The following is a 57671-nucleotide window of genomic DNA, read 5'->3' as shown; positions in this document are numbered from 1 at the left end:
GTGTTCTACGAAGCGCGCGGCCAGGCGTGGGCCCTGTCCCATCTGTTGCGTGCTATCGAAGTCGACTTTGCCGACGTACTGGCCAAGAAAAACGCCACCGTCAGCGTGCGCCAGATCATTCGTGAGCTGGAGGCCTCGCAGGAACCGGTATGGAGTCCTATGATTCTTAACGGCAGTGGCTTCGGTGTACTGGCGAACCATTCGCTGGTGATGGCCAACTACATTTCCCGGGCAAACGCTGCAGTGATCGACTTGCGTCAGCTCCTCAACCAGGGTTGATGATGGACGCTACTCAAAAGGAGGCCGCACACCGAGCGGCTTCCGATGCTGAACTTATCTGCTGGGTCGACGAGCAGGACCACCTGCTCGGCCACCTGGTCAGGTCCGACCTGCGCCAGCGCGGCTTGATTGGCCGTTGCACCTTTATCTTTCTGTTCAATTCCAAAGGCGAGCTGTGTGTGCACCGGCGCACGCTGAGTAAGGCGTTGTATCCAGGATATTGGGATACGGCGGCGGGCGGGATGGTGGCGGCGGGCGAGTCCTATGCGTTATCGGCAGCACGAGAGCTGGAAGAAGAATTGGGGGTTGCGGGCGTGGAATTGGTCGAACATGACCATTTCTACTTTGAGGATGGCGGCAGCCGACTCTGGTGCAAGTCCTACTCGGCGGTCTGGGACGGGCCCCTGCGGTTACAGCCTGAAGAGGTCATGGAAGCACGCTTTTTACCCGTCAAAAACGTACTGCGCGAGGCCCGACGAAAGCCCTACTGCCCGGACGCCCAAGAGGGCTTGCGGCGCTATCTGGCCTCGCGTCGCTAAAGTTGTATAAATTGGCGCCATTTGGCTCTTAGCAACTTTGCTTTTTGCCGTTACACTGCGCGCCTTTTCACCCGAACCGCTATTGTTTCACCCTGTAGGAGCGAGCTTGCTCGCGAAAAACGCCAAGACACTGCGTGCTGCCTGAATGGCCGCGTTATCGTTGACGATTTTCGCGAGCAAGCTCGCTCCTACAGTGGATGTTACCTTGACGGTTCGGTAGCGCTGCCCCTGCCTGAGTGGGGCTTCGCGGTCGGTCACTGCCTTGTGCGGCGCCGATCAGTCTTCATCCTCCCAAGAGGATTGCCGGTGGCCAAAAAAGCCGCATCCTTCGCCGCCCTTGGTGGCCTGGTATTTTCCACCGACGCAGGTCGACACTGCCCGGACTGTCGTCAGCCCGTGGATTCGTGCACCTGCAAACAGACCCTGATCCCCGAAGGCGACGGTATTGCCCGCGTGCGTCGCGAGAGCAAAGGCCGTGGCGGCAAGACGGTGACTACCATCACCGGCGTGCCCCTGGCTGAAGACGCCCTGAAGGAATTGGCCACCTCGCTGAAAAAGCGCTGTGGCACCGGTGGCGCGTTGAAAGACGGTGTCATCGAGATCCAGGGCGATCACGTCGAGTTGCTGTTGGCCGAGCTGATCAAGCTCGGGTACAAGGCCAAGAAGTCCGGCGGCTGAAAGCCTCTTCCAAACCTGTGGCTAAACTCTGTCCTGCCAATGGGGTCTACTTCCCTTGCAGGCAAATCGTCATTTTCATTCTTTAGACTGCGCCAGCCTCGAACGAGAGGTGGCGCCTTCGCCTTCATTTATAGGGGACTTCGATGTCCGTACGACGCACACGCAAAGACGATGGCAGCCAATGGACAGTTGCGGACAGCCGCAGTGTTTACGGGATTCGCCATTGGGGGGCCGGGTATTTCGCGATCAATGAAGCCGGTCGCGTAGAAGTTCGTCCGAACGGCCCGAACAGCACGCCCGTCGACCTGTACGAGCAAGTCGATGAGCTGCGCAAAAGCGGCCTGTCGTTGCCGCTGCTGGTGCGCTTCCCCGATATCCTGCAAGACCGCGTGCGCCAATTGACCGGTGCCTTCGATGCCAACATCGAGCGCCTGGAATACCAGAGCAAGTACACCGCGCTGTACCCGATCAAGGTGAACCAGCAGGAAGCGGTGATCGAGAACATCATTGCTACCCAGAACGTCTCCATCGGCCTGGAAGCCGGCTCCAAGCCTGAGCTGCTGGCCGTGCTGGCCCTGGCGCCGAAGGGCGGCACCATCGTCTGCAACGGTTACAAAGACCGTGAGTTCATCCGCCTGGCGCTGATGGGCCAGAAGCTCGGCCACAACGTGTTCATCGTGATCGAGAAAGAGTCCGAGGTAGGGCTGGTGATCGAAGAGGCGGCGAGCCTCAAGGTCAAGCCACAGGTGGGCCTGCGTGTGCGCCTGTCGTCCCTGGCATCGAGCAAGTGGGCCGACACCGGTGGCGAGAAATCCAAATTCGGTCTGTCGGCGGCGCAGCTGCTGTCGGTGGTCGAGCGCTTCCGCGCGGCCGGCCTGGACCAGGGCATTCGCCTGCTGCACTTTCACATGGGCTCGCAGATCGCCAACCTGGCCGACTACCAGCACGGGTTCAAGGAAGCCATTCGTTACTACGGCGAACTGCGCAACCTCGGCCTGCCGGTGGACCACATCGACGTCGGCGGTGGCCTGGGCGTGGACTACGACGGTACCCACTCGCGCAACGCCAGTTCGATCAACTACGACATGGACGACTATGCCGGCGTGGTGGTGGGTATGCTCAAGGAATTCTGCGACGCGCAGAGCCTGCCGCACCCGAACATCTTCTCCGAAAGCGGCCGTTCCCTGACCGCTCACCACGCCATGCTGGTGGTGCAGGTGACGGACGTCGAGAAGCACAACGACGAAATCCCGACCATCGAAAACAAGGAAAGCCTGCCCGAAACCGTGCAATGGCTGGTGGACCTGCTGGGCCCGACCGACATCGAGATGGTCACCGAAACCTACTGGCGCGCCACCCACTACATGAGCGACGTAGCGGCCCAGTACGCCGATGGCAAGCTGACCCTGGCGGAAAAAGCCCTGGCCGAACAGTGCTACTTCGCGGTGTGCCGTCGCCTGCACAACTCGTTGAAAGCCCGCCAGCGCTCGCACCGCCAGGTGCTGGACGAACTCAACGACAAGCTGGCCGACAAGTACATCTGCAACTTCTCGGTATTCCAGAGCTTGCCGGACACCTGGGCCATCGGCCAGGTCCTGCCTATTCTGCCGCTGCACCGCCTCGACGAAGAGCCGCTGCGCCGCGCCGTGCTGCAAGACCTGACCTGCGACTCCGACGGCAAGATCAAGCAGTACGTCGACGAGCAGAGCATCGAGACCAGCCTCCCGGTTCACGGCTTGAACGAAGGCGAGGACTACCTGCTGGGGATCTTCCTGGTCGGCGCGTACCAGGAAATCCTGGGCGACATGCACAACCTGTTCGGCGACACCGACTCGGTGAACATCTACCAGCGTGAAGACGGCTCGGTGTACAGCGCCGGGATCGAGACCCACGACACCATCGAAGACATGCTGCGCTACGTGCACTTGTCGCCGGAGGAGTTGATGACGCATTACCGTGACAAGTGTGCCAGTGCGAAGATCTCGGCCTCGGAGCGCACCCAGTTCCTGGATGCGTTGCGCCTGGGCCTGACCCGTTCTTCGTACCTGTCCTCGTAATAAAAATGTGGGAGCGGGCTTGCCCGCGATGGCGGAGTGTCAGGCAACAGTTAAGGGGCTGACACACCGCCATCGCAGGCAAGCCAGCTCCCACATTGGGTTTGTATTCCTTCAGGCTGTTCCCAGCCACAGTCCTTGCCGATTCAGGCGCCAGGCTATCGCCCACAGCGTCAGGCTGCGCACCGCCATGAACAGCAGGAAGGTGATCCACAACCCGTGGTTGCCCAGCCCCTGCAAGGCCCAGGCAACCGGCAGTACCAGCAGCACCGTCAGCAACATCCCATTGCGCATCTCCCGCGCGCGCGTTGCGCCGATAAACAAGCCATCAAGTAGATAACTCCACACTGCAATCAACGGCAATACCGCGAGGTAAGGCAGGTAGATGTCGGCGGTTTCGCGCACGCTGGGAATATCGGTTTGCATGGCGATAAACAGATGGCCGCCGAAGGTGAACAGCAGGGCGAAGCCGACGCTGGCGATCAGTGACCAACCGCAGGCCACCACCAATGACCGCCGTAACGCTTGCCGGTCACGGGCGCCGATGGCGTGGCCGCAGAGGGCTTCGACCGCGTGGGCCAAGCCATCCAATGCGTGAGCCGTCAGTAACAGGCCGTTAAGCAGCAGCGCATTGGCTGCCACGGTGGCATCGCCCAACCGTGCGCCTTGCACCGTGATCATGAAGAACACCGACTGCAGTGCCAGGCTGCGGATGAAGATGTCGCGGTTGACCGCCAGCAATGGGCGCCAGCTTTGCCACAGTTTCAAGGCGGCCCAAGCGATATGCCCGGGGTAGGCACGCAGGGCTTTTTGCGTGAGCGCCAGGCCGAGCAGGGCGCCGGTCCACTCGGCGATTACCGAGGCGCGGGCGGAGCCGACCACGCCCCAGTCCAGGCCGAGGACGAACCATAGGTTGAGCGCGATGTTGACCAGGTTGGTGGTCAGCAAAATCGCCAATGGCGCTCGGGCGTTCTGGGTGCCGAGGAACCAGCCGACCAGTGCATAGCTGGCGAGGGCGGCGGGCAGGCCGAACAGGCGGGTGTGGAAAAACTCGCGGGTCAGTTGGTTCAGTTCGGGCGAGGGCTGCATCCATTCCAAGGCCAGGTGGCTCAGGGGAATACCCACGGTACCCAGTAACATCGACAGGCCCAGCGCGAGCAACAAGCCTTGCAACAGGATCTGCCGCAACGCCGCCCCATCGTTGCGCCCGGCGGCTTGGGCGGCGAACCCGGTGGAGCCCATGCGCAGGAAGCCCATGGCCCAGGCGAGGAAGGTATACAGGCTGGCGCCGACAGCCACGGCGCCCAGTTGGTGGGCGTGGGGCAGGTGGCCGATGACCATGCTGTCCACCAGGGCCACCAACGGCACCGAGATATTCGACAGGATCATCGGCGCGGCCAGGGCCCAGACGCGGCGGTGGGTAGGGCGGTGGCGCCAGTCGGTCAATAAGGTGGGCATGCAGTCTCCTTCGGGGGAGCGGCATTGTAACCGGCCAATGTGGGAGCTGGCTTGCCTGCGATGGCGGCCTCTCAGCCGGCGCCTATCTACCTGACGCGCCGCGATCCAAATGTGGGAGCGGGCTTGCTCGCGAAGGCGGCCTGGCAGGCGACACAGTTGGATTGGGTATATATCCATTGCTGCGGTAACGGCTACTTAGGGTTCCGCCTGACGGCGGGTCACTTTGGAAAAGAGCCCCAAAGTAACCAAAGGGCTCTTGCCCCACCACTCGGCACCTCGCTTAGGCTCGGTGTGCCCGTAATCCGCCAGTGATTTGGGGGGCCGCCGTCACGCGCCATCCATGGCGCGGGGCGGCTAAACCGGCATCCCTGCCGGTTTACCCCCCAAATCCCTGTCGAATTCCGGCCAGCGTGGTTTGACGGGGCGCTTAAGATCAAGATCAAGAGCAGATCAAGAGCGGCTCGCTTCGCATCGTGGTTACCGTCGGGTGCTACAGGCTGCAAAGTTGTGTGGATAGACAAGCCAGTTGCTCCCACATGTTGATCTTGATCGCCAATGGTTGTGGGATTTGGCTCGGCTTCATGCCTACCTAGAACCAACCGCCCCTCCGTCGGTCAATGTGACCGGCACCGCAGCGGCTTGGTCGGCGCTGATATATAGTTCACCCCTCGGTTCCCTCTGACTATGAGTGCCCCATGCTTAACAAAGGACTGTTCCTGGCCTGCGCGCTGGCCCTGCTGAGCGCTTGCGATTCTTCCGATAAACCCGCCGCACCGCCTGCGCCCACCGTGGCGGCAGCGCCGAAGCCGGTGAAAGCCGCGGTAGATGTGGCAGCGCTCAAGCAGCGTTATGCCGGGCGTGAGCTGAGCGTGGTGGACGTGTCCGAGGTGCAGTTGGACGGGGCCAGCACCTTGTCGGTGAGTTTTTCCATCCCCTTGGACCCCGATCAGAAATTCGCCGACAAGCTGCACTTGGTAGACAGCACGTCCGGTAAGGTCGATGGCGCCTGGGAACTGTCCGATAACCTCATGGAATTGCGCCTGCGCCACCTTGAGCCGCAGCGCAAGCTGGTGCTGACCGTGGACGCCGGGGTGAAGGCGGTCAACGGCAACAGCCTCGCCGCCGAATACAGCGCCCGCTTGGAAACCCGCGACCTGCAAGCCACCGTTGGCTTCGCCAGCCGTGGCACGTTGTTGCCGACGCGCCTGGCCGAGGGCCTGCCGGTGATCGCGTTGAATGTCGACAAGATCGACGTGGAATTCTTCCGGATCAAACCCGAATCCCTGCCGTCGTTCCTGGCGCAGTGGGGGCGCAATACCAGCCTGCAAAGCTATGAGTCCCGTGAACTGCTGCCGATGGCCGAGCTGGTCTACGGCGGGCGTTTCGACCTGAACCCGGCGCGCAACACCCGCGAAACCCTGCTGCTGCCGATTGCCGGCCTCAAACAACTGCAACAACCCGGCGTGTACCTGGCGGTGATGCGCGCTTCAGGCACCTACAACTATTCGCAACCGGCAACCCTGTTCACCTTGAGCGATATCGGCCTGTCGGTGCACCGCTATGCCAATCGCCTGGATGTGTTTACCCAGGCGCTGGAAGGCGGCAAGGCACTCAACGGCGTCGAACTGGAAATCCTCGATGCCGAAGGCCGCGTGCTCGGCCAGGGCAAGACCGAAGACGGCGGCCACGCCGAGTTGCCGCTGCCGAAAAAAGCCCAGGTGTTGCTGGCCAAGCAGGGCGAGCAAACCAGCCTGCTGCGCCTGGACAGCGCCGCGCTGGACCTGGCCGAGTTCGATATCGGCGGGCAACCGTCCCACCCGTTGCAGTTCTTTGTGTTCGGCCCGCGTGACCTGTATCGCCCTGGCGAAACCGTGTTGCTCAACGCGCTGTTGCGTGACAAGGATGGCAAGGCGGTGAAGCCGCAACCGGTCAGCGTCGAAGTGCGGCGCCCGGATGAACAGGTGAGCCGCAAGTTCGTGTGGGAGGCCGACGCGTCCGGCCTGTATCAATACCCGTTGCAACTGGCTGGCGAAGCGCCGACCGGGCGTTGGCAGTTGGTGTTCGATCTCGGCGACGGCAAGCCGCAACTCTATGAATTCCTCGTCGAAGACTTCCTGCCCGAGCGCCTGGCGCTGGAACTCAAGGGCAGTGACACGGCGCTGAGCCCGGCGGAAAACCCGGTCATCCAGGTCAACGGTCGCTACCTCTACGGCGCGCCCGCATCCGGTAACCGCGTCAGTGGCCAAGTGTATGTGCGCCCGCTGCGTGAGGCGGTCAAATCCCTGCCGGGCTACCAGTTCGGTTCTGTCACTGAAGAAGAGCTGAGCCAGGATTTCGAACTGGACGAAAGTGTACTCGACGCTAACGGCGAGCAAGCGCTGACCCTGGAAAGCAAGTGGGCCGAGGCCAAATCGCCGCTGCAACTGATCGTGCAAGCCAGCCTGCAAGAGTCCGGGGGGCGGCCGATCACCCGGCGCCTGGTGCAGCCGATCTGGCCGGCCGAGCAATTGCCGGGCCTGCGTGGGCTGTTTGACGGCAAGGAAACCAACGGCGATGGCCCCGTGGAGTTCGAAGTGCTGGTGGCCAACCAGGACGGTCAGAAGCTGGCCGCGCAAGACCTCAAGGTGCGCCTGGTGCGTGAGCGCCGCGACTACTACTGGAACTACTCGGAGAATGACGGTTGGAGCTACCACTTCAACGAGAAATTCCTCAACCTCGATGAGCAGAGCCTGAACATCAAGGCGGGCGACACCGCCAAGGTCAGCTTCCAGGTGGAGTGGGGCCCTTACCGTGTGGAGGTTGAAGACCCGCAGACCGGGCTGGTCAGCAGCCTGCGCTTCTGGGCCGGCTACCAGGCCCAGGACAACACCGAAGGCGGCGCCGTGCGCCCCGACCAAGTCAAGCTGGCGTTGGACAAACCCGCCTATGGCGATGGCGACACCGCCAACGTCACCGTCACGCCCCCGGCGGCCGGTAAAGGCTACCTGTTGGTGGAATCTGCCGAAGGGCCGCTGTGGTGGCAGGAAATCGACGTGCCGGCCGAAGGCAAAAGCTTTGCGGTGAAGCTCGACCCGAAATGGTCGCGCCACGATCTGTATGTGAGCGCCCTGGTCATTCGCCCCGGCGAGCGCAAAGCCAATATCACCCCTAAACGCGCCGTGGGCTTGCTGCACCTGCCGCTGGATCGCACCCAGCGCAAACTCGGCCTGACCCTCACCGCGCCAGAAAAAATGCGCCCCAAACAACCGCTGACGGTGAAGATCGCCGCCAAGAACGCCGATGGCAGCGTGCCCCAACAGGTGCACGTACTGCTGGCGGCGGTGGACGTGGGCATCCTCAATATCACCGAATACCCAACGCCCGATCCGTACGCCAGCCTGTTTGGCCGCAAAGCCTATGGGGTCGACCAGTTCGACATCTATGGGCAACTGATCGAAGCCGGCCAGGGCCGTTTGGCCAGCCTGGCATTTGGTGGCGACGCGGCGTTGGCCAAAGGCGGCAAGCGCCCGGACACCAGCGTGACCATCGTCGCCCTGCAAAGCGCCCCGGTGACTCTGAACGAGAAAGGCGAGGGCGAAGTCAGCGTCAATATCCCCGACTTCAACGGCGAACTGCGCCTGATGGCCCAAGCCTGGAGCGAGGATCGCTATGGCATGGCCGAAGGCAAGACCGTGATCGCCGCCCCGCTGATCGCCGAATTGTCGGCACCGCGCTTCCTGGCAGGAGGCGACCAGACCACCTTGGCCCTGGACCTCTCCAACCTGTCGGGCAAGGCCCAGAAGCTCGATGTGCAGTTGACCGCGCAAGGTCAGTTGCAGTTGGTCAACAGCGGCGCGCAGTCGGTTGAGCTCAAGCAAGGCCAGCGCACCACCTTGCGTATTCCGGTACAAGCCTGGGGCGGGCTCGGCAAGGGCAAGGTCACGGTCACCGTCAACGGCCTGGACCTGCCGGGTGAAAACCTGCCGCCGTTCAGCCGCGAATGGACCCTGGGCGTACGCCCGGCGTACCCGGCCTTGCTCAAGCATTACCGCGCAGTGCTCAAGGACCAGCCGTGGAGCTTGCCGTCGGGCGCACTGGACCAATTCGATGCATCTGGGCGCGAGGCGCTGTTGAGCCTGTCGAGCCGGCCGCCGTTGAACCTTGGCGCGCAGATCAGTGCACTCAAGGCTTACCCCTACGGTTGCCTGGAGCAAACCGCCAGTGGCTTGTACCCCTCGCTGTACGCCGACGACGCGCTGCTCAAGCGCCTGAGCATCAAGGGCGAGCCGGATGCCGAGCGTAAGCGCAAGATCGAATTGGGCATCGAGCGCCTGCTGGGCATGCAGCGCTACAACGGCAGCTTCGGTTTGTGGGGCGCCGATGGCGAGGAAGAATATTGGCTGACCGCCTATGTCACTGACTTCTTGCTGCGCGCTCGCGACCAGGGTTTTGCCGTACCGCCTGAAGCCTTGAAGAAGGCCAGCGAGCGCCTGTTGCGGTATGTGCAGGAACGCAACCTGATCGAGGTGGGTTACAGCGACAACGCCGAACACACCCGGTTTGCCGTGCAGGCCTATGCCGGCATGGTGTTGGCGCGCAGTCAGCAGGCGCCGTTGGGTGCGTTGCGCAGCCTGTTCGAACGGCGCAGCGACGCACGCTCCGGCTTGCCGCTGGTGCAGTTGGCCATTGCGCTGCAGAAAATGGGTGACCAGCCGCGTGCGGATCAGGCGTTGTTGGCCGGCTTGGCGGCGCAGCGCAATGCCAACGAGTGGCTGGCCGACTACGGCAGCCCACTGCGCGACCAGGCGATGATCCTGGCGTTGCTGGAGGAGAACGACTTGGCCAAGGGTCAGCGCGAGGAGCGGTTGTTCACCCTGTCGGATCAGTTGGCGGCCAGCCCGTACCTGTCGACCCAGGAGCGTAATTCGCTGTTCCTGGCCGGGCGCCTCGGGTTCGCCAAGCCGGAAACGAACTGGCAAGTGTCGCTCACCGGCAGCGGCGGTGTGCGTGAGTTGAACAACCAGCAATCGACGTTGCAATTGGACGGCGCACTGCTCTCCAGCGACCTGGCCTTGAGCAATCAGGGTGAAGCGCCGGTGTACCAACAATTGACGGTTTCGGGTTATCCACAGGTGCCGCCAGCGGCCGGTGGCAACAACCTGAGTATCCGCCGCGAATACCTGGGCATGAACGGCCAGCCGTTGAACCTGCGTAACCTCAACAGCGGTGATCTGGTGCTGGTGCACTTGGCGGTCAGCGCCAAGCAACGCGTACCGGATGCTCTGGTGGTCGACCTGTTGCCTGCCGGCCTGGAGCTGGAAAACCAGAACCTGGCCCAAAGCGCGGCGAGCCTTGAGAACGCCAGCAGCCAAGTGAAGGAATGGCGTGAGTCGATGCAGAATGCCTCGCTCAAGCATCAGGAATTCAGGGACGACCGCTATGTGGCGGCGATGAATCTGGATGGCTATGGCACCACGCACTTGCTGTACCTGGCGCGCGCGGTGACCCCGGGAACCTACCGCGTGCCGCCGCCGCAGGTGGAGTCGATGTATCGGCCGAACTGGCAGGCAGTGGGTGAGACGCCAGTGGATATGGTGATCAAGGGCCGCTGAAAGCCACTGTAGGAGCGAGCTTGCTCGCGAAAAACGTCAACGATAACGCGTGCTTCCTGAATCAACGCGGCGCCGGTGAGTTTTTCGCGAGCAAGCTCGCTCCTACAGGAGGGGGGCGAGTGGTTGTAATGTCAGTGCACGACCCAACTCAACAGCCACAGCCCCAGCATCAGCCAGATGATCCCGACGATAATCGAGGCCCGCATAAAGGCGCGTACCGCCGAGTAGAGGAACAACAGGCCGACGATCAGGGTGATGATGCTGATGATCGAGGTGTCCATGCCCAAGGTGCGTGACAGGCCATCGATAAAGTTGCCGCCGGCGTGGGTCAGGGCCCCGAACAAACCGCTGAGCCCGTCGACGATAAAACGGATGACGGAACCGAGCGCCTGGCCCAACCATTCGAAAAAGCTTTCTACCTGCATGTGCGTGTCCTGATAAGAAGGTGGGCGTAACTGTGCCTTTGGTTGTCGATAACGCAGGCGAGTTCCCTGCAAGCATAGAGGTTTGCCCGTTTGAGTTTTAGTTTAATCACCTGCGGATGTACTCAGTTCAATGTGGGAGCTGGCTTGCCTGCGATAGCGGTGGGGCAGTTGTGGATAAGGTGACTGATCCTGCGCTATCGCAGGCAAGCCAGCTCCCACAGTTATTGCGCTGGGCTTTGGGTGGTGTGGTGTTGGTGGTTGCCCTGCTATGGCTGGCCGATCGCATCTGGCCCTTACCTCTGCCCCAGGACGATCTGGCCCGAGTAGTGCTGGCAGAAGATGGCACACCTCTGTGGCGATTTGCCGATGCCAATGGCGTATGGCGCTATCCGGTACACACCCGCGAAGTCTCGCCTTATTACCTCGACGCGCTGCTCACCTATGAAGACCGTTGGTTCTACCAGCACCCCGGCGTAAACCCGTTGGCGCTGGTGCGGGCGACCTGGCAAAACCTGAGCGGTGCGCGGGTGGTCTCCGGCGGCAGCACCTTGTCGATGCAAGTGGCGCGCCTGCTCGACCCGCACTCACGCACCCTGCACGGCAAGTTGCGCCAACTGTGGCGTACCGCGCAGTTGGAGTGGCACCTGTCCAAGGACGAAATCCTCAACCTGTACCTGAACCGCGCGCCTTTCGGCGGCACGCTGCAGGGCGTGGCGGCGGCGAGTTGGGCCTACCTGGGCAAGTCACCGTCACAGCTGACCCACGCCGAAGCCGCGTTGCTCGCGGTGTTGCCCCAGGCGCCGAGCCGTTTGCGCCCGGACCGTCATCCGCAGCGCGCCCAAGAGGCCCGCGACAAAGTGCTGCGCCGCCTGGCCGAGTTTAAGGTGTGGCCACAATCGGCGGTTGATGAAGCCCTGGAGGAACCCCTGTTGCTCGCCCCACGCCTGGAACCGAGCCTGGCGCCCTTGCTGGCGCGCCGCCTGAACCGCCCCGACAGCCCGCCACTGATTCGCACTACCCTGGATGCCACCCTGCAACGCCGTCTCGAAGACCTGCTGTTGGGCTGGCGCGCACGCCTGCCGGAACACACGTCGGCGGCCATTCTGGTGGTGGAAGAAGAAAGCATGGCGGTACGCGCCTACCTGGGGTCGGTGGATATCAACGACACCAAGCGCTTTGGCCATGTGGACATGATCAGCGCGCTGCGTTCGCCCGGTTCCACCTTGAAGCCCTTCCTCTACGGCATGGCGTTGGATGACGGCCTGATTCACTCCGAATCGCTGTTGCAGGACGTGCCTCGACGTTATGGTGATTACCGGCCAGGCAACTTTTCCATGGGCTTTACCGGGGCGGTGCCGGCGAGCACGGCGTTGTCCAGCTCGTTGAATCTGCCGGCGGTGCAACTGCTGGAAGCCTACGGGCCCAAGCGCTTTGCCGCACAGATGCGCATCGGTGGCATGCCGTTGGCGTTGCCGGCGTTGGCCGAGCCGAACCTGGCGCTGATCCTCGGCGGCGCGGGCAGTCGCCTGGAAGATCTGGTGAGCGGCTACGGCGCCCTGGCCCGCGATGGCAAGAGCGCCACCCTGCGGTTACAGCCGGACGATACGCTCAGGGAGCGGCCGTTGCTGTCGCCCGGCGCCGCATGGATTGTGCGGCGCATCCTCAGCGGCCAGGCGCGCCCCGATCGCGACCCGCGCGCCGAGTTGGTCCAACGCCCGGTGCTGGCGTGGAAAACCGGTACCAGCTATGGCTTTCGTGATGCCTGGGCGATTGGCGTGGGCCCGCGTTATCTGATCGGCGTATGGATCGGCCGGCCCGATGGCACGCCGGTACCGGGGCAATTCGGCCTGGCGTCGGCAGCGCCGCTGATGTTGCAGGTGCATGACGTACTGACCAACCGCGACAGCCAGCGCGGCATCAGTGCGCCGGTCAAACCGGTGCCGGCCAATATCGGCGTGGCGGCGATCTGTTGGCCGCTGGGCCAGCCCATGAGCCGCAGCGATCCCAATTGCCGCCGCCAGCGTTTTGCCTGGACTCTGGATAACACCACGCCGCCGACCTTGCAGGCATTGGATCAACCTTTGAGCGTGGGCTTGATGGAAAGCATCTGGGTTAACGCCAAAGGCTTGCGGGTCGATGCCCATTGCCCTGGGGCAACCCCCCAAAATATTGCCCTGTGGCCGGCGCCGCTGGAGCCCTGGTTGCCAAGGATTGAACGCCGTGAAGCACGCATCCCGGCGGCTGACCCGGATTGCCCACCACCGGCGTTGGCTGCGGCGTCGCCCTTGTCCATTGTGGGGGTACGTGAAGGTGACCAACTGCGCCTGCCCGCTGCCAGTCAGCAAGCCTTGCGCCTGAAGATCTCGGCGTTGGGCGGCAGTGGCCGGCGTTGGTGGTTTCTTAATGGCGCGCCGTTGGGGGACAGTGCCAATCAGGACAGCATCAACGCCAGTTTTGAACGGCTGGGCCGCTATCAGCTCAGCGTATTGGATGAAGCCGGTCAAACCGCCAGGCTCGAATTCAGCGTCGTCGACTGATCGTTGCTGATCGTTCCCACGCTCTGCTGATTGTTCCCACGCTCTGCGTGGGAACGCCGCCTGGGACGCTCCGCGTCCCGTCATGGGGTAAGCTATACCCATTCAGGAGCCCCCGCATGAACCTCGAACACCTCACCGAACGCCTGCACCGCATCCGCGATACCAACGACTGGAAGCAGTTCCACAGCCCGAAAAACCTGGCCATGGCCGCCAGCGTGGAAATGGCCGAGCTGGTGGAGATCTTCCAATGGCTCACCGAAGACCAATCCCGCCAACTGCCCGCCGATAAACTCGCGCATGCGGGCCAGGAGGTTGGCGATATCGTCTTGTATCTGTTGCTGCTGTGCAGTGAACTGGGCCTGGATATGAACGAAGTGGTGCGCGCCAAGCTGGCCGACAGCGAACGGCGGTTTGCCCATGAGTGATCGTCATTTCGACCAGTTGGCCACGCGCTTTGCCGAAAAGATCTACGGCGGTGCCAAGGGCGCGATTCGCCTGGCGGTGCTCCAGGCCGATCTGGTGGAAGCCTTGCCGCAGCGGCCTCTGCGCGTGCTGGATATCGGTGCGGGCCTGGGGCATATGTCGTTGTGGCTGGCGGAGCAGGGCCATGAGGTGACATTGGCCGAACCCGCCGCGCCGATGCTTGAAGGTGCGCGCCAGCGCTTCGCGGACGCGGGCCAAAGCGCGACCTTTATTCATGCACCATGGCAGGACTTGCTCGGCCAGCTCACCGAGCCTTACGATCTGGTGCTGTGCCATGCCGTGCTGGAGTGGTTGGCCGAGCCCCACGCCATCCTGCCGGTGCTGCACCAACTGACGCTGCCGGGTGGCTGGTTGTCCCTGGCGTTCTACAACCGTGATGCGTTGATCTACCGCAACCTGCTCAAAGGCCACTTCCGCAAAATGCGCAAGAACGACATGGCCGGCGAAAAGCAGAGCCTGACGCCGCAACAACCCCTGGACCCACGGGAGTTGGCGGCGCAACTCGAAGGGTTGTGGCAGGTCGAAAGCCAAAGTGGCGTACGGGTGTTCCACGACTATATGCCGGTGGAATTCCAGGCTCGCGCCAACCTGCAGGACTTGTTGGAGATGGAGCTCGCTCACCGTCGTCACCCAAGCTTTGCCGGGCTTGGGCGATATTTGCACTGGATCTGCCGCCCGGTTTAAGCGGCCCAGCGTGGGAGGTCGACATGCGTCGTCTCGGTTTAATCCTGTTGTCTTTAGCGCTTGGGGCGTGCTCGAGCCCCAATCCTTACGTGGCCAGTTCGGCACCGATGCCGCCGGCGCCCGCCCAGGCGGCCACTACCTTTGATGCCAGCGCCTACCCCGCGCCGGTGCGCGACTATGGCGCCTACCGCAGCTGGGGCTGGCTCAACGGCCAGTTGCCGGCGGGCACGGCCTGGGCCGATTCGGCGCAGATTGCCGAGGCGGTCAGCGGCGCTCTCGACCAGCGTGGCTTGCGCCCCTTGCATGACAAGCGTGCGCCTGACCTGCTGGTGAGCGCCGATGTACGCCTGGAAAAACGCCTGCGCCAGGTCCAGGACGATTATGGTTACGGTTACGGCGGCTATAACCGCTATGGCAACGGTTACGGCATGTACAACAGCGTGCCGGTGGTGCGCACCTATGAGGTGACCGTGGCCGTGGCGCGTATCAGCCTGTTCGATGCGCGCACCCGCCAGCCGGTGTGGAGCACCAGCGCCGAAACCACCAGCCAGGGCAGCCTGAGCGAGCGCGCCGATAGTTTGCGCAAGGCGATGCAAAAGGCAATGGCTGCCTATCCGCCCAGTTAGCAGCTATTCTCATTACAGGCCCACGTTGTTTTTGGAGAACACCATGCTTCGTCGCATCGCTGCACTTGCTGTTGTCATGTTGCTGGGCGGTTGCCAGAGCAACCAGGTCAACCACGATTTCGACGCCAGCCGAGACTTCGGCGCCTACCGCAATTGGGCCTGGAAAGACCCGGCGTTGCAGTATCGCCCCGATGACCCGCGAATCAAGAGCGACCTCACCGAGCAACGCATCCGCCAGGCCGTGGGCGAACAGCTGGATCAGCGCGGTTTGCGTCCTGCGGCGGCGGGCACCAAGGCTGACCTGAATGTACAGGCCTACCTGATCGTCGAAGACCGCCAGCAGCAAGTCACCACCAACTATGGCGGTGCCTGGGGCGGCCCGTGGAATGGGTACTGGGGCGCGCCGATGTACAACGAAACGCGCAACATCACCTACAAAGTGGCGACCCTCCAGATCGACCTGCTCGACGGCAAGGACGGCAAGCTGGTGTGGCGCGGCAGCGACGAGCAAATGATGGCCAGCACGCCGAACCCCGAGGACCGCAACAAGGCCATCCGCAGCACCGTGACCAAGATCCTCTCCAACTACCCGCCGCGCTGATCTCTCCCTGTAGGAGCGAGCTTGCTCGCGAAAAACGTCAACGATAACGCGTACTTCCTGAATCAACGCGGCGCCTGTGAGTTTTTCGCGAGCAAGCTCGCTCCTACAGTATCAGGGCGTATCAGGGCATCTCCGCCAGTCGCCAATGTGGCGAGTTGCCAGCAACCTGTCGAAGCCTTGTCTACACTCCAGTGCAACGGAGAGTTAGCGCAGGAGTGCTTCGATGTCTCCCCGATTCGGTTCCAGGCAGCGTGGTGCAATTGGCTTGATGGCGGCAGGCACCTTGGCCTTGGCCCTGGTGTTTACGTTGCTGGCGGTCGATAGCGGGCGCTTGTATTTGGAAAAGCGCAAGTTGCAGTCCGTCGCCGACACCTCGGCGTTGGAGGCGGCAGGTCTGGGTGGCCAGTGCGGTACCAACACCACCGCCAACGCCTATGCCACGCAAAATGCCGCGCGCAACGGTTTTGTGGTCGGTAATGGCAGCACCCTGGCGGTGACGTGCGGCACCCTGGCGACCAATGCCCTCAACACCCGCGTATTTAGTGCCGATGCCACCAAGAGCGACGCGATCCGCGTGGTGGCCTCGCGCACCGTCCTGACCAGCATTGCCAATGGCCTGTGGAACCTGTTCAGCGGCGCGCCGATCACCCCGCAAATCAACTTGAGCGCCACCGCTGTCGCCGCGACACCGCCGCCCGTGGCGCAGTTGTCGATTCGCAGCAGCTTGGCCAGCGTCGATTCAGGCAAATCCCCGCTGCTTAACCTGGTGATCGGCAACCTGCTCGGCGGTAACCTGTCGCTCACGGCAGCCGGTTGGAACGGCTTGCTGCAGACCAACGTCAACCTGCTCAGTTACCTGGACCAACTGGCGATCAACCTGAACGTGAAGGCCGGTGACTATGACGCCTTGCTCAGTACCGCGGTCTCGGCTACTCAGTTGATCGACGCTGCGGTGAAGGTCTTGCAGAAAAACGGTGCGGCGGCCACGGCGGTCATCAATGACGTGATATCGATTCAAGCGATTGCGCCGAACAGCAAGCTGTTGACGGTGGGAGACCTGGTCGACATCGCCACCGGCACGCCGACGGCGGCGCTGAACAGTAACGTGCAGTTGTTTCAACTGCTGGAAGCGGTGGCGCAGTTGTCCAGTAGCAAGAATGCGGTGAGTGCGGCGGCGCAACTGAACATTCCGTTGGTAGGTAACGTTTCGATTCAGACCAAAGTGATTGAGCCGCCGCAGTTGTCGGCGATTGGCAATCCGTTGCTGGCCAAGGAAGGTTTGAAAAAAAGCCCGCCGACCGATCAGATTTTTGTACGTACTGCGCAAGTGCGGACTTTGGTGTCTGTTCAACTGCCCGTGCTGAACAGTATTAATGGATTGACGTCTGCGGTCTCCGCCATAACGACGCCGGTGACAGGTGTCGTGAATAACTTGCTGCATTTGAACTTGGTAAGCCTGCTGGATCCACTTTTGTGCCTGATTGTGAAGCCTTGTGATCACACAGACGTTCAGTTGTTGAGCGGCCTTGATATCTATATCGAGGTGGCTAGCGCGAGAAGCTATGTCAAAGATTTTAATTGTGCGAGTAGTGCGGCGAAGTCATTGACTGTCCGGGTTGAGACAGCGGTCGCGGATGTTTCGGTGGGAAAAGTGGACCCGGCAAAGGCTTTTTCCTCAGCCACGATAGTTGATGTAGAACCAGTAGCACTTATTGATATCGGTGTGCAGACATGCAAAGGAATATTCGGCTGTGGGCCACGTAAAGCCGGAGTGGGTGGGAGCTTATTGTTAACGGTCGGTCACGCAGAGCTCGGCGGGGGGGGGCAAGACTTGTTGATTTCTCCTGTCAACGACATGAATTTGGTCCCCACCTATAAGCCTGTTCCTCCCACCACAGAGGTGGTCAAAGGTCTAGTCAACACATTGGGTGCGGTCCAGGTGAGTTACGCTCCCCCACCTGGTAGTACCCCGAACGGAATATTGCCGGCAGTCTCGGGGTTACTCACCACTATTACCAACACGTTGGTAGCGGCGATCAAGAACGTATTGTCGCCGGTACTCGACCCCATCGTGGATACTCTGTTGAGCGCCTTGGGCATCAACCTGGGCAATGCCGAAGTCGGTGCCAACCTTACCTGCCATATGGGCCGGGCTTATCTGGTGATTTAGCTGACCCCCCGAGTTCCAACTGTGGGAGCTGGCTTGCCTGCGATAGCGGGCTGCCAGTCGACACAGTTATACCGAGTACATATCCATTGCTGCGGTAACGGCCACTTAGGGTTCCGCCCTGACGGCGGCTCACTTTTGAAAAGCGCAAAAGTAAGCAAAACGCTCTTGCCCCACCACTCGGCACCTCGCTTGGGCTCGGTGTGCCCGTAATCCGCCAGTGATTTGGGGGGCCGCCGCCACGCGCCATCCATGGCGCGGGGCGGCTAAACCGGCATCCCTGCCGGTTTACCCCCCAAATCCCTGTCGAATTCCGGCCAGCGTGGTTTAACGGGGCGCTTGAGATCAAGATCAAGAGCAGATCAAGAGCGGCTCGCTTCGCATCGTGGTTAGCGTTGATTTAGGTTTGTGCAATGGGCAACTCGACGCAGAATTTCGCGCCGGCCTCGCCGTTGGTAACGCTCAGGCGTCCGCCCATGTTTTCCACAATCCCATAGCTCACCGAGAGCCCTAGTCCGGTACCCACGCCTATCGGTTTGGTGGTAAAGAACGGCTCGAAAATCCTCTCCAGCAGGCGCGGGTCTATCCCGCCGGCGTTGTCTTCGACCCAGATGCGTACATGGCGGCTGTCGTGCTCGCTGTGCAAGGCAATCCAGGGGCGCAGGGCAGGGTCTTTTTCTCGCTGGCTGAGCAAGGCGTCGCGGGCGTTGACCATCAGGTTGATCAGTACTTGTTCCAGTTGGTCGACATAGCCTTTGACCTGTACCGAGAAGTCGGTAGGGCTGATGCGCACGTCTACACCTTTGCCGCGCAGGCCTTCGCTGAGCAGGGAGAGGGTGCCCTCCAGTGCCTGCGCCGGGTCGAAGGGTTGCTGTTCGATTTCCGAGCGGCGGCCGAACACGCGCATGTGGTCGACCACTCGTGCGGCGCGTTGTACCTGGGCGTCGATGCGTTGCAGTTTTTCCGTGAGGTAGTCGATCTGCGCGTCACCATTGCCCAGGCGCTTGAGCACATTGGCGATGGCCATGCGCATCACGTTCAGCGGCTGGTTGATCTCATGGGCCAGGCCGGTGGCCATTTCGCCGAGGGTGGCCATTTTTGCGCTTTGGGTCAGTTGTTGCTGGGAGCGGCGCACCTCGGTGTTGTCGCGGCCCACGGCTTGCACTTCGATCAGGGCGCCTTGTTCATCGAAGACGCCGCGGTCCGACCACACCCACCAGGCATGTTCGCGCCCGGGCAGTTGCAGGCTGAGTTCCGCGGTGCTCACCGGGAATTCAGGGGTCAGTTGTTGGATGCGCTGTACAAAGGCGGTGCGCTGTTCATCCGACAGCCACTGGCCCAGGTCGATGCCTGGCAGGTGCTCGGGCCGGCATTCCAGGTAATTGGCCAGCGGCGTGTTGCCGAAGGTGAGGGTCAGGTCGGGGCGGTAGCGGCAGATCATCGCGGGCGAGTCTTCCACCAGGATGCGGTAGCGTTCTTCACTTTGGCGCACCTGCTCGGCGGCCAGGGTCGCTTCGGTCACGTCCAGCCACAGGCCCACGGCTTCCACCGGCAGGCCGAGGTCGTCGCGCAACAGCTTGGCTTCGTCGAGCAGCCAGTGGTAGTGGCCCTGTTTGTCGCGCAGGCGGTAGCGGCTGCGCACGTTGCCTTCGCGCAGCAGTTGGCGGGTGCGTTCGAAGTAGCACTCACGGTCGTCGGGGTGGATCAGCGCTGCCAGGGTGTCGTGGTTGCAATCGGCCAAGGTCCAGCCCAGCAACGGCAACAGGCTGGCGCTGAAGAACGCCGGGTGCAGCGCGCCGTTGACGTAGCGCTGCACGTAGATAACGGCCGGTGAGCTGGCGATCAGGTTGTCCAGGCGCGCATGGGCGGCGGCGGCTTGCAGTTGCTGGTTCTGGATGTCGCTGATGTCGAGCATGAAGCCGATCCAGCGCCGTTCATTGCCGGCGCCCAGTACTTGGCCTTGTATGCGGTACCACAGGGGCGACTGTTCAGCGTCGGTGCGTTGCAAGCGCACGCTGGTCAGCAACGGCTTGCCCAGGGCTTGCAGGTCTTGCAGGCGGCTGTTGAGGGCCTGGCGGTCGGCGGGGTGGATGAGTTCGAGCCAGGTGCCGAGGGGTTGGCGGGTGGGGCCGTCGTCCAGGCTCAGGTTGCGCAGCAGTTGTGGCGCCAGTTGGATTTCCTGGGTGACGGGCAACAGTTCCCACCAGCCCGTGCCGAGCAGGCCTTGCAGGGCTTCCACGCGTTCCAGTTGCTGGTGGTGACGCTGTTCGCGCAGGCGGCCCAGCAGCGGCGCGGCGAGTGCTGCGCACAGGTTCAGCCAGTCACGCTCGCCGGTGTGGTGTGCCTGGTCGTTATAGAAACCACACAGCAGCCACGCGGCGGCGCCATGGCTGTCGCGGTACGGCACCAGGAAGCCGTCGGCATTGCCAAACACGCTGTGCAGGCGCGGGTTGTCGCTGCGGCCCTGGGCAATGTCCAGGCTCAATGGCGTGTTGCCGTTGATGCTGTCCAGGCTGGTGCCCAGATGCTGCCCGGTTTGCCACAAGGCTGGGGCGTCGTGGGCGGCGTATTGGCTGTAGATGCGCCAGCCCTGGTCATCCTCATCGAGCAGTGCCATGGCGACGCAGGGGATGCTCCAGCGCTGGGCCACGCTGCGCAGGTGTTCGCTGAACACGTGATGCAGGCGGCTGAAACTGCACACGCGCAGCTGTTCGCTCATCAGGGCGGCGAGTTGGTGGTTCTGTTCGCGTTGCTGCACCCGTGCCCGGTCGGCAAGCAGGTCAGTGATGTTCAGCAGGTGCAGGGCCCAGCCCTCGCCCTCCGGCTCGATCCAGCCACGGGTATGCAGGACCTGGCCGGCGGCGCCCTGGAAGTCCAGATCCAGGCCGTGTCGTTGCCACTCCTGCGGCGTGCCCTCCACACTCAGCGCGCTGTCGGCACACAGCAAGGTCTGCAAGGGTGGGTTGGGCACGTTGGCAAGATGCTGGGCAAGCAAAGGCCTCAAGGCGCCCGTGATGCTCAGCACCCGGCCCAGGTTGTCCAGTTGCACTTGCAGGCCCGGCGCGGGCGTCGTTGGCGCGTCCAGAGCCAGGGCGCTGGTAAGCCCGCGCAGGCGTGCGAACAATTTATCCCCTGTCGTCAAAACTGAAGGCTCGAGGTGGCGGTGAGGTTGGTGGGCAGGTTGGGTACGGTACCTACCCCAGGCAACACCAGGGCCGGCAAGACCGCTTTGATATTGGCCGAGGGGTAGGTGATCTTCACCGTCAGCAAATTATTGGTGTAGGTGGCGGTGATATAGCCGGGCAAGAACTTCAAGGAGCCGGGGATCCAGTTCAACTGGGCCTGGGCTGCATCCTTGGCGCGTTGCACAACCAGGGCCGAATAGCCGGCGGTGCTGGGGTCCAGGGAGACACTGCGGCGTACCCCTTCGGCCGCGGCTTGATGAAATGACTGCATCAACAGCAGCGGCAAGCTGTAGCTGAGCATGCCGTAGAACACCGCAAAGAAAATCACGAAGACCAAGGCAAACTCGATCGCCGCAGCACCTTTTTGCTTTCTCGGGAGGCTCGATTTCATGACTGCGTCTACCCTGAGGCGAGTACTTGATATCAGCATAGAATCATTCAGCCAAAAGGGATGTTTTTTACGTGATCCAGACGCTAGTGATTGTGCTGTGGTTGGGCGTATGTGCCGTGCAGGATATTCGCCAGCGCCAGATTGCCAATACGTTGACCCTGGGCGTCGGGCTGCTGGCGTTGATTTACCTGCTGTGGGCGGGGTCGACGTGGCTGGGCGCGCCCCGTAGCGAGGGCGGCCTGGCTCTGGCTTTGGCGCTGGTGCTGACCTTGCCGGGCTATACGTTGGGCCGCTTTGGCGCAGGGGATGTGAAGTTGCTCGCCGCCCTGGGCCTGGCCTCCAATATCGAGTACCTGCTGGGGTCGCTGATCGGTGCGGGCATCGCCATGGTGGCCTGGACACTTATGCATCAAGGGTTTAGCTCAAACCGCGTTGAACGGGCAGGGCCAGCGTCAACAAAACAGCCTTTTGCACCCTTCGTTTTGACAGGTTTTGCCGGCAGCTGGTTTTGGATCCATCAGTCGCACGAGTTGATTAATGCTATGTACATAGTCGGAAAGTACGTCTACGTTTAATGAGTAGTTGTGTAGGACTTTTCGTCAGAAAGGATAGGTCATCATTTGGCTTGCCAGGCATGGAGTAGCGCGTGAACAAGCTTACGTCTGCAGTAAAAGTGCTCGTTGTCGACGATCAACCCTTAATCGTGGAGGAGCTCTGTGAATTTCTTGAAAGCAGCGGGTACCGTTGTGTCCCGTGCGAGTCCAGTGAGCAAGCTGTCCAGCGTTTCAAGGAAGACCTTCAGATCGGTTTAGTGCTGTGTGACCTGCATATGCCGGACATGGACGGTATCGAGCTGGTGCAGGCGCTGCAACGCATCGCCGGTAAACATCGTGCGTTCGAAGCGATCATGCTCACCGGTCGCGCCGACAAGCAGGATGTGATCAAGGCCCTGCGTGCAGGTATCGCCGATTACTACCAGAAGCCGATCAACCTCGATGAATTGCTCGAAGGCCTCAAGCGCCAGGAAGCGGCCTTGGAGGAACGACAAAAAGACCTGCAACTGGGCACGCTCAACCAGAAGTTGCAGTACCTGTCCGAATCGATCAACGACTTGTATATGGACTTGGACAAGGTGCGCCGCAACCCGACGCCCCAGGACCATGACGGGGACTCATCGGCCGATGACGCCGGGCCGGTGGAGATCCCGGCGATCTTCAATCAACTGTCACCGCGCCAGTTGGACGTGGCACGCCTGGTGGGCAAGGGCCAGACCAACTACCAGATTGCCTGTGAGCTGGGGATTACCGAGAACACGGTCAAGCTGTACGTGTCCCAAGTGCTGCGCTTGACCCATATGCATAACCGCACGCAGTTGGCGCTGGCGTTGTCACCGAGCAACTCGGCGATGCGCCAGCGGGTAACGGCGCACTAGCACCGCCCCACTGTAGGAGCGAGCTTGCTCGCGAAGAACGTCAACGATAACGCGTGCATCCTGGGTAACCGCGTTGTCTTGGCGTTTTTCGCGAGCAAGCTCGCTCCTACAGGATGGGTTGAGTTTTATTTGCTGCCCTGCGCAGTGCCGCCTGCTTTCTGATCAAAAAACTCCGGGATCGGGTGCTTGTTGCTGTCCAGCCAGCGCTTGAGCGCCTGCTCGCGTTCTGCCGGTGTGGTTTTTTGCGGGTTGGCCGAGGCTGCGCGACCGCTCAGTTGCAGCGCCATCCAGTTTTCCGTTTCTGCCTGCCGGGGTGAAGACGGCCCCGCTTCGATGGCCGAAGCAAGGAGCGGCAGGGCCAGGCAGGCAAGGCCGGCGAGGTAATGGAATTTCATCATCGACTCCCTATTTCACAGAGGCTGGCAGCGGCTCGCTGACCGCCGCTACCTGATCTTTGACTGGACGCTGCGGTGCCGTGCCAGCCTCCTTGAGGTGTTGCGCCCGCGCCTGGGCCCGGGTCACCTGCTCGGGGCTCAAGCCGAGTTGGCCGACCACTTTCGCAGCTTGCTCCCAGTTGTCCTGGTAGATCAGCAAGGTCACCAGGTTGACCGCCGCCAGTTGATCGCTCTGCTTGAGCTCGATGGCGGTCATGAATTCAAAGCGTGCGTCTTCCAGGCGCCGTTGGTCGAGGTACACCACGCCCAGGTCATTGCGGATTTTTTCGTCGGTGGGCGCCAGCCGTGCCGCACGTTGCAGGTGGGCCATGGCCTGGCCGTTGTCGCCCTTGGCCGACGCCAGTTGCCCCAGGCCGTGCTCACCGTCGGCGGCCAGGCAAGTGCCCAGCAGGCTGTGGTACAACGGCTCGGCGTCAGGGCGGCCCAGCAAGCGATAGGCACGGGCCTGGCGTTGACGAACCTGGGGCAGGGTGCTGGGCAGGTTTTGCAGGTTGGCGAGGCTGGCGTGCAGCTTGCCTTCGTTGGCCATGTCATCGGCCAGGTTCAGCGACAGCTCCTGGTCGGCGCTGGGCTTGGGGCAACTGCCCGGCGCCAGCAACCCGGCCCACGGAACCTGGCCATTACTGGCACAGCCGCCCAGCATCAGCAGGCTCAAGGCGACGATCAGTGGTTTCATGGCAGGCTCCTCAAAAGTTATTCAAGGCTCGGGAAATGGCGATCATCGCCGGCCCCCCGAGCACGATCAGCAAGGCGGGAAACAGAAACACCATCATCACCACGGACATCTTCGCGGACATCTTCGAGATGTATTCCTGCAGGCGGGTCAGGCGGCGGTCGTCGAGCAACTGCTTGAGGGCCAGCAAGGATTTCATCGCGCCGCCGCCTTGGTGGATCAGTTGCTGAAGAATGATGCAGGTGTCGGTGAACTCATCCACGGCCAGCAGGCGCGCGGTTTTGCCCAACTCTTCGGACAGCTCCAGGCCCGAGTCGACCCTTACCAGGATCAGGCGCAGTTCATGGGTCAGGTCCGGCAGCAAGCGCTGGGCTTCGGTGCTCAACACCCGCAGCGATTGCTCAACCGCCATGCCGGATTCGAACAGGATGCGCAGCAGCGGAATGAAGGTGGAAATTTCCCGCGCGATGCGCTCCTGACGGTATTTCGCGCTGAGGGCCAGAATGCGCTTGGGCAGCAAGTAACCGATGCCCAGGGCAATCGCCGGGGCAATCCAGGGTGAGCCGGCGTGAGGAAACAGCAGTTGCTGGCCGAGCAGGGTCAAGCCCAGCAGCACGATGGGCACGCCGATCTGGAAGGCGGCAAACATGGAACGCTGGTTGGCTTTGCGCCAGCCGACGCGGTTGAGCAGGGTCTGGGTTTCGTTGTCCAGGCTGACCGAGCGCTGGGCCACGGCGCTGGCGCCCAATTGGCGCATCAGGCTGCCGAGTTTGTCCTCGCGGGTCAGTTGGCCTTGCAGGCGTTGGCTGACCAGGCGTTGACGGCGCCGTTGCTCCAGCAGGTTGCCGACGATCAAGGCGACGGCGGCGAGCGACAACAGGATGCAGATCAGGATGGCCATCTCAGATACTCCGCAACATGCGCCACATGACGAAGGTGCCCGTGATGTCGAGCGCCGCCGCGGCCAGCAGCAGGTAGCGCCCGGTTCCGTCGTTCCACATGCTCATCAGGTAGCCCGGGTTGACCATCAAAAAGTAGCCGACCATGGCGATGGGCAAGCCTGCCAATACGTAGGCGGTCATGCGCGTTTCGCCGGTCATGGCCTTGAGTTGGCGCGCACCCTGTTCGCGCTCGCGGATCATCTTGATCAGGTTTTCCAGCAGCTCGCTGGCGTTGCCGCCGTAGCGGTGGTTGACCTTCAGGCCCAGGGCAAACAGGCGGAACTCATCGCGTTCGTAAAACTCGGCAAAGTCGCTGACCGACTCCGGCAGGCTCACGCCCATTTGCACGTTACGCTGGATGCGGCTCATCGCCTGTTTGAGCGGCGCTTCGGTGCTGTCGATTGCGCCCAGAACGGCGTCTGCCAGGGTGCGCCCAGACTTGAGGCTGCGCACGCTGTGGTCCAGCAGCTGCGGTAATTGTTCGACCATGCGCTGCACTCGCCGTTGGTAGCGCCAGGCGATATACACCCGCAACAGCAGCGGCGGCAGGATCAGCATGGTCAACAGGCCTAGCCCGCCGGCCAGCAGATAGCCCAGCAACATGCCCGCGGTCCAGCCACTCAGCCACAACCCCAGGCGGTCGGTGGGCTTGCCCAGGCCGGCGCGCTGGAACATGCGCTCCAGCGCAACCCAGCTGCCGTTCGGCTCCTGGGGCACCGGCTGGCCATCGCTGAGCCGCTCCAGCACCCGGTCGGTGCCGGCCTGGCGCAGCCCGCGCTGGAACAGCCAGACGGACAGGCTGATCAGCAGGACGCAAATGAGCAGCAAGACAAGTCCGGTCATGAGCCCTCTCTACAACGGCAATGCCGATTCGCGCCGCAGCTTGTCGCCGGCCGGGTTGAGCGCTTCGCGCAGGAAGCCGAAACCGGTACGGCGGTCGAGGCGGAACAGGGTGTTGGTGACATACACGTCGTCGCGCACGCCCACCACTTCCACCACCTCGCTGACGCAACGGCGCCCATCGGGCAGGCGCGTCAGTTGAATCACCACATCCAGTGCGGCGCAGATCATCTGCCGCAGGGTTTTCTCCGCCACCACACGGCCGGTCAGGCCCACCAGGGTTTCCAGGCGCAACAGCGCGTCCTGGGCGTTGTTGGCGTGCACGGTGCTCATGGAACCGTCGTGGCCGGTGTTCATGGCGGTCATCACGTCGAGTACTTCGACGCCACGGATCTCGCCAAGGATGATGCGGTCCGGGCGCATCCGCAGGGCGTTGCGGATCAGGTCGCTGGCCTTGACCTCGCCATGCCCTTCGGCATTGGGCGGGCGGGTTTCCAGGCGCACTACGTGGGGGTGGCCCAGTTGCAGCTCGGCCACGTCTTCGATGGTGACCAGGCGTTCGTGGGGGTTGATCAATTGGCTGAGGATATTGAGCAACGTGGTCTTGCCGGTGCCGGTGCCGCCACTGATGAGGATATTGCAGCGCTTGCCCACCGCCTCCTGGAAGAACTCGAAGATGTTGTGGTCGATGGTTTGCATCGCCACCAGGTCGCTGCTCTTGAGCATGTCCTTGCGAAATTTACGGATCGACAAGCACGGGCCATCCAGGGCTATCGGCGGGATGATCGCATTGACCCGGCTGCCATCGGGCAAGCGCGCATCGACCATCGGCGACGACTCATCCAGGCGCCTTCCGAGGGGCGCGAGAATGCGCTGCATCACGCGTTCTACATGGTGCGCATCGATAAAACGCAGGTCGCTCTGGTGAAGCACCCCGTCACGCTCGATAAACACCCGGTGCGGGCCATTGACCAAAATTTCGGTAACCGACACATCGCGCAGCAGCACTTCCAGCGGGCCGAAGCCGGTCAGCTCATCGACGATTTCCTCGGCCAGGCGCTCCATCTCATAGCGCGAGATCGCCAGGTGCATGCGTGTGATGTACTCGGCCACTTTGTCGATGACAAATTGCGCCAGGGATTGGCGCGAGCCTTCCAGCAGGTTCTGGCCCGACTCTTCGATGGCATCGATGATGTAGCGATGCAGCACCAGTTTCAGGCCATCGTGGTCGTTGTGCGCGGCTGCCCCACGGGCCGGGGCACCGAAGAGTTTTTCGCTGTTCATCGACTCGTCCCCAGCAGGCGTTCGAACCAGCGTGTCGAAGGTTTATCCAAGCCTTCGGTGCGTTTGGCCAGGCGCTCGCCCAGGTGGCGCAGGGCTTGGGTCAAGGCTTCGCGCGGGGCCAGGGTGAACAGGCTTTGCCCCTGGTTCTTGGCGTTCAGGCGCACCTCTGGGCTCAGGGGCAGCACAGCGATGCACTCCAGGCCGAAGCTTTTTTCCAGGGCTTCAGTGTCGGGGGCGCAGCCTTTGATGTAGCGATCGACGAGCAGCTTGGCATGGTCGAGCTTCATGCCTTTTTCGCGCCACAGGTTCAGCACCGCCAGGTTGCGCCGACAGTCGAGCACGCCCTGGTCGGTGCACCACAGCAACTTGTCGCAGTGGCTGACAAAGGTGCGCAGGGCTTCGCTGTCGGCTTGCCCGGTGAGGTTGACCACGATGTGCTGGAAGTGCTGGCGCAAGGCGCTGAGCAACATGTACAGCTCGGCGGCGCTGGTCATTTCCAGGGGCTCATCGCTGGCGGCGTAGGCGAGGATGCGCAGGCCGTCGTCGGTGCTGGTGAACGCGCTGTTGATCAGGGTGGCGTCCAGGCGGCGCAGGTGGCGCAAGGCGTCGCCGAAATTGAAGGTGCTGTCCAGGCCCAGCAGCGCCAGGCTGTCGCCCCTGGGCAGGCCGAGGTCGAGCATCAGCGTCTGCTGGCCACTCTTTTGCACCACCATTGCCAGGTGGCTCGCCAGCAGGGCGCCATCGGTATTGCCCTGGGCGCCGTAGAGCACGGTGAGGCCGCCGAGATGGGCGTTCGGCGCCGTGGGCGGCAAGCGCTTGCTCAAGCGCCGCACCAGCCCGGCCACTTCGCTGGAGCGCGAGCCATAGGCGACAAAATCCCGGGCGCCGGCACGCATGGCGTTGAGTACCAACTGGTTGTCCATGCCGTCGCCCAAGGCCACCACCGCCAGCATCGGCTTGGCTTCCAGAGCGCCTTCGATCAAGGCGCTCTGGGCCACCAGGTGTTCACGGTCCAGGCCCACGAACACCAGGTTGGCAAAGGTCACGTCCACCAGTGCCAGCAATTCATCGAGGCTGCCGCCGCCCACGCTGATCACTTGGCCAAGGGGCGCCAGCGCGCCCTGGAGCCATTCCAGGTCGGTGCTGTTGCGGGTGATTGCCAGGAAGGTCTGGCTCAGGCTATCGCTCATTGGGAGAGTCCACTGCGACGGTCGAAGTTGCCGTTTTCCAGGAAGAACAGGCGGAACCAATTCGGGTCGTAGGTGCGCAGTTTCTCGCCGGGCAGCGACGGCAACTGCGCATTGGCGGCCAGTGGCTGCACCAGATGCGGCGTGACAATCATCAACAGCTCTTTCTCCTCGCTGTTGATATTAGAGTCGCGGAAGAAGGCGCCAATGATCGGGATGTCGCCCAGGCCCGGCAGCTTGGCGATGGTGGAGCGGTTGGTGCTGCTGATCAGGCCGCTGATCACGAAGCTTTCACCGTCGGCTAGCGACACGCTGGTGTCGGTGCGCCGGACGGTGAGTGCGGGTACCTGGATGCCCTGGATCCGGATCGCGTTGTTGTAATCCAGCTCGCTGACTTCCGGGGCGACTTTCAAGGCGATGCGGTTGTGGTCGATGACCGTGGGCGTCAGCGTCAGGCGAATGCCGAACTCCTTGTACTCGATGGTGATGGTATCGCTGCCGGCACTGGGCACCGGAATCGGCACTTCGCCGCCGGCCAGGAAGGTCGCGCTCTGGCCGCTCATGGCCACCAGGCTCGGGCGTGCCAGGGTGTAGGCGAAGCCACTGCTTTCCAGGGCGTTGATCAGTGCCTTGACCCGCCCACCGCCAAACCCGATGTTGAAGTTGTCGGCGCTCACCGGCAATTTGAAGATGCCCTCTGAAGGGGACAGCAAGCTCGGGCTGCCGAGGAAGAAATTGTTGCCCATGCCGAGGATCTTGGTGCTGGCCTCCTTGAGCTTGGTGCGGCTGACTTCGACGAAGCGGATATCGGTCTGCACCTGGCTGGGCAGCGTCGGGTCTTCCGAGGGCGACAGCGATTGGCTGGTCAGCGCCGAGGTGGCTTTGCCCTTGACGAACACCATGCTCTGGCGCGGCGTGGTCGAGCAACCGGTCCACACCATCAGGCTGGTGGCACCGCTGCCGACGCCGGTGAGCAGGAAATGGCGGTCGCCGTTGACCCGCACGTCGGCGATTTTCGGGTCGCCGATGGCCAGGCGCGTAATCGCTACCGGCGATTGCAGCTCGGTCTGCAAACCTTCGCCCACCTCGATCACAGCGGGCAATTGGCCCAAGGCGTTGCAGTTGCCCGATGCGCCCATCGCCATGCCCAGGGGCAGGCACGGCAGCATCAAGGCCAAGGCCAATTGAGCGTAGCGTTGGCTCATTCAAGGCATCCTTGTTCAATCAGGGGGTAGGTTGTGCCGCCGCTGCGCCGCGAATCACTTCAACGCCCCGACGTTGGCCGGTGTCGGCCACCGCGGGGGTGATTTTTTTCGGCGGGCCGCTGAGGGCCAATTGGGTGAACTGGTAGAGGTCGCGGTTGGCGCTTTGCACCTTGTCTGGCGTGTCGCTTTCGCCGGCCCAGTAGCGGCTGAGCAATTGTTCGTCGGCACTGCGCACGGCCAAGCGCAGCGTACCGGCTTGGGAGGCGAGCATCAGCCGGCTCAGCAAGGGTTCGGGCACCGCCAGCACCACACTGCGCGCGGCGGTGCGGCGTTGCGCCGCCTGAGCGCGTTCTTCGGCGGTGGCGGGTGGCGGCACGGCCGGGGTGCCGTCGTTGGCCAAGCCCAGTTGGTCGCCGACGCTGAGCAGGCGAATCGCCGGGATGACCACCTGCGCCGACTGCTCGGCATTGGCATTGTCCTGGCGCAAGAACAGCAAGACGTCCACGTAATCGCCTGGGCTCAACTGGCCACCGGCACCGATGACCTCATCGACGGCGACGGCCAGCGCCCGTTCGTTTGTACGAATCATGCGGGCCAGCGGGCCGCCGGCGGTGAAGCTTTCATCATTAAGCCAGGTGCCGGCACCCAGGGCCCGCAAGGGCGTGCGGCCGATGGCCTGGTCGATGCTGGTCAAGCTGCCGGCTGGCACGGTGCGCAGTGTTTCCACGGCGACATCGGCAGCAGTGAGGGGCACAAAAGGCGCAACCGCATGCACCAGCACCACGACCGGCTGGCGGGTCTGGTCTTCTACAACCGCAACGGTTTTTTCAACGGAAATGACAGGTGCTGGCGAGGGTGCTACGGCGGGTGCCGGCGGACGGCTCAGCACCAGGCCCCAATACCCTGCAACCAGGGCTCCGATAAGCAGCAAGCCAGCCAGGACCATGCTGATACGACTGTTCATGACGGCGCTCCCTATCCTGTTGCACTGCTTTTATTCCCGTTTATCCAAACGAGTTAAATTCGCAACTGGGCTGTGATGAACAACTAACGATTTGGCTATTTGAAGGTAGCCCAGCTAGGACAAATTGCCATTACTGAATGAAAAATTTATCTGCGCGGTTAAAGCGGGGGCTGTAAATAACGGATTTGTGGGGCTGGCGGGGTGACTAATACTTTGTGATTAATTCGTTCTTACAGTTGTGAGTGTTAAATTTGTTGACAATGCTCTAGTGGCACACGGCAATCATTGTGCGGGCCAGCTGTATCGGCGCTTTGTGGCGCATGAAGGAGATCTCCTATGATCCTTGACCTGTTCTTGAAATTTTACATTCACGCTCAGTTATTCCTGCGCCGTAGAGACGGGGCGTCGGCCATTGAATATGTGATTATTGTGGCGATAGTTGCATTAGGTATCATCAGCTTTGGCGGTGGGCTTGGCGATAAAATAAAAGCCATTTTTCAGCAAGTGTCTGATGCGCTGCCAGCCGCGTAATAGTCTTTGCTACAGGTTATTGTTCCGGTAATTATTTTATCAGGTACCGCCCATGACCCACCCTTCGTCATCCCGCCAAAAAATCCTATTGGTGGATGACGAGGAGGATGCGCTGGTCGAGTTAGCCGAATCCCTCGAAAACGAGGGGTTCGTCTGTTTCACCGCGAACTCCGTCACCTTCGCCTTGCAAGAATTGACACTTCACCCTGATATCGCCCTGGTCATCACCGATCTGCGCATGCCCGAGGAAAGCGGTATCTCCTTGATCAAACGCCTGCGCGAACACACCTCACGCTCGCAGTTGCCTGTGATCGTGATGTCGGGTCATGCAGAAATGGATGACGTCAGCGATATGCTGCGCTTGCAGGTGCTGGATCTGTTTCGCAAACCTATCTACCTGGTGCGCTTGCTCGATACTCTCAACAACCTGTTTCCCCTCTCTACACTTGGTCGGTAACGGACCGGCACCGCTTATTAAATGTGGGAGCTGGCTTGCCTGCGATAGCGGTGGTTCAGTTAAAGATTCATTGACTGACACACCGCCTTCGCGAGCAAGCCCGCTCCCACATTTGGCTCGTGGGGTGCCAGGCACTTAGTCGTCGACTGTCCGGCCGTCATCGCAGGCAAGCCAGCTCCCACAGTTTGATTGCGGGGGCTCAGGTAGAAAGGTTTCGGCTGTCAGGCCGCAGGGGTCTGTGTCGGGCACTGATTCTGTGAGCAACACAGACCCTTGTGGGAGCTGGCTTGCCTGCGATAGCGGTGGTTCAGTTAAAGACTCATCACAGCTGATAACTGAAACTCAGCGTATACCGCGGCCTGCGGTTAAAGCTGTCCAGGGCGATATCCGACATTGGCTTGGCCGCCTCCAGCGCGATGTTGTAGTACTTCTTGTCGCCAAAGCGCAGACCCACCGCCGCCGAGGACATGTCGTTGGCCTTGACCGGCAGGTCGTTGAACCAGGATTTGGCGCGGTCTACCACCACATAGGGTTGCAGGATCTTCACCCAGTTGCCGGTGCGGTTGAAGCTGTAGTTGACCTCGTACGCCACCCCCCAGCCCTTGTCGCCCGAGCCTTGGTCGTCCGGGTAGCCACGGCCGAAATTCTGCCCGCCGAAGGTCACGCGTTCGCTGTCGGGCAGGGTGTTGTCGCTCCAGTACAGCGCACCGGACAGTACGCCTTGCCAGTTGTCGAAGAACTTGTCGCTTTGCACGCCGGAAAGGCGCAGGCGGAAGAAGTCGAGGTCGGGTTTGGCCACGCCCAGGTCACTGCGGGCCTTGGCGCCCAAGCCGTCTATGCCCTGGTACAGGCCACCACTGATGATGCGCAGGCGTTGCGCGTCGGCCTTGCGCCAGTCACCTTCGAAGGCCAGGGCACGCAGGTTGGATTCGATGTCGAAACTCAGCGGGAAACCCACCAGTTTGTAGCGTGTGGTCTGGTCGACCGCGTACAGGCGCGTGCCCAGGGTGAGTGACTCGGTGGGGGAGGCAATGAACGGGTGGCTCAGGCCAATGGAGTAGCGGTCGATGGACTGGTGCGGCTTGAGTTCGAAACCGCCGTCCAGTTGCACGCTGCTGTTGGGGTCGGCGCGATAGCGTTCGGCGGCGAGCGCCAGTTGGGTGCCCTCGGCGTTGATGAACTGGTTGTAGTCCACGCGGTAGTAATGCTCTTTGTCCTCGCCGGGCGGGAACAGGCCGCTGACGCTGAGTTGTTCACCCATGGACGTCTGGGAATTGCTGGTAGCGCTCAGCAACGCTTGCGTGCCGCCACGGCTTTTTTGCACCAGGCTCATGCTGGTGGTGAAAGGTTTGCGGCTGGCCTGGATCTGCATGTGCGTGGCGCCATCGGTGGTGCCCGGTGGCGGCACTTGCGCCTGTACGCTGAGGCCAGGGATGCGGCTCATCAGCGTGGTGTAGCGCTCGAAGGTCTTGCGGGTCAGTGGGCGCTCAGCCAGGAGCTTCTGCGCGAGCTTATCGACATAGGCCGACACCGAACCGATGTCGCCGGTTTGTTGATAGTCCTTGATATAGCCCTCCACCAGTACCACGCGAACCAGGCCGTTTTCGAAGTTCTGTTGCGGCAGGAACGCGTAGGACAGCAGGTAGCCATCCTCCTGATAACGGCGGGTGATGCCACGGGTCGCTTCGATCAGCTGCGCAAGGTTGGTTTCCCGTCCAATCAACGGCGCATATACCTGTGCCGTCTCGGCGAGCGGGTAGACCGTTCCGCCTTCGATCTGCAACTTTCGAATAGTGACCTTGGTGTCCATCAACAGGGGTTGGCCGGCAGTCGGCGGCGCCTCGGGTACCTGGGTTTTCGACGTGGGTGGTCGATAGGCGTCGGCGGGCAGGTTGGGCACCGGTAGGGTGCGGACAGTGTCGTTGCTGTTAAGAAAGCTGGGAAGGGTCTCGGCCTGGGCGTAGGCACTGAGGGTGAGCAATAACAACGGCGTCAACACGCGCATAGGACACTCCATGGTCAACTGCAGCAGCGCTTCGGGCCCGCCGGGTTCTGGGACTCGGTTCGGGAGGGTGGCGATTGATAAAGCGTGTCGCCGCCCATAAAAAAGACGAGAGACTTATTAAAGGTCTCTCGTCTCAACCAAGCGTAGGCGCTGTAGGGGAGGCCGTCTAATCGGCCAGGTGCATTTCTATTTGCCGGTCAGGCCGTTCAACAAACCGCCCAGACCGCCTGTTGCGGTAGTGCCGCCTGTGGTTGTGGCAGTGCCGGTTGCTGTGGTGGTGGTGCCGATGTTCAAGCCACCGAGCAAACCACCGCTGGTGCCGCCAGTGGTGCCGCCGGTTACCAGGCCTCCCACCGAGGCGACGGTGCCGCCGACTGCTGTGACGGTGGTGCCTACGGCATTGGTGATCGGGTTGGCATTGGCTGCTGTCAGGTTGGTGCCCACGCTGCTGACTGCGCCGCCGACTTGAGTCACCAGGCCATTCACCGGGGCACCCACACCGGTAGTCGTGCCGATGGTTTGCGTCAGGTTGGTGACGCCGCTGGTCACAGGGTTGAGCGCTGCGCCGACATTGGCGGCCACGGTGGCGACCGGTGCGGTAGCTGCGGTGTTTGCTACACCTGTGCCACCTAGCACAGTGCCCAGCGAGGCAACGGTGCCGCCGACTGCACCACCGGTCACACCCGCTGCACTGACGGTGCCGTTGGTGTTGCCCACGTTCAGGCCGGTGCCTACGTTAGCGACCAGGCCACCTACCTGCTCTAGAATGCCGGGAGCCGAGGTGCCACCGGTTGGGGCCACATAACCACCCGATTTATCCAGTGTGCCACCGACGCCAGTGAGCACGGTGCCGACAACGCTGGTGACCGGGTTGCCCGTGCCGCCCGTGCTGGCGACTTGAGTACCCAGGCCAGTGACAGCCGAACCGACTTTATCCAGTACGCCATTGAGGGGAGCGCCCAGGCCGGTTGCGTTGCCCAGGTTGCCGGTGGTGTTTTCCACCAGCGACACCACAGGCACCACGACTTTGCTGCCCAAGGTGTTGGTCAACGAACCCAGCGGGCCGGTGGTGCTGGCCGTGCTCAGGGTATCGCCGAGCATCGTAACGGTGGTGCCGACTTTATCCACGACGCCACCTACCGCTGTGCCCACGCCGCCTGTCACGCCGCCGACCACAGGTATGCCGCCCAGAGTGGTTGACAGTGATTGGCCTGTGGTCGAGAGGCCGCCGCCCAGGTCCGCCACGCCATTACCTACGCCTGCCACTGTCGTGCCCAGGGAGTTGCTGTTGGTGCCCAGTGAGCCCAAGCCGGTGGTCACACCAGTGCCTATGCTGTTAACAGCGGTGCCTGCCGAGGAGACCAGGCCGCCTGCGGTTGCGCCGACGATAGGTACGCCGTTCAACGTCGAACCCAGGTTACCGACAGCGGTACCGACATTGCCCACAGTGGTGCCAAGGGTGCCGGCGATCTGGCCGGTGACCAGTGGGGTGGTTGTTGAACCAGTGCCGCCACCAGTGCCACCACCGGTGCCGCCGCCGGTGCCGCCACCAGTGCCGCCGCCAGTGCCACCGCCAGTGCCGCCGCCAGTGCCACCGCCAGTGCCGCCACCAGTGCCACCACCGGTGCCGCCGCCAGTGCCGCCACCAGTGCCGCCGCCAGTGCCGCCGCCAGTGCCACCGCCAGTGCCACCGCCAGTGCCACCGCCAGTGCCGCCGTCACCGCCGCCCGTGCCGCCACCGGTACCGCCACCGGTGCCGCCGTCACCGCCGCCCGTGCCGCCGCCGGTACCGCCACCAGTGCCGCCACCAGTGCCGCCGTCACCGCCGCCCGTGCCACCACCGGTACCACCGCCCGTGCCACCGTCACCACCGCCCGTGCCACCACCGGTACCACCGCCAGTGCCGCCGTCACCGCCACCAGTACCGCCACCAGCACCTGCACCCGCATCCGGCGAGGACGCCGCCACGCTGGATTTATGCCCGCCACCACCGCTGCTGCAGCCGCCCAGGCTCATTGCCAGAACGAGGGCCAGCGCGGTACTTGCTTTCCAAAACACTACTTGAGTTTTCATGATTGAGTTCCTTGCACCTGGTACAACCTTGGTTGTTTCAAACCCTCGTTATTTCTTTGGATAACGATAGGTTTGTCCGTGTGGCTATCTCAGGCCAGGGCACTCTTTCACGCAATGCTCAACTTGGTATTAACGATTTATATACATCCGGCCATCGTCGGCTTAATGACTAATACCAAAGGTGTAATGGAGGGATGTTTCAGGATGTTTATATTAGCAAAATCAAAGCGTTGTAAATAAAGGCGGACCTCGTAAGGTCCGCTATAACTTAGGGTGTATATATACAATTAATCAGGGGTTTTCAGGCAATCGGCTGCCACTTCCCCCGCATATGTTGAATATCCCCAGCGCCTTTGAGTTGCAACGCCCCGCTGGAACCGGCCGCGCTGCTCATCAATATCACTTCGCTGGGCAGGCGCACCGGCTTCATGAACTCGACGTCGATTTCAATATTGGCGGCCGGCAAGTGTTCTGCCAGCGCCGCGAGGGTGCGTGCCTTGTTCCACAACCCGTGGGCGATGGCCTGGGGAAAACCGAACAGCTTGGCGGTAGGCGCACTGAGGTGGATGGGGTTGTAGTCGCCGGACACGCGGGCGTAGCGGCGGCCTATGTCAGTGGGCGCTTTCCAGTGCGTCAGTTCGGTGAGCGTCTCCGGGGACTGCAATCCGCTGTCCGCAGCTTCGCCTTCAAGCTTCACGCCCCGACATAACATTTGGCTTTCGGCTTCCCACAAGAGCCCGAGGGCATCCTCCACGACCGTCACGATGTCAAAGGTGGCCCCCTTGGGATGGGGGCTGAGATTGCGTGCGTAAACGCCGACACTCACGTCACCCACTGCGCCCAACGGCCGATGAATACGGATGCGATTGCGCAGGTGGATCAACCCCAGCAGCGGAAACGGAAACGTCTTGTCCGTCAGCAATTGCAGTTGCAGGCCGAACGCGAGGATATGCGGATAAGTCGCCGGCAGCATCGGGCTGTCAGCAAAACCGCACACCTTGCGGTACGCCGCAACGGCGCTGGGATTGATACTCATCCGGCAGCGCAACCCGCGTTCTGGCAATGTGCTGCCGGTGATCTTGCGCTTGAGCGCCGCACGCCAGTACAGCGGCAGTAGAGACGGGGTGCTGTCCAACGTTTGCCATTGCATGCTCACGCTCCCAGCAGGCTTTGCCCACACACCCGCAGCGCCTGGCCGCTGACCGCACCGGAACCCGGCTGGCTCAGCCAGGCGACGGCTTCGGCCACATCCTGGGGCAAGCCACCTTGGCCCAGGGAGCTCATGCGGCGCCCGGCCTCGCGCAGGGCGAAGGGAATATGCGCGGTCATCTGGGTTTCGATAAACCCGGGCGCGACGGCGTTGATGCTGATCCCACGCTCCTTCAACAGCGGCGCCCAGGCTTGAGCCAGGCCGATCAATCCGGCCTTGCTCGCGGCATAGTTGGTTTGCCCACGGTTGCCGGCGATGCCACTGATGGAGGCCAGCAATACCACCCGTGCATTGTCTTGCAGAGTACCGCTGTCGAGCAGGGCCTTGGTCAGCACTTGCGGAGCCCTGAGGTTGACCGCCAGCACCGCGTCCCAGTATTCCGGGGTCATGTTGGCCAGGGTTTTGTCGCGGGTGATACCGGCGTTGTGCACCAGAATGTCGAGCCCGTCGGGCAGGTGCTCGACCAGTTGGCGTGCGACATCTTCGGCGCAAATATCCAGCACCACCGTACGTGCATTCAGGCGCGCGGCCAGGGCTTCAAGGTCGGCCTTGGCCTGGGGTACATCGAGCAGAATGACGTCGGCGCCGTCGCGGGCCAGGGTTTCGGCGATGGAGGCACCGATGCCTCGAGCGGCGCCGGTCACCAACGCCTTGCGCCCGGCCAGCGGGCGCGTCCAGTCTTGCACCGGGGTATCGCAAGCCGTCAAACGAATCACCTGCCCGGAGATGTACGCGCTTTTGGGCGAGAGGAAAAACCGCAACGCGCCTTCCAACTGGTCTTCGGCACCGTCGCCCACGTACAGCAACTGCAGCACGCCACCGCTGCGCAGCTCCTTGGCCAGGGAGCGGCTGAAACCTTCCAGGGCGCGCTGGGCGCTGGCGGCGAAGGGGTCGCTGAGGCTTTCCGGCGCCCGGCCAAGGATCACCAGGTGGGCACTGTGGTCGAGGTTTTTCAGCAGCGGCTGGAAGAATTCACGCAGTTGCTTGAGCTGGTCGGTGTGCTGCAAACCGCTGGCGTCAAACACTACCGCCTTGAGCTTGGGGCCGTGCCCTGGAATCCACGCGGGCGCCGTCGAGGCTTCGGCGCCGTAACTGTAGACGGCGTCGGTGAGTCGGTTGGCAAACGCCAGCACCTGGGTTGCCAATGCGCCACCGCCCAGCAGCAGTGCGCCTTCGACCGGGCGCAGGCGTCCGGCTTGCCAGCGTTCCAGGCGTACCGGTGACGGCAGGCCAATGGCGGCGACCAGGCGATGGCCGAGGCTTGAGTTGGCGAAGTCGATATAACGGTCAGACATGGAACGCTCTCCGAAGGCTGGGGTTCAAAGGTTGACCACCCTGGGGTGGCAGTCGTTCGATTGAGCCTAGGCTAGGCTTGATGATTCCACCCACCACCACAAGGGAGCTTTCCATGACTCAATTGCGCCGTGTAGCGATCATTGGCGGTAACCGCATTCCTTTCGCCCGTTCCAATGGCCCTTACGCCACGGCGAGTAACCAGGCGATGCTGACCGCCGCATTGGAAGGCCTGATCGAGCGCTACAACCTGCACGGCCTGCGCATGGGCGAGGTGGCCGCCGGTGCGGTGCTCAAGCATTCCCGTGATTTCAACCTGACGCGTGAATGCGTGCTCGGCTCGCGCCTGTCACCGCAAACCCCTGCGTACGACATCCAGCAAGCCTGCGGCACGGGGCTTGAGGCGGCGCTGCTGGTGGCCAATAAAATTGCCCTGGGCCAGATCGAATGCGGCATTGCCGGCGGGGTGGACACCACCTCGGATGCGCCGATTGGTGTGAATGAAGGGCTACGCAAGTTGCTGCTCAAAGCCAACCGCAGTAAATCCATGGCGGACAAATTAAAAGTTCTGTTACAACTTCGTCCCCAGCACCTCAAACCGGAACTGCCGCGCAACGGCGAACCGCGCACGGGTTTGTCCATGGGGCAGCACTGCGAGCTGATGGCCCAGACCTGGCAGATCCCCCGGGCCGAGCAGGACCAACTGGCGTTGGAGAGCCATCAGAAGATTGCGGCGGCCTATGCCGAAGGCTGGCACAACGATTTGCTTACGCCCTTTCTCGGCCTCACCCGCGACAACAACCTGCGCCCCGACCTGACCCTGGAAAAACTCGCCAGCCTCAAGCCGGCCTTCGAACGCAGCGAAAAGGGCACGCTCACCGCCGGCAACTCCACACCGCTGACCGATGGCGCCTCTCTGGTGCTGTTGGGCAGTGAGGCGTGGGCCAAGGAGCGCGGCTTGCCGATCCTGGCTTACCTGCGTGATGGCGAAGCGGCGGCGGTGGATTTCGTCCACGGCGCCGAGGGCCTGCTCATGGCGCCGGTGTATGCGGTACCGCGCTTGCTGGCGCGCAACGGCCTCACCTTGCAGGACTTTGATTACTACGAAATCCACGAAGCCTTCGCCGCCCAAGTGCTGTGCACGCTCAAGGCCTGGGAAGACGCCGACTATTGCAAGACCCGCCTGGGCCTGGACGCACCGCTGGGGTCGATCGACCGCAGCCGGCTCAACGTCAAGGGCAGTTCTCTGGCGGCGGGCCACCCGTTTGCCGCCACCGGTGGGCGGATCGTCGCCAACTTGGCTAAATTGTTGGATGCGGCGGGCAAGGGCCGTGGGCTGATTTCCATTTGCGCCGCCGGTGGTCAAGGCGTGACGGCGATAATCGAACGCTGATTGCCGATAAAATTGGCCCATTGAATGCATTCTGAAGGGGTCAGAGGTCAGTAGCCTCTCCCCCCGGCGAGCCGATTGCCGTATAACGAGTGCCACACGCGTGTTTGGTAATACAGGACCCACAATAAAAGCTGATGAAGACTCCTAAACGCATTGAACCCCTGATCGAAGACGGTCTGGTCGACGAAGTGCTGCGCCCTCTGATGAGTGGTAAAGAAGCAGCTGTTTATGTGGTGCGCTGCGGCAATGAATTGCGTTGCGCCAAGGTTTACAAGGAGGCGAATAAACGAAGTTTTCGTCAGGCGTCCGAATACCAGGAAGGCCGTAAGGTCCGTAACAGCCGCCAGGCGCGAGCCATGGCCAAGGGCTCCAAGTTCGGCAAGAAAGAAACCGAAGATGCCTGGCAGAACGCTGAAGTGGCGGCGCTGTTCCGCCTGGCCGGTGCGGGCGTTCGCGTGCCCAAGCCGTACGACTTTCTTGAAGGCGTGCTGTTGATGGAACTGGTGGCCGACGAGTACGGCGATGCGGCCCCGCGTCTGAACGACGTAGTGCTGGACCCGGACCAGGCGCGCGAATACCACGCCTTCCTGATCTCCCAGATCGTGCTGATGCTGTGCACCGGCCTGGTGCACGGTGACCTGTCCGAGTTCAACGTGCTGCTCACGCCTACGGGCCCGGTGATCATCGACCTGCCCCAGGCGGTGGATGCGGCGGGCAACAACCACGCCTTCAACATGCTGGAGCGCGACGTCGGCAACATGGCTTCCTACTTCGGGCGTTTTGCCCCGGAGTTGAAGAAGACCAAGTACGCCAAGGAAATGTGGGCGCTGTATGAAGCCGGCACCTTGCACCCGGCCAGTGTGTTGACCGGTGAGTTCGACGAACCGGAAGAACTGGCGGACGTGGGCGGTGTGATCCGCGAAATCGAAGCGGCGCGGCTGGATGAAGAGCGTCGCCAGGCGATTCGCGCAGCGGATGATGCGCCACCGAGCAAAGTACCGGACGAGCCACCGCCGCCGCCTTGGATGCAGTGATCTGATCGTTCCCACGCTTTGCGTGGGAATGCCGCTTTCGACGCTCCGCGTCACGCTTTGGGACGCAGAGCGTCCAGGGATGCATTCCCACGCGGAGCGTGGGAACGATCATGCGTGCTGTCTGTCAGGCGCAGCAGTTACCTGCCGCCAACTCCTTGAGTATCGGGCAATCGGGCCGATGATCGCCCTGGCAGTGCTCCATCAGGTCCTGCAAGGTATCGCGCAGTTGCCCCAACTCGCGAATCTTGTGATTGAGCTCGTCGATGTGCTGACGCGCCAAGGCTTTTACGTCAGCGCTCGCCCGTTGGCGGTCCTCCCACAGGGTCAGCAACTTGCCGACCTCTTCCAGTGAAAACCCCAGGTCCCGCGAGCGCTTGATGAACGTCAGGGTGTGCAGGTCATCGTGGCCGTACACCCGGTAGCCGCTGTCGGTGCGGTGGGCGGTTTTCAGCAGGCCGATGGATTCGTAGTAGCGAATCATCTTCGCGCTTAGCCCGCTGGTGCGGGCGGCTTGGCCGATGTTCATGGGCGTTGATCCTCCAAGTCCTTGGGTTTCCAGGTTTTCAACAACAGCGCATTACTCACCACGCTGACACTGGACAAGGCCATGGCGGCGCCAGCCAGTACCGGGTTGAGCAGGCCGAAGGCGGCCAGGGGAATGCCGATCAAGTTATACACAAAGGCCCAGAACAGATTCTGTCGAATTTTTGCGTAGGTCTTGCGGCTGATCTCCAGGGCGGCCGGCACCAGGCGCGGGTCGCCACGCATCAGGGTAATACCGGCGGCGTGCATGGCCACGTCGGTGCCGCCGCCCATGGCGATGCCGATATCGGCAGCGGCCAGGGCGGGCGCATCGTTGATGCCGTCGCCGACCATGGCCACCACGCCGGTTTTTTTCAGCTCGGCCACGGCAGCGGCTTTGTAGGCGGGCAGTACCTCGGCATGCACATCGTCGATCCCCAAGGCTTCGGCCACTACCCGCGCACTGCCGTGGTTGTCGCCAGTGATCAGGTGGCTGCTGATGTGCTGCGCCTTGAGTTGTTGCACGGCTTGCAACGCGCCGGGCTTGAGCGTGTCGCCAAAGGCAAACAGCCCTAGCACGCGGGGTTGCGCGCCTTGTTCGATCAGCCAGGACAAGGTGCGGCCTTCGGCCTCCCATTCCTTGGCACGCGGGCCTAAATCGCCTGCGTCCAGCCCGGTTTCTTCCAGCAAGCGGCGATTGCCCAGGGCCAGTGGCCGACCGTCGAGCGTACCGGCAATGCCGCGCCCGGTGAGGGATTGGCTGGCGCTCACATCGGCCACGTCCAAGCCTCTTTCGCGGCAAGCATCCAGCACGGCCTTGGCCAGTGGGTGCTCACTGCCGCGTTGCAGGGCGCCGGCCTGTTGCAACAACAGGGCTTCGTCACCATCCACGGCCGCCAAATGCGCAATGTTGGGTGCGCCGGAGGTGAGGGTGCCGGTCTTGTCGAACACCACGGCGCTCACGGCGTTAGCGCGCTCCAAGGCTTCGGCGTCCTTGATCAGAATGCCGTGGCGTGCGGCGACGCCGGTGCCGGCCATGATCGCGGTCGGCGTGGCCAGGCCCAAGGCACAAGGGCAGGCAATCACCAGCACGGCCACCGCATTGATGATGGCGGTTTCCAGGGAGGCGCCGTACAGCCACCAGCCCACTACGGTGATCAGCGCCAATACCAGCACGGCCGGCACGAACACCTGGCTGACTTTATCCACCAGTTTCTGAATCGGCGCCTTGGCGGCCTGGGCGTCTTCGACCAGGCGGATGATGCGCGCCAGCACGCTTTCCGCGCCCAGGGCCAGGGTGCGCACCAGCAAACGGCCTTCACCATTGATGGCGCCACCGGTGACCGCGTCGCCGGGTTGTTTGGGCACCGGCAGGCTTTCGCCGCTGATCAGCGCTTCATCGGCATGGCTCTGGCCTTCCACCACCTCACCGTCCACCGGGAAGCGTTCGCCGGGTTTGACCAGCACCAGGTCACCGTGCTTCAACGCGCTGATGGCGACGTCTTCTTCGCGGCCGTCCTGCACGCGGATCGCCCGTTCCGGACGCAAGGCTTCAAGGGCGCGGATGGCGCTGGCGGTCTGGCGCTTGGCGCGGCTTTCCAGGTATTTGCCCAGCAGCACCAGGGCGATCACCACCGCAGAGGCTTCGAAGTACAGGTGCGGCGTCACGCCTGGGGCGGCGGTGAGCCATTCATAGATACTCAGGCCGTAGCCGGCACTGGTGCCGATCGCCACCAGCAGGTCCATATTGCCGGCACCTGCGCGCACGGCTTTCCACGCGGCGACATAGAAGCGCGCACCCAAGATGAATTGCACCGGCGTGGCCAGGGCAAACTGTATCCAGGCGGGGAGCATCCAGTGCAAGCCGAAGGGTTCTACCAGCATTGGCAGCACCAAAGGCAACGCCAGCAGAATGCCCGCCATCAGCGACCAGCGCTCGCGACGCAGGCGCCGGGCTTGATCGGCATCGGTGGCGGTTTCGCTTTGGGGCAGGGTAGCGGTGTAGCCGGCCTTGTCGACGGCGGCGATCAACACGCTGGGGTCCATCTGGCCCTGCACTTCGATGTGCGCGCGTTCATTGGCCAGGTTGACGCTGACACGTTGCACGCCCGGCACCTTGCCCAGCGCGCGTTCGACCCGCCCGGCACAGCTGGCACAGGTCATGCCGCCGATGGGCAGGTCAAAGGTGGTGGATCCATTCATTGGGGCAGTCCTCCAAGAGAAGTTGCCACTAGGATCAACCTTAACCTGTGGGGAAGGTCAAGCCCCTTCAGTATTCCAATGCCGCAGCTTTGAGGTACATGCCGTCCGGGCCAAGGGCAATGCGTAATTTGCGTACATCACCGGCTTTCAAGCTGATGTTCTGCGCACGTGGCGCGAGTAGGCCCGGCAAACAGCCTGCAGCTTGGCCCGGCAAAAGCTTCAGGCGCAGCGATGTATCGCCGGCGGGAAGATTGAATGAAGTGGCCTGTTCCTGGAACAGACGCCCGGCGAGTTGGTCCTGGATATACAGGCCGATCTCGCAGTAGGTCGGCACTTCCAGACGTTCGCGGGAAATAATCAGCACCGCATAATCTTCAGCAGCGAGGGCCTGGGGCGCAGCGGCAGGCAAGCTCATCAGGCCGGCAAGGGCAAAAAACAACCAGCGCATGGCGAATGCTCCGTGGTTCACAGCTAGGAAGGTTGAAGCTTGGCCGACGTCGCCGCCGAATACCAGCCCGGCAGAAATATTGAGAACTTGACCTTGCCATCATGGCAAGCTCGACACTGGGCTCAACCTCATCAAAGGAGTCATGTCATGCAAATATTCAGCGTTGAAGGAATGACCTGTGGCCATTGCGTTAAAGCGGTGACCCAGGCGGTACAGAGCCAGGATCCGGCGGCGAGTGTGGAAGTCGATTTGAAGGCCAAAGAAGTGCGGGTGGCAAGCGGTCTGTCCTCGGACCAAGTGATCGGTCTGATCACCGAGGAAGGCTACAGCGCCAAGCTGGCGTGATTTTTCTGATCGTTAGCCACCTAACGTAATGTTCATGGCACCCAAGCGCGGCTAGACTGTTGAGCTGCCGACTCACTTGGGTGTCTGATGAACCTTCGCATAATCCTGATTCTGGGCGCCTTGAGCGCCTTCGCGCCGTTGGCGATCGATTTTTACCTGCCGGGCTTTCCGGCAATGGCTACAGCTTTTGCCACTGACGAAAAACATATCCAACTGACCCTGGCTGTGTATTTCGCTGGCCTGGCCATTGGTCAACTCATCTACGGGCCGCTGGCCGACCGTTTTGGCCGGCGTGTGCCGCTGCTCAGCGGTGTCACCCTGTTTACCCTCGCCTCTTTCGCTTGTGCGTATGCGCCGTCCCTGGAATGGCTGATTGGTGCACGCTTCGTGCAGGCCCTTGGCGGGTGCGCGGGCATGGTGATTTCCCGGGCGGTGGTCAGCGACAAATGCGATGCCGTGGGGTCGGCCAAGGTGTATTCGCAACTGATGCTGGTGACCGGCCTGGCCCCGATCCTGGCGCCATTGGCCGGTGGCCTGATGGTCGGCGTGTGGGGCTGGCAGTCGATTTTCCTGGCGTTGTCGTTGTTCAGCGTGATGGCAGCCATCGCCGTGGCGGTCGGGTTGCCGGAAACCTTCCCGGCCGATCAGCCGCGCCAGCTGTTGTCGGGCTCGTTGCGCCGCTACGGCTCGCTACTGTCAGACCGGGTGTATCTGGGCTATGCCTTGACCGGCGGTATCTCGATTGCCGGGATGTTTGCCTACATCGCCGGTTCCCCCTTCGTGTTTATCAAGCTCTACGGCGTGCCTGCCGAGCATTACGGCTGGTTGTTCGGCTCCAACGCCGCGGGCTTTATCCTGGTGGCGCAACTGAACGCAAGATTGCTCGCCAAGCGCGGCCCGGCGTTTTTGCTGTCGCGCACCGTGTGGGTGTACGTGGCGGCGGCGTTGACGCTGTTGGCAATTGCCGCGTTGCGCACCGAGGCGCTATGGCCGTTGTTGGTGCCGCTGTTTATCTGCATCGCCAGCCTGGGCTGCATTTTGCCGAACACTTCGGCCTGTGCCATGAGCGGGCAGGGCGCTCGGGCCGGCAGCGCGTCGGCGTTGCTCGGTTGCATCCAGTTCGGTGTGGCGGCAGGCGCGGCGTCGTTGGTTGGCGTGTTGCACGACGGCACGGCGATGCCGATGGCCATGGTCATCAGCCTCTGCGGTGTGCTGGCGGTGACCATTGCCATGGCGACCCAGCGCCTGCAACGGGCAAGGGCCGTACAGGCGCAGGTCTGAAGTTCGGCTCAGCCAGCGGAACGTTGCTGGTTGAGAGGGAAGCGATGGGGCGCCTGGATCCGGGCTTGTAGCGTGTCGGCAAAAGCGCGGGCCTCGGCCTCACTGCGAAAGTTGATGGCCTCGCCGTCGAGACGAACTTGCCATTGGCTGCCGGGAGATTTTGCTAACGCTTTTATCAGGATTTTCATTGCTGACTTCCTCACGTAAAAGAATCGTGGCAAAGGCGGCCAATATAAACCTGAACGGGCGCATAGATATGACAAGGATCAACTCTCGGACTAATGGTGTCGTCCATTACCTACGTAGATAACGGACGACACTGACAGCCGTTTTTTCAGAACCCTTCCAGCACGATCTTGCCCTTGGCCTTGCCGCTTTCCAGCAGGGCGTGGGCGCGGCGCAGGTTCGCCGCATTGATCACACCGAAGTGCTCGCCTACCGTGGTTTTCAGGGTGCCGGCGTCGATCAGCTCGGCCACGCGGTTGAGCAGGTTGTGCTGCTCGATCATGTCTGGGGTCTCGAACATCGAACGGGTGTACATGAACTCCCAATGCAGCGACAGGCTCTTGCGCTTGAGCTTGCTCACATCCAGGGCCTTGGGATCGTCGATCAACGCCAGCTTGCCTTGGGGTTGCAGCGCTTCGACCAGTTGGTCCAGGTGATGCTCGGTCTGGGTCAGGCTGGCAACGTGGGTGACTTGCCCGTGACCGACCTGCTTTAACGCTTCGCTCAGTGGCTGGCTGTGGTCGATCACCACGTGTGCGCCCAGGGCCTTGGCCCATGCCTGGGTTTCGGGGCGCGAGGCGGTGCCGATGACCTTCAGCGCCGTGAGCTGGTTAGCCAGTTGAGTCAGGATCGACCCCACGCCACCGGCAGCGCCGACGATCAGCAGGCTCTGGCCTTGATCGTCTTTGCCTTCAGGCACCTGTAAACGTTCGAACAACAGCTCCCACGCGGTGATGGCGGTCAGCGGCAGTGCGGCTGCTTCGGCAAACCCCAGGCTCTTGGGCATATGGCCGACGATGCGTTCATCCACGGTGTGCAGTTCGCTGTTGCCGCCTGGGCGTACCAGGGAACCGGCGTAGTAGACCTTGTCGCCGGCCTTGAACAACGTCACCTCACTACCGACCGCCTTGACCACCCCGGCCACGTCCCAGCCCAGCACTTTGGCGGCACCATTTTCCGGGGCGACGTTCTGGCGCACTTTGGTGTCCACTGGGTTGACCGAGATGGCTTTGACTTCTACCAACAGGTCACGGGGGCCGGCCACGGGGGCTGGTAGTTCGATGTCTTGCAGGGATTCTGGATCGTCGATCGGCAGTGAGGTGTAGTAGGCGATGGCTTTCATGATGACTCCAAGTGAATACGGTCAAGGTAGGCGCGAGCTTGCTCGCGAAAAGCGTTAACGATGACGCGGTGTTTCTGGTTTAACGCGTCGGTCTGTAGGTTTTCGCGAGCAAGCTCGCTCCTACAAAAAAAGGCGGGATCAGGCGAGGAATTTCAGGCGCTTGAGTTCGAAGTGCTCGATCACATCGGCGGCCTGGGCGCGAAAGCTCTGGATATGCGCGCTCTGGTCGTGGTCGGCCAGCGCCGCGTCATCGCTCCAGCGCTCAAGCATGTAGAAAGTCTCGGGGTGTTGCAGGTCCTGGTGCAGGTCGTACTGCTCGCAACCGGCTTCCAGGCGGGTCGGTTCCAGCAGGCCGCGCAGTAACGTTTCCAGGGTGGCGTGCTGGCCGGGTTTGGCGATCAGCGTGGCGATGACATTAAAAGCGGTGGACATAGTCGACTCCTGGCACGGGCTAACGGGGTGGGCAGATGATTGGCTATTTCCCACGCCGATAAAAGCGGCTAAAACAGCAGGCTGTTTCAACCAAATATTGATAATGAGCGGGAATGCATGCTGCGTTTTGATGATTTGCAGTTGTTTGTGCGCGCCGCAGACTTGGGTAGCCTGTCGGCTGCGGCGCGGGTCATGGACTTGTCGCCGGCGGTGGCCAGCGCCGCGCTCAAGCGTATCGAACAGCAACTGGGCACGCGCTTGCTGGCGCGCTCAACCCGCAGCCTGCGCCTGACGGCCGAAGGCGAGGGCTTCCTGGAGTACGCGCGGGCGTCACTGAGCGCGCTGGATGAAGGGCGGCGCCTATTGGCCAGTGGCCAGGATCACGTCAGCGGTTTGTTGCAATTGTCGGCACCTTCGGATTTCGGCCGCAACCAGCTGCTGCCGTGGCTGGACGCCTTCCAGCAGGAGCACCCGCAACTGAACGTGCGCCTGTTGCTCGGTGATCGCATCGCCGACCTGTTCCGCCAGCCCGTGGACATTGCCCTGCGCTACGGCGAACCCGAAGACTCCAGCCTGATTGCACTGCCCATCGCCCCGGACAATATTCGCGTACTCTGCGCCGCGCCCAGTTACCTCGCCCGGCATGGCGAGCCGCGCCATCTGGAGCAACTGGCCCAGCACAATTGCCTGCTGTACATGCTCGGCAGCCGCGTCCACGACCATTGGGGTTTTTACGATGGCAAGCGCCATGTGAGCCTGACGGTCAGCGGCGATCGCTTCAGCGATGACGCCGATGTGGTGCGCCGCTGGGCGGTGGCGGGCATGGGCATTGCCTACAAGTCGTGGCTGGATGTGAGCACCGATGTACTGGCCGGGCGCTTGCGTTTGATCCTGCCGGAACTGCAGGGCGAGCGCACACCGCTCAACTTGCTGTGCGCCCACCGTGCGCAATTGAGTAAACCCATCAATCTGCTGCGGGACATGCTCGTGTCCCGTTGTGCGACATTGACCGCGCAGCGACCGCGGTGAATGGGTTCTCGGCAATAGCCTGCGCCACGCTCGGAAGTTTCACTCATATCCTGTCCTGATCTGCACTGTCAGACGCCGCGGAACCTATTGCCTGCGCACCTATACTTGGGCGTCAACCGCAGCAGAAAAAATGGTTTAACAGGGAGTGAATACATGGGAGCAGCACCTTGCATCAGTCAGATCGCCAGCTTGCTCGCCGAGCCTAAACGCACGGCCATGCTCTGGGCCTTGATGGACGGTTCGGCGAAGTCTTCAGAAGAACTGGCGGCTCTGGCCGAGTTGTCGCCGGCGTCAGCCAATGCCCATTTGGCGCGGCTGACCGGCAGCGGCCTGTTGCGGATCGAGGCGCGGCGGGGCCAGCGCCTGTTTCGGGTAGCGGCCGCCGATGTCAGTGCCGCCATCGATGCGTTGGCCAGCACCACCATGGCCAGCGCGGCCCGCAGCACCCCGGATGTGTTGCCGCCGGCACTGCGGGCACCGCCGTTGCTGCGCCGCGCCCGGTGGTGCCACGGCCACCTCGGCGGCGAGCTGGCGGCGCAGTTGTATCAACGGATGCTGGAGGCCGGATGGATCGAGCGCCATGAACCGCGTACCGAAGTGACGCCCAAGGGTGTGCAGGCGTTGGCGGAACTGGGCATTTTCACCCAAGCACTGGCAACGCCGCTGGCCTGCGACTGTTTCGACTGGAGCCAGCAACAACCCCACCTGGGCGGTGCGTTGGGGGCGGGCTTGATGCAGCTGTTTCTGCAGGCGAACTGGATCAGCGTGATCAACGAATCTCGGGCTTTGTCTGTCACTGATGTGGGATTTGAGCACATAGCCCGCATCGCCAAACTGTAGGCGCGAGCTTGCTCGCGAAAAACGTGAGTGCGCCGCGTTTTATCCAGAAGCCCCGCGTTAACGTTGACGATCTTCGCGAGCGAGCTCGCTCCTACAGGTGCTGGCGTCGTTCTCAGGTGTTGTCAGGTCGCATCCAGCAATAGTCGGCGTAAATGATGCCGCACACTCGCAAGGGGGATTTTTCATACGAGGGGTGCGGCATGGGTAGGCAGGGTTATAGCGCGGCGGAACGCCTGGAACGGTTGCCCATCAGCGGTTACCACCGAATCATTTTCATCATCATCGCCCTGGCGTTTTTTTTCGACTCCATGGACCTGGCGATGATGACCTTCCTGTTGGGCTCGATCAAAACCGAGTTTGGCCTGAGCACGGCCCAGGCCGGGTTGCTGGCCAGTTCGAGTTTTTTCGGCATGGTGGTGGGCGCTTCGCTGTCCGGGATGCTTGCTGATCGCTTCGGGCGCAAGCCGGTGTTCCAGTGGAGCATCGTACTTTGGGGCCTGGCGAGCTACTTGTGTTCCACGGCGCAGACGGTGGAGACGCTGACGTTGTTTCGGATCTTGCTGGGCATTGGCATGGGCATGGAGTTTCCTATTGCCCAGTCGATGCTGTCGGAGCTGATCCCCGCTAAAAGACGCGGGCGTTACATCGCCTTGATGGATGGTTTCTGGCCATTGGGTTTTGTGGCGGCGGGCGTGTTGTCTTACTTCTTGTTGCCGGTGATTGGTTGGCGCGACATCTTCCTGGTGTTGGCGATACCGGCGGTGTTTGTGTTGGCTATCCGTTTCTTTATCCCGGAGTCGCCGCGTTGGCTGGAACAGGCGGGGCGCCATGAGGCGGCGGACAAGGTGTTGCTGGGCATCGAGCAGAAAGTGCGCGATTCCCTGGGCCGCGCCGACTTGCCGGAGCCGATTGCCCTGCCACGGATCGAGAGTGCACCGGGGACGTTTTTCTCCGCGTTCCAGCAGTTGTGGTCGGCGCAGTACCGCCAACGCACGATGATGATCTGGAGTGTGTGGTTCTTTGCCCTGCTCGGGTTCTACGGGTTGACGTCGTGGTTGAGTGCGTTGTTGCAGCAATCGGGTTTTGCCGTGACCCAGTCGGTGTATTACACGGTGATCATTTCCCTGGGCGGGATCCCAGGCTTTCTGATGGCCGCGTGGTTGGTCGAGCGCTGGGGGCGCAAGCCCGTGTGCGTAGTCACCTTATTGGGCGGCGGGGTGATGGCGTTTCTGTATGGGCAGAGCGCAGTGTTTGGCGGCAACGTGGGCCTGCTGATCACCTCGGGGTTGTTGATGCAGTTCTTCCTGTTTGGCATGTGGGCGGTGCTGTACACCTACACGCCGGAGTTGTATCCCACCTCGGCACGTGCGACCGGCTCGGGGTTTGCGTCGGCGATTGGGCGGGTTGGCTCGTTGCTCGGGCCGTTGGTGACCGGGCTGGTGTTCCCGATAACCGGGCAGGGCGGGGTATTTGCCTTGGGCGCGCTGTGCTTTGCGGTGGCGGCGCTGGTGGTGTGGGTGTTTGGGATGGAGACCAAGGGCAAGACCCTGGAAGAACTCACCCAGGCTTGAAGCTGATGGGGTCAATGTGGGAGCCGGGCTTGCCCGCGATAGCGGTAGGTCAGGCAGTAAGAGGCTGGCTGATGCACCGCTATCGCAGGCAAGCCAGCTCCCACAGGTTGAGTCCAGGTCTATTCAGTTACGGCTTCACGAGCCGCGCATCCAGGCTGTTCTGCGCCAGGCGTTTGGCCTGGTCCTGGGTCATGCCCAGGCTTGTGTACAGCGCATGGAAGTTCTCGGTGACATAGCCGCCGAAGTACGCCGGGTCATCCGAGTTGACGGTGACCTTCACGCCACGCTCGAGCATGTCGAGGATGTTGTGCTGGGCCATGTCGTCGAACACGCAGAGCTTGGTGTTGGACAGCGGGCACACGGTCAACGGGATCTGCTCGTCGATGATGCGCTGCATCAGGCGCTCGTCTTCGATGGCGCGCACGCCATGGTCGATGCGCTGGATCTTCAGCAGGTCGATGGCTTCCCAGATGTACTCGGGCGGCCCTTCTTCACCGGCGTGGGCCACGGTCAAAAAGCCTTCGTGACGGGCACGGTCGAACACGCGCTGGAACTTGCTCGGTGGGTGGCCCATTTCCGAGCTGTCCAGGCCCACGGCCACGAACGCGTCACGGAACGGCAGCGCCTGGTCGAGGGTTTTCTGCGCTTCGTCTTCGCTCAGGTGGCGCAGGAAGCTGAGGATCAAACCGCTGGAGATGCCCAGTTGCTGCTCGCCGTCTTTGAGTGCGGCGGCGATGCCGTTGAGCACCACTTCGAACGGCACGCCACGGTCGGTGTGGGTTTGCGGATCGAAGAAGGGTTCGGTGTGAATCACGTTCTGGGCTTTGCAGCGCAGCAGGTAGGCCCAGGTCAGGTCGTAGAAGTCCTGGGACGTGCGCAGCACATCGGCGCCCTTGTAATACAGGTCGAGAAACTCTTGCAGGTTGTTGAAGGCGTAGGCCTTGCGCAGGGTTTCGACGTCGTTCCATGGCAGCGCAATCTTGTTGCGCTCGGCCAGGGCGAACAGCAGCTCAGGCTCCAGCGAGCCTTCCAGGTGCAGGTGCAATTCAGCCTTGGGCAGGGCGTTGAGCCAATCGTACATTTTTAAAATCTCATCAGGTGCAATGGCGGCATTCTACAGGCCATGGCTGAAATAATCGGCAAAACCTGACCAGCAGGAGAGTATTTCTGTCACTCATGCAAGGGTGACCTGAACTAAGGTGTAACGAAACGTTAGCGGCTCGGCGCAGTCTGTACCCCATCAATGACTGATTCGCTGTACGAAAAGGCCCGGAATGCTCACATCCCTCAAGCAAGAAAAATTCATGCTGCTGGCGCTGATTGCCGCCATCGCCGCCTACCCGCTGGAACACTGGATGCTCCACAGCGGCCAACTGGTTGCGCTGCTGGCCGGCTTTGCGCTGATCGCATTTATCGTGATGGCGTCGATGCGCGTGGCTCATCACGCCGAGCAGTTGGCGGAAAAAGTCGGCGACCCCTACGGCACCATGATCCTGACCCTCGCCGCAGTATTGGTGGAAGTGGTGATCCTGGCGATCATGATGAGCAACGAGCCATCACCGACCCTGGTGCGCGACACCATTTACTCGGCGGTGATGCTGGATATCAACGGTATCCTCGGCCTGGCTGCGCTGATGGGCGGCATCAAGCATGGCGAACAGTCCTACAACGATGACTCGGCGCGCACCTACAGTGTGATGATCCTTACCGCCATGGGGGTGTCGATGGTGGTGCCGGAATTTATCCCCGAAGCCGACTGGAAAATTTACTCGGCCTTCACTATTGGCGCGATGGTGGTGCTTTACACCTTGTTCCTGCGCATGCAGGTGGGGCCGCACAGTTATTTCTTCAGCTACAGCTACCCGGAAAAACGCCGCAAGAAACAGCCCGAAGACGAGCACGCGCCGTCTGTCAGCCTGACGTTTTCCATTGCGACCCTGGTGTTTGGGGTGATCGTGATTGGCGCACTGGCCGAGGTGATGTCCAAGACCCTCGATCTGGGCCTGGAAGGCACAGGCGCACCGCCGGTGATTACCGCGATTGTGGTGGCGGCAATCTCGGCTGCGCCGGAAATCCTCACGGCACTGCGCGCCGCGTTGGCCAACCGCATGCAGTCGGTGGTCAACATTGCGCTGGGGGCTTCGTTGTCCACGGTGATTCTGACGGTGCCGGTGATGGAAGCCATGGCGCTGTATACCGGGCAGCCGTTCCAGATGGCGATGACGCCGGTGCAAACGGTGATGGTGTTTATCACGCTGATCGTCAGCGCGATCAACCTCAACGATGGTGAAACCAATGCGATTGAAGGGATGACGCATTTTGTGTTGTTTGCGACTTTTATCATGTTGTCGCTGTTGGGGTTGTAACCGATTTGAAAGGTGTCGCAGACCCAATGTGGGAGCGAGCAAGCCCGCTCCCACATTTTGATGGGTGCCTGGCTTAGGTGCCGGCGATCAACTGGCGCGCTGCCTGGCTGTGATCGGCGATCAAGCCCTTGAGGTCAAGGCCTTCGACTTGGCCGTCGATCACCCGCCATTGACCCGCGATCATCACCCGGTCTGCCCGGTCCGCACCGCACAGCAGCAGTGCGGAAATGGGGTCGTGGCTACCGGAGAAGCGCAGTTCATCGAGCTTGAACAGTGCCAGGTCCGCCTGTTTGCCGACGGCCAACTCGCCAATGTCCGTGCGCCCCAGCAACTGCGCCGAGCCCTTGGTGGCCCAACCCAATACGCCTTCGGGGGTGATCTTTTCCGCGCCATAACGCAGGCGCTGGATGTACAGGGCCTGACGCGCTTCAAGGATCATGTTCGAGGCATCGTTGGATGCCGAGCCGTCCACGCCCAAGCCGATGGGGGCGCCGGCGGCAAGCAGATCCAAGGTGGGGCAGATGCCGGAGGCCAGGCGCATATTCGAGCTTGGGCAATGGCAGATGCCGGTGCCGGCGGCGCCCAGGCGCTCGATTTCGTCCGGGTTGAAGTGAATGCCATGGGCCAGCCAGGTGCGTGGGCCGAGCCAGCCGACGCTGTCGAGGTAATCCACGGTACGCAGCCCGAAGCGTTGCAGGCAGAAATCTTCCTCATCGAGGGTTTCCGCCAAGTGGGTGTGCAGGCGCACGTCCAACTGGTTGGCCAGCTCGGCGCTGGCCTGCATGATTTCGGGGGTGACCGAAAACGGCGAGCACGGCGCCAGGGCGATCTGGATCTGCGCGCCGTCACCCCGCTGGTGATATTCGCGGATCAGGCGCTGGCTGTCGTCGAGGATCACCTGGCCTTGCTGCACGGTTTGCTGCGGCGGCAGGCCGCCATCGGCTTCGCCCAGGCTCATGGAACCGCGGGTGAGCATGGCGCGCATGCCCAGTTCGCGCACGGTCTCGACCTGCACATCAATGGCGTTTTCCAGGCCATCGGGGAACAGGTAGTGGTGATCGGCCGCCGTGGTGCAGCCCGAGAGCAGCAACTCGGCCAGGGCGACTTTGCTGGCCAGCGCGAGTTTTTCCGGGGTGAGCCGCGCCCATACCGGGTACAGGGTTTTCAGCCAGGGAAACAGCGGCTGGTTGACCACCGGGCCCCAGGCGCGGGTCAGGGTTTGATAGAAGTGGTGGTGGGTATTGATCAGCCCAGGCAGCACCACATGCTCGCGGGCATCGAACACCTGGGCGCAGGGTTGTGCAGGCGCTTGCCCTTGGGCCAGCACTTCGGTGATGACACCGTCTTGCAGCACAAGGCCGCCACGGGCATCGAGGCCATTGGCAGTGAAAATCGCGAGGGGGTTTTTTAACCAGATACGGGTCGCAGGCATTGGCCGGCTCCTCTGAATGATGGGTTCAGGTTTGCCAGCTCAGTGTTGCCCTGTCTGCTGATCCAGGGTCGCCGGGGAGGGCGAGGTGGGCAGTTTACGCGTGGATCGTTATCGACGGCAATTGGTCGATAACGACCCTTTGCCACTTACCAGGCGATGGTGTCGCCTTTGTAGTCGACGAAGTGATGGCCGCCTTTGCCGGTGTAGGCATTTACCTGGTCCACCAGGCCGCGCACGCTGGTCTCGACGTCGATGTGTGCGTTTTCGCCGCCCATGTCGGTCTTCACCCAACCTGGATGCAGCGACAGCACCGTCGGTTTGGGCTCGCCCAGTTGCGTGATAAAGCTGTTGGTCATCGAATTGAGGGCGGCCTTGCTGGCTTTGTACAGCGCCAGGTCCGAGCCGTCGGGAATGGTCACGCTGCCCAGTACCGAACTCATGAAGGCCAGCACGCCGGTGTCTTTGCGGATCTGCCCGACAAAACGCTGGGCCAGGTTGATCGGCGCCACGGCGTTGGTGAAAAACAGTTGGCCGACTTCCGCTAGGGTCGCGTGGCCGGGCTCCTGGTTGGCCGGGCCCTTGACGCCGGCGTTGACGAACAGCAGGTCAAAGGTGCGGTCTTTCAGGCGTTGGGCCAGGGCGATCACGGCTTGCTGATCGTCCATATCCAACTTCTCGATCTGCACCGGCCCCACGGCTTTCAGGGCATCGGCCTTGTTCGGATCGCGCACGGTGGCGGTCACGTCCCAGCCGTCCTGGAGCAGTTGCTTGACCAGGCCAAGGCCCAGCCCGCGCGAGGCGCCGATGATCAGTGCGGTTTTTGGCGTAGACATGAAAGGCTTCCTTTGAAATCGCGGTTCAGGGAGTTCAGCGCATAACAGTAGCAGTTTCAGCGTTCGAGCAGGATGCGCCCACGGCTCAGGTCGGCGAGCTGGGTTTGCAGGGTGTCGATGTGTGCCTCTCCCAGTGCGAGCTGCAGCTCAACGCCGTTGGCGGTGAAGGTTTCTTCCACCACAAGCCCGCCGAGTTCAGCGACACGCAGCTTCACCAGGTTCAGTTCGGAGAAGCCACAGGCGCAACTCAGGGGGACGCGGCTGATCAGCTCGATGCGCTCGGCATTCTGCAGGCATTTATTGGCCCCGCCGCCATAGGCGCGGGCCAATCCACCCGTGCCCAGTTGAATGCCGCCGTACCAGCGGATTACCAAGACGGCCACCTGATCAAAGCCCTGGGCCTCGATGGCCGCAAGGATCGGGCGCCCGGCGGTGCCGCCGGGTTCGCCGTCATCGCTGCTGCGGTATTGATCGCCCAGCTTCCAGGCCCAGCAGTTGTGCGTGGCGTTGAGGTCGCTGTGCTGCTCGAAAAACGCCTGGGCGTCCTGCGGGCTGGTAATCGGCGCCGCCAAGGTGATAAAGCGGCTTTTGCGTATTTCTTCACGAAACTCGCAAAAGCCGGTGAGCGTAAAAGACATAAATCGCTTCGTTTATAGGGCTGGCTTGATGCCGCAGCCTTTGAGAATGATATGGATCAGGTTGGTGCCAGCATCTTCCATGTCCTGCTTGGTCAGCTTGGTGCGCCCGGTAACACGGCAGATCTGGGTGGCGAAGTCGGCGTAGTGCTGAGTGCTGCCCCACAGCAGGAAAATCAGGTGCACGGGGTCGACGGGGTCCATTTTGCCGGCGTCGATCCAGGCCTGGAACACCGCGGCCCGGCCACTGAACCAGGCCCGATAGTCCTGGCCGAAATATTCAGTGAGGCATTCGCCACCGCTGATGATCTCCATGGCGAAGATTCGCGAGGCTTGGGGCTGGCGGCGCGAGAATTCCATCTTGGTGCGGATGTAGCGAGCTAGCGCCACGGCCGGGTCATCTTCGGCGGTCAGCGCGTTGAAGGTGCTGTCCCACAGTTCGAGGATATTGCTCAGCACTGCGACATACAGGCCCAGCTTGTTGGTGAAATAGTAGTGCAAGTTGGCCTTGGGCAGCCCGGCACTGGCAGCGATGGTGTTCATGCTGGTGCCTTTGTAGCCATGGCGCGCGAATTCATCTTCAGCAGCCTGGAGAATCGCTTGTTCGTTCTTTTGCCGAATGCGGCTGGCGGGTTTACCGACGTGGTTGCTGTGGGCAGGAACTTCGAGGCTCATGGAGGTTTCCGTGCTGATCGATAGAGACGACGTGTGCACAGATAACCCACCCTCAAGCCTCAGACAAGTCCTGATGCAATAAAACCGTCAAAGCGGTTCCAGGCTGTCGCGTTCCGGGTTGTGGTTTGCGGCGGCGGTACTTGCCTTGGCCTCCGGCAGTAACAGGCACAACACAATGGCGGTGATGCCGCCGCTGGTGATGGCGGAGTCGAACAGGTTCTGCACCAGAGTCGGCATCAGGTGCAGCAGGTTGGGTTGCGCGGCAATACCCAGGCCAACGCCGAACGAGGTGGCGATGATCAGCATGCTGCGTCGGTCCAGCGGCGCCTGGGCGAGGATGCGCACGCCAGCCGCGGCCACGCTGCCGAACATCACCAGGGTGGCACCGCCCAATACCGGCTTGGGGATTTGCTGCAGCACAGCGCCAATCAGCGGAAACAGGCCCAGACAGAACAGCAACACGCCGATGTATAAACCGACGTAACGGCTGGCCACGCCGGTGAGTTGGATCACGCCATTGTTCTGCGCAAACGTGGTGTTGGGGAAGGCGCTGAAGGTGGCGGCGATCATGCAGCTCACCCCATCGCCGAGCACGCCGCCCTTGAGCCGGCTTATATAAGAAGGGCCGCTGATGGGCTGGCGGGCAATCATGCAATTGGCGGTGAGGTCGCCGACAGTTTCGATGCTGCTGATCAGATAAATCAGCGCAATCGGCAGGAAGGCGCTCCAGTCGAAGTTGAAACCAAAGCGGAATGGCGTAGGCAGGCTGACCAGTGGCAGGTCAGGTAAAGCTTGGGGAACAAGTTTGCCGCTGAACCACGCCGCCAGGCTGCCTAGGGCCAGGCCGATGATGATGGCCGACAAACGTACCCAGGGCGTATTCGAGCGGTTGAGCAGGATGATCGTCAAAACCACCAACAGGCCCAGCGCCAGGTTGGCGGGGGCGCCGAAGTCCGGTGCATTGAAGCCGCCGCCCAGGTCGGTGATCCCCACTTTGATCAGGCTGATGCCGATCAGCGTAATCACAATCCCGGTTA

51 protein-coding genes (2 of these 51 only partly in view) are annotated in these 57671 nt (G+C 62.0%); 23 read left to right on the top strand and 28 right to left on the bottom strand.

Annotated features, from left to right (window positions below; translation table 11 throughout):
• From CRN80_RS05270 to speA, 4 genes are all read left to right on the top strand, one after another.
• Positions 1–279, top strand: partial view of a DUF2333 family protein gene (locus CRN80_RS05270; protein ID WP_098949688.1) — the final stretch only. It extends 789 nt beyond the left edge of the window; the window shows 279 of its 1068 coding nt (coding positions 790–1068); its start codon lies off the left edge, out of view; it ends in the stop codon at positions 277–279.
• Between the two features lie 2 nt (positions 280–281).
• Entirely contained in the window at positions 282–818 is a 537-nt protein-coding gene (locus tag CRN80_RS05265; protein WP_098949687.1) for an NUDIX hydrolase, read from the top strand.
• A gap of 306 nt (positions 819–1124) precedes the next feature.
• Entirely contained in the window at positions 1125–1496 is a 372-nt protein-coding gene (locus CRN80_RS05260; RefSeq protein WP_032893757.1) for a translation initiation factor Sui1, read from the top strand.
• A 143-nt stretch (positions 1497–1639) separates the two neighbouring features.
• The gene (gene speA, locus CRN80_RS05255) at positions 1640–3553 is read left to right on the top strand and encodes an arginine decarboxylase (protein ID WP_003188203.1); all 1914 of its coding nucleotides are present in this window, start codon (positions 1640–1642) and stop codon (positions 3551–3553) included.
• 111 nt (positions 3554–3664) lie between these two features.
• On the opposite strand, the gene CRN80_RS05250 is transcribed toward speA, so the two are convergent.
• Positions 3665–5008: an MATE family efflux transporter gene (locus tag CRN80_RS05250; protein ID WP_098949686.1), complete on the bottom strand. Its 1344-nt coding sequence runs from the start codon at positions 5006–5008 to the stop codon at positions 3665–3667.
• A gap of 695 nt (positions 5009–5703) precedes the next feature.
• Here CRN80_RS05250 and CRN80_RS05245 point away from each other — a divergent pair.
• Positions 5704–10599: an alpha-2-macroglobulin gene (locus CRN80_RS05245; RefSeq protein ID WP_098949685.1), complete on the top strand. Its 4896-nt coding sequence runs from the start codon at positions 5704–5706 to the stop codon at positions 10597–10599.
• Between the two features lie 131 nt (positions 10600–10730).
• On the opposite strand, the gene CRN80_RS05240 is transcribed toward CRN80_RS05245, so the two are convergent.
• Entirely contained in the window at positions 10731–11024 is a 294-nt protein-coding gene (locus CRN80_RS05240) for a hypothetical protein (RefSeq protein WP_003188208.1), read from the bottom strand.
• Positions 11025–11269: 245 nt separating this feature from the next.
• Here CRN80_RS05240 and pbpC point away from each other — a divergent pair, with 245 nt between their 5' ends.
• The 6 genes from pbpC (at position 11270) to CRN80_RS05205 (ending at position 18125) form a co-directional block, all read left to right on the top strand.
• Complete coding sequence (gene pbpC, locus CRN80_RS05235; protein WP_256588877.1) at positions 11270–13561, top strand: peptidoglycan glycosyltransferase PbpC; 2292 nt, start codon at positions 11270–11272, stop codon at positions 13559–13561.
• Positions 13562–13677: 116 nt separating this feature from the next.
• Positions 13678–13986: a MazG-like family protein gene (locus CRN80_RS05230; RefSeq protein ID WP_003188211.1), complete on the top strand. Its 309-nt coding sequence runs from the start codon at positions 13678–13680 to the stop codon at positions 13984–13986.
• Entirely contained in the window at positions 13979–14728 is a 750-nt protein-coding gene (locus tag CRN80_RS05225) for a methyltransferase (RefSeq protein ID WP_003188212.1), read from the top strand. Before CRN80_RS05230 ends, CRN80_RS05225 begins: the two co-directional genes overlap by 8 nt.
• Positions 14729–14751: 23 nt before the next feature.
• Positions 14752–15354 (top strand): DUF4136 domain-containing protein, encoded by a 603-nt coding sequence (locus tag CRN80_RS05220; RefSeq protein ID WP_078467818.1) that lies wholly within the window; start codon positions 14752–14754, stop codon positions 15352–15354.
• Positions 15355–15397: 43 nt separating this feature from the next.
• On the top strand, positions 15398–15955 hold the full coding sequence (locus CRN80_RS05215; protein WP_020302184.1) for a DUF4136 domain-containing protein: 558 nt from the start codon (positions 15398–15400) through the stop codon (positions 15953–15955).
• A 223-nt stretch (positions 15956–16178) separates the two neighbouring features.
• Complete coding sequence (locus tag CRN80_RS05205; protein WP_169918270.1) at positions 16179–18125, top strand: pilus assembly protein TadG-related protein; 1947 nt, start codon at positions 16179–16181, stop codon at positions 18123–18125.
• Between the two features lie 397 nt (positions 18126–18522).
• Here CRN80_RS05205 and CRN80_RS05195 read toward each other — a convergent pair whose 3' ends face one another.
• Positions 18523–21264 (bottom strand): PAS domain-containing sensor histidine kinase, encoded by a 2742-nt coding sequence (locus CRN80_RS05195; protein WP_098949680.1) that lies wholly within the window; start codon positions 21262–21264, stop codon positions 18523–18525.
• Complete coding sequence (locus CRN80_RS05190) at positions 21261–21698, bottom strand: TadE/TadG family type IV pilus assembly protein (protein ID WP_003188217.1); 438 nt, start codon at positions 21696–21698, stop codon at positions 21261–21263. The genes CRN80_RS05195 and CRN80_RS05190 overlap by 4 nt, the downstream gene beginning before the upstream one ends.
• A 71-nt stretch (positions 21699–21769) precedes the next feature.
• Between CRN80_RS05190 and CRN80_RS05185 the strand changes: the two genes are divergently transcribed.
• Entirely contained in the window at positions 21770–22273 is a 504-nt protein-coding gene (locus CRN80_RS05185; RefSeq protein ID WP_098949679.1) for a prepilin peptidase, read from the top strand.
• Between the two features lie 71 nt (positions 22274–22344).
• Positions 22345–23130 (top strand): response regulator transcription factor, encoded by a 786-nt coding sequence (locus CRN80_RS05180; protein ID WP_098949678.1) that lies wholly within the window; start codon positions 22345–22347, stop codon positions 23128–23130.
• A 125-nt stretch (positions 23131–23255) separates the two neighbouring features.
• Here CRN80_RS05180 and CRN80_RS05175 read toward each other — a convergent pair whose 3' ends face one another.
• From CRN80_RS05175 to cpaB, 8 genes are read right to left on the bottom strand one after another with little or no spacing between them, the layout of a single operon-like run.
• The gene (locus CRN80_RS05175; protein ID WP_098949677.1) at positions 23256–23525 is read right to left on the bottom strand and encodes a DUF3613 domain-containing protein; all 270 of its coding nucleotides are present in this window, start codon (positions 23523–23525) and stop codon (positions 23256–23258) included.
• Positions 23526–23535: 10 nt separating this feature from the next.
• Entirely contained in the window at positions 23536–24261 is a 726-nt protein-coding gene (locus CRN80_RS05170) for a tetratricopeptide repeat protein (RefSeq protein ID WP_098949676.1), read from the bottom strand.
• Positions 24262–24271: 10 nt separating this feature from the next.
• Positions 24272–25159, bottom strand: a complete 888-nt coding sequence (locus CRN80_RS05165; RefSeq protein ID WP_003188224.1) for a type II secretion system F family protein — start codon at positions 25157–25159, stop codon at positions 24272–24274.
• A 1-nt stretch (position 25160) separates the two neighbouring features.
• Positions 25161–26042: a type II secretion system F family protein gene (locus CRN80_RS05160; protein ID WP_098949675.1), complete on the bottom strand. Its 882-nt coding sequence runs from the start codon at positions 26040–26042 to the stop codon at positions 25161–25163.
• Between the two features lie 9 nt (positions 26043–26051).
• Positions 26052–27323 carry a CpaF family protein gene (locus CRN80_RS05155; RefSeq protein ID WP_098949674.1) on the bottom strand — a complete coding sequence of 424 codons (1272 nt, stop codon included), beginning with the start codon at positions 27321–27323 and terminating at the stop codon, positions 26052–26054.
• Positions 27320–28513: a pilus assembly protein gene (locus tag CRN80_RS05150; RefSeq protein WP_032893740.1), complete on the bottom strand. Its 1194-nt coding sequence runs from the start codon at positions 28511–28513 to the stop codon at positions 27320–27322. The genes CRN80_RS05155 and CRN80_RS05150 overlap by 4 nt, the downstream gene beginning before the upstream one ends.
• Entirely contained in the window at positions 28510–29715 is a 1206-nt protein-coding gene (locus CRN80_RS05145) for a type II and III secretion system protein family protein (protein WP_098949673.1), read from the bottom strand. Before CRN80_RS05145 ends, CRN80_RS05150 begins: the two co-directional genes overlap by 4 nt.
• 19 nt (positions 29716–29734) lie before the next feature.
• On the bottom strand, positions 29735–30679 hold the full coding sequence (gene cpaB, locus CRN80_RS05140; protein WP_098949672.1) for a Flp pilus assembly protein CpaB: 945 nt from the start codon (positions 30677–30679) through the stop codon (positions 29735–29737).
• Between the two features lie 336 nt (positions 30680–31015).
• Here cpaB and CRN80_RS05135 point away from each other — a divergent pair, with 336 nt between their 5' ends.
• Positions 31016–31210: a Flp family type IVb pilin gene (locus CRN80_RS05135; protein WP_020302460.1), complete on the top strand. Its 195-nt coding sequence runs from the start codon at positions 31016–31018 to the stop codon at positions 31208–31210.
• A 52-nt stretch (positions 31211–31262) separates the two neighbouring features.
• On the top strand, positions 31263–31667 hold the full coding sequence (locus CRN80_RS05130) for a response regulator (RefSeq protein WP_098949671.1): 405 nt from the start codon (positions 31263–31265) through the stop codon (positions 31665–31667).
• Between the two features lie 322 nt (positions 31668–31989).
• On the opposite strand, the gene CRN80_RS05125 is transcribed toward CRN80_RS05130, so the two are convergent.
• The 4 genes from CRN80_RS05125 to CRN80_RS05110 form a co-directional block, all read right to left on the bottom strand.
• Positions 31990–33672 (bottom strand): ShlB/FhaC/HecB family hemolysin secretion/activation protein, encoded by a 1683-nt coding sequence (locus CRN80_RS05125; protein ID WP_098949670.1) that lies wholly within the window; start codon positions 33670–33672, stop codon positions 31990–31992.
• Positions 33673–33858: 186 nt separating this feature from the next.
• A complete protein-coding gene (locus CRN80_RS05120) occupies positions 33859–35745 on the bottom strand; it encodes a collagen-like triple helix repeat-containing protein (RefSeq protein ID WP_098949669.1) in 1887 nt (628 codons plus the stop codon).
• A 301-nt stretch (positions 35746–36046) separates the two neighbouring features.
• Entirely contained in the window at positions 36047–36895 is an 849-nt protein-coding gene (locus CRN80_RS05115; RefSeq protein ID WP_098949668.1) for a MaoC/PaaZ C-terminal domain-containing protein, read from the bottom strand.
• A 2-nt stretch (positions 36896–36897) separates the two neighbouring features.
• On the bottom strand, positions 36898–38250 hold the full coding sequence (locus tag CRN80_RS05110) for a 3-oxoacyl-ACP reductase (RefSeq protein ID WP_098949667.1): 1353 nt from the start codon (positions 38248–38250) through the stop codon (positions 36898–36900).
• A 113-nt stretch (positions 38251–38363) separates the two neighbouring features.
• Here CRN80_RS05110 and CRN80_RS05105 point away from each other — a divergent pair, with 113 nt between their 5' ends.
• Together CRN80_RS05105 and CRN80_RS05100 are read left to right on the top strand one after the other, a co-directional pair.
• On the top strand, positions 38364–39641 hold the full coding sequence (locus CRN80_RS05105) for an acetyl-CoA C-acetyltransferase (protein WP_098949666.1): 1278 nt from the start codon (positions 38364–38366) through the stop codon (positions 39639–39641).
• A gap of 134 nt (positions 39642–39775) precedes the next feature.
• Positions 39776–40675 carry a PA4780 family RIO1-like protein kinase gene (locus CRN80_RS05100; protein ID WP_003188241.1) on the top strand — a complete coding sequence of 300 codons (900 nt, stop codon included), beginning with the start codon at positions 39776–39778 and terminating at the stop codon, positions 40673–40675.
• 124 nt (positions 40676–40799) lie between these two features.
• Here CRN80_RS05100 and cueR read toward each other — a convergent pair whose 3' ends face one another.
• From cueR to CRN80_RS05085, 3 genes are all read right to left on the bottom strand, one after another.
• Positions 40800–41201 (bottom strand): Cu(I)-responsive transcriptional regulator, encoded by a 402-nt coding sequence (gene cueR, locus CRN80_RS05095; RefSeq protein ID WP_003188242.1) that lies wholly within the window; start codon positions 41199–41201, stop codon positions 40800–40802.
• Positions 41198–43399, bottom strand: coding sequence for a cation-translocating P-type ATPase (locus CRN80_RS05090; protein WP_098949665.1), 2202 nt, complete (start codon positions 43397–43399; stop codon positions 41198–41200). The genes cueR and CRN80_RS05090 overlap by 4 nt, the downstream gene beginning before the upstream one ends.
• A gap of 67 nt (positions 43400–43466) precedes the next feature.
• Positions 43467–43847 carry a hypothetical protein gene (locus CRN80_RS05085; protein WP_098949664.1) on the bottom strand — a complete coding sequence of 127 codons (381 nt, stop codon included), beginning with the start codon at positions 43845–43847 and terminating at the stop codon, positions 43467–43469.
• Between the two features lie 147 nt (positions 43848–43994).
• Here CRN80_RS05085 and CRN80_RS05080 point away from each other — a divergent pair, with 147 nt between their 5' ends.
• Both CRN80_RS05080 and CRN80_RS05075 read left to right on the top strand, forming a co-directional pair.
• Positions 43995–44192: a heavy-metal-associated domain-containing protein gene (locus CRN80_RS05080; RefSeq protein WP_032893730.1), complete on the top strand. Its 198-nt coding sequence runs from the start codon at positions 43995–43997 to the stop codon at positions 44190–44192.
• An 87-nt stretch (positions 44193–44279) separates the two neighbouring features.
• Complete coding sequence (locus tag CRN80_RS05075; protein WP_098949663.1) at positions 44280–45473, top strand: multidrug effflux MFS transporter; 1194 nt, start codon at positions 44280–44282, stop codon at positions 45471–45473.
• Between the two features lie 8 nt (positions 45474–45481).
• On the opposite strand, the gene CRN80_RS05070 is transcribed toward CRN80_RS05075, so the two are convergent.
• The 3 genes from CRN80_RS05070 to CRN80_RS05060 form a co-directional block, all read right to left on the bottom strand.
• Positions 45482–45661: a hypothetical protein gene (locus CRN80_RS05070; RefSeq protein ID WP_003188250.1), complete on the bottom strand. Its 180-nt coding sequence runs from the start codon at positions 45659–45661 to the stop codon at positions 45482–45484.
• Positions 45662–45807: 146 nt separating this feature from the next.
• The gene (locus CRN80_RS05065) at positions 45808–46821 is read right to left on the bottom strand and encodes a zinc-binding alcohol dehydrogenase family protein (protein WP_098949662.1); all 1014 of its coding nucleotides are present in this window, start codon (positions 46819–46821) and stop codon (positions 45808–45810) included.
• Between the two features lie 138 nt (positions 46822–46959).
• The gene (locus tag CRN80_RS05060) at positions 46960–47253 is read right to left on the bottom strand and encodes a putative quinol monooxygenase (protein ID WP_032893727.1); all 294 of its coding nucleotides are present in this window, start codon (positions 47251–47253) and stop codon (positions 46960–46962) included.
• Positions 47254–47370: 117 nt separating this feature from the next.
• Between CRN80_RS05060 and CRN80_RS05055 the strand changes: the two genes are divergently transcribed.
• From CRN80_RS05055 to CRN80_RS05045, 3 genes are all read left to right on the top strand, one after another.
• Positions 47371–48282 (top strand): LysR family transcriptional regulator, encoded by a 912-nt coding sequence (locus CRN80_RS05055; protein WP_098949661.1) that lies wholly within the window; start codon positions 47371–47373, stop codon positions 48280–48282.
• 153 nt (positions 48283–48435) lie between these two features.
• Positions 48436–49122, top strand: a complete 687-nt coding sequence (locus CRN80_RS05050; protein ID WP_098949660.1) for a helix-turn-helix transcriptional regulator — start codon at positions 48436–48438, stop codon at positions 49120–49122.
• A gap of 200 nt (positions 49123–49322) precedes the next feature.
• On the top strand, positions 49323–50693 hold the full coding sequence (locus CRN80_RS05045) for an MFS transporter (protein WP_069558032.1): 1371 nt from the start codon (positions 49323–49325) through the stop codon (positions 50691–50693).
• Between the two features lie 127 nt (positions 50694–50820).
• Here CRN80_RS05045 and CRN80_RS05040 read toward each other — a convergent pair whose 3' ends face one another.
• Positions 50821–51774, bottom strand: coding sequence for an adenosine deaminase (locus CRN80_RS05040; protein ID WP_098949659.1), 954 nt, complete (start codon positions 51772–51774; stop codon positions 50821–50823).
• A 193-nt stretch (positions 51775–51967) separates the two neighbouring features.
• On the opposite strand from CRN80_RS05040, the gene CRN80_RS05035 reads away from it, so the two are divergent.
• The gene (locus CRN80_RS05035) at positions 51968–53059 is read left to right on the top strand and encodes a calcium:proton antiporter (RefSeq protein WP_003188263.1); all 1092 of its coding nucleotides are present in this window, start codon (positions 51968–51970) and stop codon (positions 53057–53059) included.
• A 73-nt stretch (positions 53060–53132) separates the two neighbouring features.
• On the opposite strand, the gene CRN80_RS05030 is transcribed toward CRN80_RS05035, so the two are convergent.
• The 5 genes from CRN80_RS05030 to CRN80_RS05010 all read right to left on the bottom strand — a co-directional run.
• On the bottom strand, positions 53133–54491 hold the full coding sequence (locus tag CRN80_RS05030; protein ID WP_032893722.1) for an 8-oxoguanine deaminase: 1359 nt from the start codon (positions 54489–54491) through the stop codon (positions 53133–53135).
• A 146-nt stretch (positions 54492–54637) separates the two neighbouring features.
• Entirely contained in the window at positions 54638–55324 is a 687-nt protein-coding gene (locus CRN80_RS05025) for an SDR family oxidoreductase (protein WP_003188266.1), read from the bottom strand.
• Between the two features lie 56 nt (positions 55325–55380).
• Complete coding sequence (locus tag CRN80_RS05020) at positions 55381–55962, bottom strand: YigZ family protein (protein ID WP_044275476.1); 582 nt, start codon at positions 55960–55962, stop codon at positions 55381–55383.
• A gap of 12 nt (positions 55963–55974) precedes the next feature.
• Positions 55975–56634 (bottom strand): TetR/AcrR family transcriptional regulator, encoded by a 660-nt coding sequence (locus CRN80_RS05015; RefSeq protein WP_098949658.1) that lies wholly within the window; start codon positions 56632–56634, stop codon positions 55975–55977.
• A gap of 87 nt (positions 56635–56721) precedes the next feature.
• Positions 56722–57671, bottom strand: the 3' portion of a protein-coding gene (locus CRN80_RS05010; RefSeq protein WP_098949657.1) for a uracil-xanthine permease family protein. Its footprint extends 445 nt past the window's final position; the window shows 950 of its 1395 coding nt (coding positions 446–1395); the start codon falls outside the window, past its right edge; its stop codon occupies positions 56722–56724.

The organism is Pseudomonas sp. FDAARGOS_380 (assembly GCF_002591235.1).
Classification (GTDB): Bacteria; Pseudomonadota; Gammaproteobacteria; order Pseudomonadales; family Pseudomonadaceae; genus Aquipseudomonas; species Aquipseudomonas salmasensis.
Note: the sequence above shows the minus strand (reverse complement) of the source record. Positions and strands in the feature narration are given on the sequence as shown.

Bases quoted from the DNA above. Each gene is read 5' to 3' on its own strand.
- CRN80_RS05190 (WP_003188217.1), bottom strand. From the start codon at position 21,698: ATGAAATCGAGCCTCCCGAGAAAGCAAAAAGGTGCTGCGGCGATCGAG.
- CRN80_RS05220 (WP_078467818.1), top strand. From the start codon at position 14,752: ATGCGTCGTCTCGGTTTAATCCTGTTGTCTTTAGCGCTTGGGGCGTGC.
- CRN80_RS05240 (WP_003188208.1), bottom strand. From the start codon at position 11,024: ATGCAGGTAGAAAGCTTTTTCGAATGGTTGGGCCAGGCGCTCGGTTCC.
- CRN80_RS05015 (WP_098949658.1), bottom strand. From the start codon at position 56,634: ATGAGCCTCGAAGTTCCTGCCCACAGCAACCACGTCGGTAAACCCGCC.
- cueR (WP_003188242.1), bottom strand. From the start codon at position 41,201: ATGAACATCGGCCAAGCCGCCCGCACCAGCGGGCTAAGCGCGAAGATG.
- CRN80_RS05215 (WP_020302184.1), top strand. From the start codon at position 15,398: ATGCTTCGTCGCATCGCTGCACTTGCTGTTGTCATGTTGCTGGGCGGT.
- CRN80_RS05155 (WP_098949674.1), bottom strand. From the start codon at position 27,323: ATGAACAGCGAAAAACTCTTCGGTGCCCCGGCCCGTGGGGCAGCCGCG.
- CRN80_RS05085 (WP_098949664.1), bottom strand. From the start codon at position 43,847: ATGCGCTGGTTGTTTTTTGCCCTTGCCGGCCTGATGAGCTTGCCTGCC.
- CRN80_RS05205 (WP_169918270.1), top strand. From the start codon at position 16,179: ATGTCTCCCCGATTCGGTTCCAGGCAGCGTGGTGCAATTGGCTTGATG.
- CRN80_RS05060 (WP_032893727.1), bottom strand. From the start codon at position 47,253: ATGTCCACCGCTTTTAATGTCATCGCCACGCTGATCGCCAAACCCGGC.
- CRN80_RS05055 (WP_098949661.1), top strand. From the start codon at position 47,371: ATGCTGCGTTTTGATGATTTGCAGTTGTTTGTGCGCGCCGCAGACTTG.
- CRN80_RS05175 (WP_098949677.1), bottom strand. From the start codon at position 23,525: ATGAAATTCCATTACCTCGCCGGCCTTGCCTGCCTGGCCCTGCCGCTC.
- CRN80_RS05090 (WP_098949665.1), bottom strand. From the start codon at position 43,399: ATGAATGGATCCACCACCTTTGACCTGCCCATCGGCGGCATGACCTGT.
- CRN80_RS05150 (WP_032893740.1), bottom strand. From the start codon at position 28,513: ATGAGCGATAGCCTGAGCCAGACCTTCCTGGCAATCACCCGCAACAGC.
- CRN80_RS05120 (WP_098949669.1), bottom strand. From the start codon at position 35,745: ATGAAAACTCAAGTAGTGTTTTGGAAAGCAAGTACCGCGCTGGCCCTC.
- CRN80_RS05105 (WP_098949666.1), top strand. From the start codon at position 38,364: ATGACTCAATTGCGCCGTGTAGCGATCATTGGCGGTAACCGCATTCCT.
- cpaB (WP_098949672.1), bottom strand. From the start codon at position 30,679: ATGAACAGTCGTATCAGCATGGTCCTGGCTGGCTTGCTGCTTATCGGA.
- CRN80_RS05030 (WP_032893722.1), bottom strand. From the start codon at position 54,491: ATGCCTGCGACCCGTATCTGGTTAAAAAACCCCCTCGCGATTTTCACT.
- CRN80_RS05165 (WP_003188224.1), bottom strand. From the start codon at position 25,159: ATGGCCATCCTGATCTGCATCCTGTTGTCGCTCGCCGCCGTCGCCTTG.
- CRN80_RS05035 (WP_003188263.1), top strand. From the start codon at position 51,968: ATGCTCACATCCCTCAAGCAAGAAAAATTCATGCTGCTGGCGCTGATT.
- CRN80_RS05080 (WP_032893730.1), top strand. From the start codon at position 43,995: ATGCAAATATTCAGCGTTGAAGGAATGACCTGTGGCCATTGCGTTAAA.
- CRN80_RS05135 (WP_020302460.1), top strand. From the start codon at position 31,016: ATGATCCTTGACCTGTTCTTGAAATTTTACATTCACGCTCAGTTATTC.
- CRN80_RS05050 (WP_098949660.1), top strand. From the start codon at position 48,436: ATGGGAGCAGCACCTTGCATCAGTCAGATCGCCAGCTTGCTCGCCGAG.
- CRN80_RS05130 (WP_098949671.1), top strand. From the start codon at position 31,263: ATGACCCACCCTTCGTCATCCCGCCAAAAAATCCTATTGGTGGATGAC.
- speA (WP_003188203.1), top strand. From the start codon at position 1,640: ATGTCCGTACGACGCACACGCAAAGACGATGGCAGCCAATGGACAGTT.
- CRN80_RS05145 (WP_098949673.1), bottom strand. From the start codon at position 29,715: ATGAGCCAACGCTACGCTCAATTGGCCTTGGCCTTGATGCTGCCGTGC.
- CRN80_RS05115 (WP_098949668.1), bottom strand. From the start codon at position 36,895: ATGCAATGGCAAACGTTGGACAGCACCCCGTCTCTACTGCCGCTGTAC.
- CRN80_RS05100 (WP_003188241.1), top strand. From the start codon at position 39,776: ATGAAGACTCCTAAACGCATTGAACCCCTGATCGAAGACGGTCTGGTC.
- CRN80_RS05170 (WP_098949676.1), bottom strand. From the start codon at position 24,261: ATGAAACCACTGATCGTCGCCTTGAGCCTGCTGATGCTGGGCGGCTGT.
- CRN80_RS05020 (WP_044275476.1), bottom strand. From the start codon at position 55,962: ATGTCTTTTACGCTCACCGGCTTTTGCGAGTTTCGTGAAGAAATACGC.
- CRN80_RS05225 (WP_003188212.1), top strand. From the start codon at position 13,979: ATGAGTGATCGTCATTTCGACCAGTTGGCCACGCGCTTTGCCGAAAAG.
- CRN80_RS05265 (WP_098949687.1), top strand. From the start codon at position 282: ATGGACGCTACTCAAAAGGAGGCCGCACACCGAGCGGCTTCCGATGCT.
- CRN80_RS05075 (WP_098949663.1), top strand. From the start codon at position 44,280: ATGAACCTTCGCATAATCCTGATTCTGGGCGCCTTGAGCGCCTTCGCG.
- CRN80_RS05125 (WP_098949670.1), bottom strand. From the start codon at position 33,672: ATGCGCGTGTTGACGCCGTTGTTATTGCTCACCCTCAGTGCCTACGCC.
- CRN80_RS05250 (WP_098949686.1), bottom strand. From the start codon at position 5,008: ATGCCCACCTTATTGACCGACTGGCGCCACCGCCCTACCCACCGCCGC.
- CRN80_RS05070 (WP_003188250.1), bottom strand. From the start codon at position 45,661: ATGAAAATCCTGATAAAAGCGTTAGCAAAATCTCCCGGCAGCCAATGG.
- CRN80_RS05110 (WP_098949667.1), bottom strand. From the start codon at position 38,250: ATGTCTGACCGTTATATCGACTTCGCCAACTCAAGCCTCGGCCATCGC.
- CRN80_RS05040 (WP_098949659.1), bottom strand. From the start codon at position 51,774: ATGTACGATTGGCTCAACGCCCTGCCCAAGGCTGAATTGCACCTGCAC.
- CRN80_RS05230 (WP_003188211.1), top strand. From the start codon at position 13,678: ATGAACCTCGAACACCTCACCGAACGCCTGCACCGCATCCGCGATACC.
- CRN80_RS05025 (WP_003188266.1), bottom strand. From the start codon at position 55,324: ATGTCTACGCCAAAAACCGCACTGATCATCGGCGCCTCGCGCGGGCTG.
- CRN80_RS05045 (WP_069558032.1), top strand. From the start codon at position 49,323: ATGGGTAGGCAGGGTTATAGCGCGGCGGAACGCCTGGAACGGTTGCCC.
- CRN80_RS05245 (WP_098949685.1), top strand. From the start codon at position 5,704: ATGCTTAACAAAGGACTGTTCCTGGCCTGCGCGCTGGCCCTGCTGAGC.
- CRN80_RS05065 (WP_098949662.1), bottom strand. From the start codon at position 46,821: ATGAAAGCCATCGCCTACTACACCTCACTGCCGATCGACGATCCAGAA.
- CRN80_RS05160 (WP_098949675.1), bottom strand. From the start codon at position 26,042: ATGACCGGACTTGTCTTGCTGCTCATTTGCGTCCTGCTGATCAGCCTG.